The sequence below is a fragment of the Jannaschia faecimaris genome, from assembly GCF_900107415.1.
Lineage (GTDB): Bacteria > Pseudomonadota > Alphaproteobacteria > Rhodobacterales > Rhodobacteraceae > Jannaschia > Jannaschia faecimaris.
Genome location: NZ_FNPX01000006.1, coordinates 55,923 through 110,963 on the forward strand (window position 1 = coordinate 55,923; position 55,041 = coordinate 110,963).

The window sequence follows — 55,041 nt, forward strand, 5'->3', positions numbered from 1 at the left end:
ATATCTCATCCGCGACGCAGTCCCCAAGGGTGTTGGAAAGCCAGGCGTGCGCCTTGTCGTTCATGCCAATGTTCAGCACCGCGCCGGGCCCGCCCCAATCGGGCGTCTGGCTGGACGACCGGACCGACAGGAGCAGGGGCTGACCCTCGAACAGGCCGATCAGGTGGTTGAGGTCGGGCATCTTGCCGCCAGCGATGGCGCGCACCGTGTTGAACGGGATCGCGACGGTCTGCGGGACTGACAAGTCCATGCGAACTAGGCGTTGCAGACATTTCGCACGACTGCCGTGCCGCTCGGCCGAGATGTCGGCCGTCGGGGTGATGGGCGTGAAACCGGGTGTGTCCAGCATGGCTCGACCCTCGTCATTGTGCATATGCAGCATAGCGCATTTTGCGCTGCGGCAAAGGCACATTTACAATGTTGAGACTACGGCATCATTTCTGTCAGGCCAGCCTGTCGGTTAGCGCTAATCCCAAGTTGTTGCAGGTCTGCACGACGTATGCGGAGCGGGTGATACGCGGGTGATCTGCGTCCGACGCGATTTACGAACCGATTCGCCCAAGATCTGCGATCTGTGCGCACAGGCGCACAATTTCGGAAAGCAGGTTGAGGCGGTTGCGGCGGACGATCTCGCTCTCGGCGTTGACCTGCACGGCTTCAAAGAAGGCGTCGATGGGCGCGCGAAGATGGGCCAGCGCGGACATGGCGGCGGGATAATCCTCGGACGCGAGGGCGGCCTCGATGGCGGGCTTGGCGGGGGTCAGGGCGTCGAACAAGGCGCGCTCCTCCTCCGTCTCGGCCAGCTTGGGGTCGCCGCCATAGCTGTACTCGACGCCATCCTTCTCCTCGGCCTGATCGAGGATGTTCTTCGCCCGCTTGTACCCCTGCAACAGGTTCTCCCCGTCCTCGGTGGCAAGGAACGCGTTCAGCGCGCGGGCACGGGCGGTGACATTGGCCAGGTCGTCCGTCCGGTCGCCGGTCAGGCAGGCGTCGATGACGTCGTGGCGGATGCCCTCGGACTTGAGGTGCTGCTTGAGGCGGTCGTGGAAGAAGGCGAGGAGGTCGGTGGAAGCGCTCTCTGCAAGCCCAGCATTGCGCACGCCATCTTTGTATTGCGCGTCTAAAGCTGCATGAGAACTAACCAATGCCGTTACGTTGGCATCGGCAGAATCTATTAAGACCTCTCTTTGAGGATGTGCTGTCGGCAATCTCTCACATAAGCGGAGCTCGGTCTTTGCTTCTTCTATCTTGTTGGCAGATATCAGCAGGCTGAGAGACCTGTCGGTCTGTTGTATCGAGAATATCCAGTCGCGGAGTTTGTTATAGAGCGGAAGCTCCATATCGGCAGACAACACCAAACGAATGACACCCAACGCCGCCCGCCGCAGCGCATAGGGGTCCTTGCTTCCGGTCGGCTTCTCGTCGATGGCCCAGAACCCGGCCAGCGTGTCCAGCTTGTCGGCCAGCGCCACAGCGACCGAAACGGGCGCGGTGGGCACATCATCCGACGGCCCCAGCGGCGAATAATGCTCCTGCGCGGCGAGCGCCACGGCGGGATCTTCGCCGGCGGCTTCGGCGTAGTAGCGGCCCATCAGGCCCTGCAATTCGGGGAATTCGTAGACCATTTCGGACGACAGATCTGCCTTGGCCAGACGGGCGGCGCGTACGGCCAGTTCGGGGTCTGCCCCGACGGCGGGGGCCAATTCGTGGGCGAGGGCCGCGATGCGGTCGATCCGTTCGGATTGCCAGCCCAGTTTGGCATGGAAGGTGACGTTGGAGAGGGCCTCGGTCCATGTCTCCATGCCCGACTTTGCCACGCGCAGGTCGTTTTCCCAGAAGAACTTGGCATCGGCCAGACGGGCGGACAGCACGCGGTTGTTGCCGTCCAGGATGGTCGCGCCGTCGTCCGCCGTCTCGCGGTTGGCGACGGTGACGAAGCGGACGATCTTGCCGGATGTGTCGCGGACGGAGAAGAACTTCTGATGCTCTTTCATCGAGGTCTGAAGCACCTCGGGCGGCAGGTCGAGGAAGGCGTCGCCGATCTTGCCCATCAGCACGACGGGCCATTCGACAAGGCCCGCGACTTCGGCCAAAAGGCCGGCGTCTTCAACGACTTCCAGGCCCGCGGCGAAGGCCTGATTGGTGGCGTCCTGCCAGATGTGATCGGCGCGTTCCTCGGACGACAGCACCACCTTGGCGCGTTTCAGCTTGGCTTCGTAATCGTCGAAGGAGGTGACGGCAAAGCGGCCCGGAGCCATGAAGCGGTGACCCTCGGTCGTGTCGCCCGCGACGATGCCGTCGATGTCGAGCGGCACGACCTCGGCCCCGTCCTCGCGCGTCAGGATGCAGAGGATTGACCGCAACGGGCGCACCCAGCGCAGCGAACCGTTGCCCCAGCGCATGGATTTGGGCCAGGGGAAGTTGCGGATGGCATGTTCCAGCACTTCGGCCACGATGGCGGCGGCGGGGCGGCCCCGATGGGTGATCTTTGCGACGTAGACCTGGCCCTTCTTGTCGTCGGCGACGGTAAGCTGGTCGCGTGTCAGCCCGGTGGAGCGTAGAAAACCCTCCAACGCCTTTTCGGGGGCGTCGACGCGGGGGCCTTTCCGTTCCTCGGTGGTGGTGGGGCTGGCGTCGGTCAGGCCGTGCAGGGCCAGGGTCAAGCGGCGGGGCGTGCAATGGGCGACAGCCCCGGCGTAGGTCAGCCCGGCCTCCACCACGCCGTCGGTGACGAGCTTTTTCAGGTCTTCGGCAGCGCGGCGTTGCATCCGCGCGGGGATCTCTTCCGAAAAGAGTTCAATCAACAGGTCGGGCATCATAGGCTTCCCTCGATCAGAGGTTCAAAATTGGTCCTGTCGGGGCAGGCTTCGCCGACAGCGGTGCCGTCGTAGGCTTTCTTGCCGCAGTCGTTCAACTCGTGCCAGGCGAAGCCCCGGCCATCGTCGGTCAGGGCCACGATGCGATCGACCCCGAAGGCCGCGTTCTTGTAGGCGATGAAGGCGCTGGCGGTGCCGTCGTCGATCAGGTCGCCCACGGTTTCGGCGTCGAAGCAGTCGAACCAGGGGGGCGCAATCGTGGGCGCGGGGGCGATGGCGGGACGCGGGGCGATTTCGTCGGTCAGGGCGGCAAGGTCCAGATCGTGGGCAAAACACGCGCGGAAGCCCAGCGGGGAGGAATTGGAGGCGATGGCCTGCACATCGGTCGCGGGGATGGTCGTCAGGCCGCTGTCGGAGGTCAGCGTCAGGGTCACCGGCCCTTCGATCACGGCATAATAGCCGCGCGTCTGCGCATACCAGAGGCCCGCGCCCATCGCGATGGCGGCACCGAGGATCAGGATGACTGCGAATTTGCTCACGGTGGCCCCGGCTGCGTTAGGTTTCGGGGCGGGTTACACCGCGCCCCGCGCAGGGGCAACCGCGACCGGGGCGCGAGGGACGGGGCAGGGCGAAGGGCCATTGGCCGCCCGAACGGATTACAAACGACGACAGAGGGCGTTGATGGTGATGGCAGCGCGCCCGCGCGTCAGGCGGTCAGGCGGCGTCGCCCGGTGCGTCGGGGGTCCAGCCGCCGGCTTCGGTCTGGATGAAGGCATCGGCGCAGGCCTTGGCGAGTGTGCGCACGCGCCCGATGTAGGCCTGCCGTTCGGTCACCGAGATCACGCCGCGCGCGTCCAGCAGGTTGAAGATATGGCTGGCCTTGATGCACTGGTCATAGGCCGGGTGGGCCATGACGATACGCTTGCCGGTCTTCGGATCCTGCGCGGGGCGCGACAGGATTTCGGCGCAGTGGGCCTCGGCCTCCTCGAAATGGCGCAGCAGGATGGCGGTGTCGGCGGTGTCGAAGTTCCAGCGGGCGTATTCTTCCTCGGTCTGCTTGAAGATGTCGCCATAGCTCAGCGGGATGGGCGAGTTCGGGTCGTTGAACGGCATGTCCATGACGTGATCCGCGCCCAGAACGTACATCGCCAGACGCTCCAACCCGTAGGTCAATTCACCGGATACCGGATGGCAATCGTGGCCGCCGACCTGTTGGAAATAGGTGAACTGCGACACCTCCATGCCGTCGCACCAGACTTCCCAACCCAGTCCCCAAGCCCCCAGCGTCGGGGATTCCCAGTCGTCCTCCACGAAGCGTATGTCGTGCAGTTCGGCGTCGATGCCGATGGCCTGAAGTGAGCCGAGATAAAGCTCCTGAAGGTCGGGCGGACTGGGTTTGATCAGCACTTGGTACTGGTAATAATGCTGGAGCCGGTTCGGGTTCTCGCCGTAGCGGCCGTCGGTCGGTCGGCGCGACGGCTGCACGTAGGCGGCGGACCAGGGTTTTGACCCCAGTGACCGTAAAGTCGTCGCCGGATGGAACGTTCCCGCGCCCACTTCCATGTCGTAGGGTTGCAGGATCGCGCAGCCCTTGGTTGCCCAATAGGTCTGGAGCCTTAGAATGATTTCCTGAAAGCTGCGGGGCGCATCGGGATGGGGCATGGCTAAAACCTCGGGCGTCACATGGGTGTCACGGTCGCAACCGCGTCTATGCGGCAACACTTGGGCCGTCAACGCGCGGAGGCATTCCGCCCCGCCCGGCACCGGCCTTAACTTTTCGCGCCTAATCAGTGAGGAAAAGATCATCAACTTCCCCGAGCCGAGAGAATCGATGCGTATTTTCCTGTTGATCTGCGTATTTTCCATTTTTGCCGGCCTGACGAGCAGACCGGCAGAGGCGCAGGATGTGGCCTATGTCCAGATCGAGGCGCACCCGAATCTGGGCGAGGCGAGGTCGCGGGCGCGGGCCTACGGCTCCATCGTGACGGACATCAATGGCTTTGCCTTGGGTGGGCGGTGGTACGCGATCACGCTGGGACCTTATGATGCCGCGACGGCAACCGAGACATTGCGCCGGCTGCGCGCTGAAGGATTGATCCCGCGCGACAGCTATGTCTCTGACGGCAGCAATTATCGTGACCGGTTCTGGCCCTTGGGTGCGGGCGCGATTGCCGTCCCGGTGGCCCCCACGCCCGACACGGTGCCCGACGCAGCACAGGCCCCGGGCGGGAGTACGTCTGACCAGAGCGCGGAGATCGTTGCGCCGGAACCCGTGGCCGTTCCAGAAGAAACCCGACGGCAGGCCCGGCGATCAGAGCAGTTGCTGAGCCGCGAGGCGCGGATGGAATTGCAGCGCGCGCTGCAATGGTTCGGGTTCTACACCGCAGCCATCGACGGCAGTTACGGGCCGGGTACGCGCAATTCGATGGCCGCTTGGCAGGCGGCGGCGGGCGTGGCGGATGTGACAGGTGTTCTGACCACCCGTCAGCGCGCGCGCCTGTTGGCAGAATATGCCACATCGCAGGCGGAGTTGGGCCTGGAGTCGGTGGACGTCGCCGAGGCGGGCCTATCACTGACCGCGCCGCTGGGCCTGGTCGCGTTTGACCGGATCGAGGCCCCATTCGTGCATTACCAGCCGCAGGATGACAGCGGGGTGCGCCTGTCGCTGATCTCGCAGGGGGGGGATGAGGCGGCGCTGAACGGGCTCTTTGAGATATTGCAGACATTGGAAATCGTGCCGCCCGAGGGCGAGCGCAGCAAAACCCGTGACGCATTCCGCATCATCGGGATCGAACCTGACCGAACCACGCAGGTCTTTGCCAAGCGCGAAGCCGGGCACATCTTCGGGTATATCCTGTCATGGCCCGAAGCGCAGGATGCCCTTGCCGCACGGGCCTTGCCCGAGATGGACCGGACACTGATGTCGTCTGGGCCCCCACTGCCGCCCGATGCGGGGTTCGTGCCGTCGGAACAAAGTTTCGACATGGTGTCGGGGCTTGAGGTGCGGCGTCCGTTGCGCGCGGCCTCGGGGTTTTTCGTTGACACGGAGGGCACGGTGGTGACCGCTGCCGAAACGATTGCCGGGTGCGGCCGCGTGACGCTGAACCGGTTGCACGACGCGGAAGTGGCGTTGACGCAGGATGGTGTTGCCGTGCTGCGCCCGCTGACGGGACTGGCCCCGGTTGAAGTTGCGGCGCTGGCCCCGACGGACGGTCGGCTGCGGTCGCCGGTGTCGGTCGGCGGCTTTCCGTTCGGCGGCGTGCTCGGGGCGGCGACCCTGTCATTCGGGACGCTTGAGGATGTGCGGGACCTGGAGGGTGACACGGGTGTGCTCCGCCTTTCGCTGATGGTGCGGGACGGCGATGTGGGCGGCCCGGTGCTGGACCGGTCGGGTCGGGTGGCGGGGATGCTGCTGCCTGCTTCGGGGAATGCGTCGCGGGCGTTGCCCGCTGACGTGACCTTTGCCGCCAAGGCCCGGACGCTGGGTGAGGTTCTGTCGGCGGCAGGCGTCACCGCGCGGACGTCGGAGGAGACCGTCGCGCTTGCCCCGGAAGACCTGGCGGCGCGGGCCGTTGGCATGACAGTCCTGGTCAGCTGCTGGGACTGACGGGCAGCGGTTGGCAAGTCAGGCCTGCCAGAACCGCCGGGTGAACAGGACGTAGACGACCACCAGCTCCAGCCGCCCGATCAGCATCGCGGCCGACAGGAGCCATTTGGCGGTATCGTTCAGCGACCCGAAGTTGCCCGCCGGGCCTATGGTGTCGCCCAGACCGGGACCGACATTGGCGACGGCGGTTGCGGCCCCGGAAATGCTGGTCACCATGTCGAGCCCGGTCAGCGCCAGCGCCACCGCAAAGACCCCCATCGTGACGATGAACAGCACGAAGAACGCCATCACCGAAGACAGCACGTCATCGGTCACGGTGCGTCCATCATAGCGGGGGCGAAAAATGCCGTGCGGCGAATGGATGCGCTGCAGCTGCGCTTTCACCGCGGCGAACAGAATCTGGTAGCGAAAGATCTTGACCGAGCAGGAGGTCGACCCGGCGCAGCCACCGATAAGGCCGCAGAAAAAGAAGATCGTGATGATGAACCCGCCCCAAGTCATGTAATCGACCGAAGCGTAGCCGGTGCCTGTCATGATGGACGTGATGTTGAAGAGCGCCTCCCGCACAGCTTTCTCCGCCGCGTATCCATCGGCCATGACCAGAAATCCGCCGACCAGGCATACCAGGACAACGACGGTGCCGAAAAAGGCCCGGACCTGGCTGTCGTGGAACAGGGGCCGGCTGCTTCCGTTGAGAAGCTGGACATAGAGTACGAAGGGGAGTGCCGCCGCCAACATGAAGACCGTCGCGATGTATTCGTGGGTGCCCTTGAACGTGCCGAAGCTGGCGTCGTAGTTGGCAAACCCACCCGTCGATACCGTGGTCATCGCGTGGACGATAGCGTCGAAAGTGCTCATCCCGGCGGCGGCGTAGGCCAGCGCACAGGCGACAGTGATGCCGATGTAGATCGTGGAGATCTGGGCCGAAATCTCGGCCGCGCGGGGCAGGACCTTGCCCATGGTATCGAAGGCTTCGGATTTGAAGATCTGCATGCCGCCGACGCGAAGTTCGGGCAGGAAGACCATCGCCATGACGATCACCCCGATGCCGCCGAACCATTGCAGCAGGCCGCGCCACAGCAACAGCCCCGGCGGCAGGTTGTCCAATCCTGAGATCACGGTCGAGCCGGTCGTGGTGAGGCCCGACATCGCCTCGAAAAAGGCATCGGTATAGTTGAGGGATGATGCCCCGATGAACAGCGGCAGGGCGGCAAAGATCGGCAGCGCAACCCACACCCCGGAGGTCATCAGGAAGGTCTGTTGCAGGCTGAGCCGGTCGCGCACCGCGTTCGAACAGGCCAGCGACAGGCACATGCCGACGAGGCCGGTGATCATTCCCGATTCCAGGAAGACGGGCCAGTGCCCGTTGCCCGCGATCAGGTCGGTCAGCATCGGCAGCATCATCGCCCCGCTCAGGGTCATGAGCAGAAGGCCGATCACATATCCGACGGGGCGCACATCCAGCATTGGATCGGTGTCTGTTGCGGCGCGAGCGGTGTCAACCGCCCCGACGTCTGCCGCTTTGCGAGATGGCGAGGCCCAGCGCGATCAGCGCCAGCGCAACGAAGAACCGGGGTGGCAGGACTTCCGACAGGACCAGCGCGCCGAACAGCATCGACCAGACCGGCACCTGGTAGTTCACCAGCGTCATGAACGATGGCCCGGCGCTGCGGATGACCTGCACCCGAAGGAACGCGGCAAAAGCCGTGGGAACCAGTCCCAGGAACAGGATGGCCCCCATCACAACCGGATCGGCGGCCCCTGGCAGCCCCTCGATTACGAGCATCGCGGGCAAAAGGATCACCGAGCCCACAATCAGCGTCAGGGCCGACAGCCACAGGCCGTCGATTGCCGGACAGCGGCGCGTCAGGATCGACCCCGCTGCATAGCAGACCGTCGCGGCAATGCACGCGATGCGGCCTAGGGCGACCAGATCGCCACCGCCCGCCGCAGTAATGCCCGGACCCAGCAAAACCAGCGCGCCGCAAAGGCCCAGGCCGAAGCCGCTGGCCTTGCGGGCCGTCAGCCGGTCGCCGGGAACGAACCAATGGGCCAGCGGCAAGACGAACAGCGGCAGCACTGCCATCGACAGACCCGCAAAAGCCGAAGGCACGTATTGCTGTCCCCACGACAGCAGCATGAACGGCAGCGCACTGGTAAGGATCCCGAGTACGACAACGTAGAACCCCAGAAGTGGTGACCACGCGGGCAGGGGCCGACCCATCGCCACCACCAGTGACAAAAGCGCCAGCGCCCCCAACGTCACCCGTGCGGTCGCGACGGTGACGGGGCCATAGCCCTGCAACGCCACCGCGACCACCATGAACGTGCCGCCCCAGATCAGGCCGAGGCCGATGACCGAGATGTAGTTGCCGAGGGTCGGCTGGGAAACGGGCGTGTCGGTTGTTCTTGCCATGATGCCCGACCTAACGCGGGGCACCGGCGGAGGACAGTCTGCATCGGGGGCCGCGGTGCCGATTTCTGCCCAAAGATCGCCAGCGTGCAAGTCTCATCATTGGATTGATCGGGGGGCGGCCTATCTAGCCTCTGAACGCCGAACGACCGATTATTTTAAGGACTGCCAAATGACCTACGCCGGATGGATTGTCGTCTGCCTTCTGGGTATCTTCCTCGCTTTTGTTGTCGCGGCGCTGCATCGCGCCAACAACAAGGTGAGGCGGATGTATGCGGACAAGGTGATCATGTCGGGCGACTGATCCTCGGACAATCCGTCTTTGTGACAGCCGGTCGCAGGCTCGGAACCGGCGCGTGCGACAGCCAGTTTCTTCCGCAGTGCAGAAGAACGGAAGGAAACCTCATGGGTATCGAAGCCCTCATCGGTGGCCTGTTCATGGTCACATTGCTTGCCGCTATCGGACTCGCCGTCTGGAGCAAGGCGCGCACCGAGAAGATGATGCGCGAAGGCCAGCAGCCGTCGCCGCTCGCCCGAAAGGAGCCGGATCCGCAGTTTGCGCCGGACAAGGATGTGACCGACCCTGAGCGGGTCACGTCGTAAGGGCGGTTGGATAAAAAAGGGCCCGCATCGCGGGCCCTTTTGCAGTCAGACTGATCGACTGGTCAATTCTTGGCCTTGTCAACCATCTTGCCGGCCGAGATCCAGGGCATCATGCCGCGCAGCTTTTCGCCCGTGGCTTCGATCTGGTGCTCGTCGTTGATGCGGCGGGTGGCTTTGAAGTGCGGTTGCCCGACGGCGTTTTCGCCCATGAAGTCACGCACGAACTTGCCGTTCTGGATGTCCGTCAGGACCTCCTTCATGCGCTTCTTGGTCTCGTCGTAGGGCAGGATGCGCGGACCGCTCACATACTCACCATACTCGGCCGTGTTCGAGATCGAGTAGTTCATGTTGGCGATTCCGCCTTCGTAGATCAGGTCAACAATCAGCTTCACTTCGTGCAGACACTCGAAATAGGCCATCTCGGGGGCGTAGCCCGCCTCAACCAGAGTTTCGAAGCCCATGCGGATCAACTCGACCAGGCCACCGCACAGGACGGCCTGCTCGCCGAAGAGGTCTGTCTCGCATTCTTCGCGAAAGTTGGTCTCGATGATGCCCGAGCGACCGCCACCGATGGCAGAGCAGTAGGACAAGCCGATTTCAAGCGCCTTGCCCGATGCGTCCTGATGGACAGCCACGAGGCAGGGTACGCCGCCGCCCTTGGAGTATTCGCCACGCACGGTGTGGCCGGGGCCCTTGGGGGCCATCATCACGACATCGACGCCGGGCTTGGGCTCGATCAGGCCGAAGTGGACGTTCAGGCCGTGGGCGAAGGCGATCGCGGCACCGTCACGGATGTTGTCGTGGACGTACTTCTTGTAGGTCTCGGCCTGCAACTCGTCGGGCATGGTGAACATGATCAGGTCAGCCCAGGCGGCGGCCTCGGCGATACCCATGACCTTCAGGCCTTCGCCTTCGGCCTTGGCCGCGCTGGGCGAGCCTTCGCGCAAGGCGACGACGAGATTCTTGGCACCCGAGTCGCGCAGGTTCAGCGCATGGGCGTGCCCCTGGGAGCCGTAGCCGAGAATGGCGACCTTCATGTCCTTGATCAGGTTCACGTCGCAGTCGCGGTCATAGTATACGCGCATTGGTTTATTCCTCCGGTTGATGTGTTCTGAGCGTAGATTTAGGAGGGATTTCCCGCGAGAGCGAGAAGGGTTGGGGGTAGATTAATCCGTATTTTCAAGATAATCATTCGTCAAATTATCGCTATGCAGATATTTCATGCTCGATGACCTCGACCGGCGCATTCTGCGGCTCTGGCAGACAGAACCGGAGATGACGCCCGCCGATCTGGCCGCGGCACTGGACCTGCCGGCGGCCCGTGTCGCGCGGCGGATCGAACGCCTGCGGGAAACCGGGGTGCTGCGCAGCGTGTCGACCGTGATCGATTGGGCCGCGCTGGGCTATGGCGTGGAGGTCTCCTTGCGCATCCAGCTCGACAAGACCGCACCGGGTGCCTTCGAGGCCTTCATGGCGGCTGCTCGCAAGGTGCCCGAGGTGACGCAGATGCAGACCTTCCTTGGCCGCGTAGACCTGCGCCTGACGGTGATCGCGCGGGACATGACGCATTGGCAGGGGATCTACCGCGACCGCATTCTGGTTCTGCCGCATATCGCGGAGATCGAGGCGCTGATGCATGTCGCCACCGTCAAGACCGACCAGACGTTGCCGATATGAGGGGGGAGGCATGACGGATGCGATCGACGAGACGGACCGCGCGATCCTGCGCGTGATCCAGACGAACGCGACGCTGTCGGCGGGGGCCGTGGGCCGTGCCGTGGGCCTGTCGCAGCCGGCGGCCTGGCGGCGGCTGCGGCGGTTGCGGGACCTGGGCGTCTTGAAGGGGCGAGAGTTGAACCTGGACCTGGAGAAGCTGGGCTTCGGGGTGACGGTATTCCTCGGCATCAAGCTGGCCACCAAGGGGCGTGTCAGTCTTGACGATTTCGAGCGCGCGGTCGCCGCCATCCCCGAAGTGCGGCGGGTTGAGCATGTTCTGGGCCGCTATGACTACCGCCTGCGGATCACCGCGCGCGACTTGCCCGATTTCGAGCGGGTGCTGCGCCGCCGCGTGATGGCCTTGCCCGGCGTGGGGGAGGTGGAGGCCAATGTGCTGTTGTCGGAGGAGCGTCTGCCGGGGCCGCTCTAGCGTGGCAGGTTCCAGAGCAAAGCGTCGTTGGCCAGCGTGGAATAGCGGAATGTTCGAAAGCCCAAGCTGGCGGCGGCGTTCACGTTGTCCGAGGAGTCGTCGATGAACATGACCTCGCCCGCCTCCATCTCCAGCGCGTCGAGGACGGCCTGGAACGCTTGCGCGTCGGGCTTTGCATGGCCGATCCGGGCGGAGGCGAAAACGCGGTCGATGCCGGGAAGCCGCGGCAGAAGCCCCTCGATCCAATCGGCGCGCCGGGCATCGGCATTGGTCAGGATCGCTTGGGTATAGCCTTGGTTTGACATCCGTTCGATGCTTGGCAACAACCGCGCATTCGGGTGGAAGTCGTGATCCAGCCAATGCTGCGCCACGGCCTCGGGCGTCGTATTGGCCCCGGTACCGTCGATCCAGCGGTTGATGCGGTCGAACAGATCCTCTTTGCCGGTCAGCACCGCGCCCAGACTGCCAAAAACCGTGTCGACAAAGCCGTCGAGCGGCTGGCCGAATTGCTCCTCGAACCCATCCGACCACAGGAAGCGCCCGCGCGGGGCGTTGTCGTTCAGGACGCCGTCGAAGTCCCACAGGACGGCACGGAGGGGAACATTTGCCACGATCATTCGCGCAGCCTAGCCCACCCGCGCGCCCTTGGCGAACGAAAGACGCGCATTGGAAACTGCGGGGCCCGTTCTGCCGCTCGGCATGCCGAGATAGACTTTGCGGCGCGGGAAAAGGCGTGAAACACTCCGCGCCAACAGGAGGAGACACCCATGGCACTACTCGATACTGTCGACCCGCAGGGGCTTGAAGAATTTTCGGTGGTTTTCACCGACCGGTCGCTGAATTCGATGTCGTCCAGTTTTCAGAAGGTGATGCGCGACCTGCACGAAGGTCTGTGCGAAGTTTATAACGCCGATCATGTGGCGATCATCCCCGGCGGCGGCACTTATGGGATGGAGGCGGTCGCGCGTCAGTTCGGGCAAGGGGCCCGCGCCCTGGTCGTGCGCAACGGCTGGTTCAGCTATCGCTGGTCGCAGATCATGGAGACCGGCGCGTTCAGCGAGGGTGTGGAGGTCATCAAGGCGCGGCAGTCGGGTAACGACCCCAAGTCGCCCTTCGCTCCGGCCCCAATCGAAGAGGTGGTGGCCCGCATCCGCGAAACGAAACCCGACATCGTCTTTGCCCCGCATGTAGAGACCAGCGCGGGCGTCATCCTGCCTGACGACTACATCACGGCGCTGGCGGCAGCGGCGCATGCCGTGGGCGGGTTGATGGTGCTGGACTGCATCGCGTCGGGTTGCGCCTGGGTCGACATGAAGGCGACCGGCGTGGACGTATTGCTGAGCGCGCCGCAAAAGGGGTGGAGCGCATCGCCCTGCGCGGGTCTGGTGATGATGTCCGAGGCGGCGCACGCCCGCGTCATGGCGACCACGTCCGACAGTTTCAGCATCGACCTGAAGAAATGGACCCAGATCATGGAGGCCTATCTGGGCGGCGGTCACGCATATCACGCGACCATGCCCACGGACGCGCTGCGGGCCTTCCGAGACACGTTGGAGGAGACGCGGGCCTATGGGTTCGAGCGTCTGAAGGCTGCGCAATGGGAGTTGGGCGAGAAGGTTCGGGCGTTGTTCGCCACCAAGGGCGTGCGTTCGGTCGCCGCCGAGGGCTTCGGCGCGCCGGGCGTCGTGGTCTGCTATGCCCCCTCGGATGAGGTGAAGACGGGCAAGGCCTTCATGGCGCATGGCATGCAGATCGCGGCGGGCGTCCCGCTGCAATGCGACGAGCCGACCGATTTCTCGACCTTCCGCATCGGTTTGTTCGGGCTGGACAAGTTGATGGACGTGGACGGTACGGTGAACCGCCTGAAGCGCGTGGTCGATCAGGTCTTCCCAGACTGAAGGCACTGCGTCGAACCTGCCCCCGAATGGACAGGGGGCAGGTTCGATGAAGATTTTTACGATGCTGGCGACGCTCATGCTGACCACACCGGTTGCGGCACAAGAGCTTGTCGGCAGCTATGTCGCCTATATCGGCGAGGACGACCTTTACAATTCCCGCGGGGCCCGCCTGTCGGAGCCTTGGCAGGTGCTTCGCCAAGACCGCGCCAATTTCCATCGTTTCGGTATCTCGCAGCTGGGGGACGAGTGGGATCCGTTCTTCGCAGACGTGGAAAACCGCGCCATCATGGAGCAAATGGTGCAACGCGGAACAATCGACCCTGCCTCGCGGCGTGACCTGCTCAGCGGCGGGGCGACCGTCCTCGTGCGTATCTTCAGTCGCGGCAACCAGGGAGATTACGTTGAGATCGCGGTGGTCCGCTAGGTTGCTCTAGGGGCGGCTTCCGGTCCGGGATATCCCCAGGCCCAGGCGCATGATTGCCCGTCGCATCGGGGCCACGTCATGAAGGACGGCGACGCCCTTGGACCGCAAGGCCTGCACCGGAGCAAGCCCGGTTATCGACGTCCGGTTGAGCAGGTCGATGCCCGTCATGCGGAAGGTCACGTCGCCGCGCCGCGCGCGCGCATAGGCATCAAGCATCGCGTCCGATCCGATATCGCCCTCGTCACAAAGATCGCGCAGCACGGCGATGTCCCTGAGCGAAGTATTCAGGCCCTGCGCCCCGATGGGCGGCATGCCGTGCGCCGCTTCGGCCGCCAGAGCTAGGCGACGGGCGGTGAACCGGTCCGCGAGAGTTGACGTGATTGGCCAAGCGGCGCGTCTGGTCAGCAGGGATAGCTGACCCATCACCCCGGAGGAGCGGTCGTTGGCCTGTTCTGAAAATGCCGCATCGTCGAGGTCCATGCGCCCGGCTTGCGTCGTGGCGTCGTCCATCCAGACGACAGCCGAGCGGTGCTGACCATCACGGTCAGGCAAGGGGACGAGCGTGAAGGGGCCGCCTGCGCGGTGCACTTCGGTTGAAACATTGTCGTGGGGCAGGTCGTGGCCCATGGCGAAGACGATGGCGGTCTGACCGTAGTCGATCCGTTTGACCCCGATCCCCGCCATCTGGCGCAGCGGGCTTTGCCGGCCGTCGCAGGCGATCACGAGTTGGGCGGTCACGCGGCTTCCGTCCGACAGAGTGGCGCGCGCGCCGCTCGTCCGTTGCAACAGGCCGGTGACGGAGACCCCGAAACGCATCTGCACCGTCTCTAGTGCCTGCGCGCAATCGAGAAGGCCCTGCCGCAAAGCCCAATTCGGGAAATTCCAGCCGAATGGCGCGTCGCCGACGTCGCGCGCTTTAAAATCGCGGGTGACGGGCGGCGTCTGCGCGGCATCCACGATCCGCATGGTCCACAGATCGGCACCATGGGGTACCAGCCTCTCCCACGCCCCCGCCCGGTCCAAAAGATCGCGCGCGGGTTGCAAAAGGGCGGTGGTCCGCAGGTCGGCCCCGCGATCACCCTCCCCCGTGACCGGGGCGGAGGGATCGATCAGCGTGACACGGTGCCCTTCCGCGCCAAGGGCGCAGGCGGCGGCCAGTCCGGCGGGACCGGCCCCGGCAATCAGGATGTCGGTGTCATGTTTCATCTGTTTTAGATAGGGCGCGCGGGCCGTCTCATCCAGCGGACAGGATGCCGCGCAGGAACGCGTTGAGGTCGTTCGTGTGATGATGGATGTGCGGCGCGGGGTCCGGAGCAGGAGCCACATGCACGGTTGCAAGCCCCATCCGCGCCGGAACCAGCAGGTTGCGGGCGCTGTCCTCGAACATTGCGCTGCGGGTCGGGTCCAGCCCGTCGCGGGCAAATACACGGGTGAAGGCGGCGGCATCGGGCTTGGGGATATGGTTGGCGTGTTCGACGCCGTGGACTGCGTCCCATATTCCCTCAAGACCCCGCGCCTGCAGCACCCGCTCGGCGTAGGAAGCGGTTCCGTTGGTATAGATCACCTTGCGCCCCGGCAGCGCAACCAAAGCGGCGCGAAGGTCTGCATCTGGCGACAAAACCGTGAAATCAATATCATGCACGTCGATCAGGAACGGATCGGGATCGGCTCCGTGTTCGCGCATCAACCCGGCCAGCGTCGTGCCATGGTCATGCCACCAGCGCGCCCGTAAACGATCCGCCTCGGACCGATCCACGCCTAGAAAGGTGGTGATCCAGTCGACCATCCGCGCTTCGATCTGCGGAAAAAGGGGGACATCGGGTGGGTAAAGTGTCTCGTCGAGATCGAAGACCCACGTCGTGATTCGATCCCAGGCGGGCGGTGTGGAATTGCTCATGCGGGCGGTTTGGCGGTCGGGGTCGCTGTGGTCAAGCGCGCGATGGGCGGTTGTTCCAGCGCAATCACGGGGTTAGCGTCGGCATACTGTTCAGAAGGATCGCAAAAATGGCCCAGATCGCGCAGAAGGACGCACATGCGTTGATTCTGGATGCCATAGACCGGGGGGACTTCCGGCCCGGCGATCGCTTGGTTGAGAGCGAGCTTGCCGACCGGTTCGGCGTCTCTCGGACGCCGGTCCGTGAGGCATTGCAACGTCTGGAGACGCAGTCGGTATTGGTGCGGGACGGGCGCTCTCTGATTGTGGCAACGCTGTCCCATGACCAGATGGCGGAGCTATATGCCGTGCGCACCGAACTTGAGGCGCTGGCCGCGCGCCTTGCCGCGCAGCATGCCGCCCGCGAGGAAATCCGTGTCTTGCACCGCATGGTCGAAGAAGATCGAGCTTTTCTTGGGGATGCGCGGGCCTTGTCGCGGGCCAACCGACGATTCCACGGACAAATTCATCTGGCGTCGCACAACCGTTATCTGGTTCAGCAATTGGGCATGGTGCATCGCTCCATGGCGCTGATGGCGACGACCTCGCTGGCCGCGGAGGGGCGCGGCGAGACGGCGCTGGCGGAGCATCTGGCCATTGTTGAGGCGATCGAGGCGCGGGACGGGGACGCGGCTGCCAACGCCCTGCGTCAGCACCTCAGCGAAGCGTTTGAAACACGCTTGCGGGAAGAGGCACTCAAGATCTGATGCTCAGGTGGCCCGCCGTCGAGGGGGCATTGTCCAACTGGCGCACGGTCTGCTCCAAGGCGGCGACCCCGGTACTCTCCGTTCCGCCAAACGCCCCGTGGTCCGTTTTGTCCCAATGGAAGGGATGGGTGACGATCTCGATCAGGGCCTTGATCGCGGCAATCGTAGCAAGCGGGAAATAAAGCTCCATGGTGGGGATCCAGCGGCGCAGATGACGGTGGTGCCGTGCGCTGCACCCGATCCAGGTGAGCCCCATGGAGAGCAGCGTTCCCCCGATGAGGATCAACCCGAGTGCGGATCTTCCATCCCCCGGCAGCCAGTCCATGATCGGATGATGTACGCCGAAAAACATTACGACCGTCGACCACAAGGCGGGCATGAGCAGCGCGTTTAGGGTCGCGCCCATGAAGAGCAAATTAAACCCGAGCCAGCGGCGCGGCCCGAGATCCCGCCACAGGCTGAGGGGGTGGCGCGCATGGACGGCCCAGGTCAGCATATAGCCTTTCATCCAGCGCGAACGTTGTTTCACCCAGGCGATGGGGTGGGCGTTCGCCTCCTCCAGCGTAGTCGTTTGCAGAATCTCGGTGCGGTATCCCATTCGCGCAAGGCGCACGCCCAGGTCGGCGTCTTCGGTGACATTGTGCGCATCCCAGCCACCGACGGACTTGAGTGCTTCGCGTCGAACAAAAAGCGTCGTCCCGCCCAGCGGAACAGGCAACCCAAGCCGCGCGAGACCCGGCAGCATCAGCCGGAACCAATTGGCATATTCAATGGTGAAACAGCGCGACATCCAATTGCGGTCGGGATTGTAATAATCGAGTCGGCCCTGAAGGCAGACAACATCGGGTGGCGCATCTTTAAAGCGCGCGGCGACTTTGGTCAGTTGATCGGGGGCAGGTGCATCCTCCGCGTCGTAGATGCCGATGATTTCGCCACGAGTGAAATTGAGCGCATAGTTCATCGCGCGCGGTTTCGTGCGGGGATGGCCGTCGGGCACCGTGACAATGCGCATCCAGCCCGGAAGATTTTCTCGCGTTAGCGCGGCCCGTGTCTCGTGGTCGTCTTCCTCCACCACGAGGCAGATATCCAGCAATTCGCGCGGGTAGTCCAATCGCGAAAGACGTTCGGTCAAAGGGGCAGCGATGCCGGGCTCGTGGTCCAGGGGGACGAGGATCGAGATAGACGGAAGCTTGCGGGCCGAACTTTCCGTCGGGGGGACCGAGAAGAAGGCGCTTGGCTTGCGCCGCAAGGCAATCACGGCCGCCAATCTGAGACCGAGATTGGAGCACATGACCAACAGGCCGATGGCCGTCGCAAGGCGCAACGACTCGATTGGCCAGATCGCGGTTGGGACGAGGCAAGCAAGTAAAGCGAGAAGGGCGAAGAACCTGCCGACGACCCCGCCAGCCCATTGCCGACAGCTTAGGGAGCGGGGAAGTTGACACTCGGCGTTTCGCGCCAAGGTCTTGCCGTGGATCTGTTGAAGGCGGGCATCGAGGGCGCTGTCGGTGACGACCGCGAAGAGACAGGGGCCGAGGAGATCGGGCAGCACCTCAGCGAGGTCATCGAGTCCTTCGGGGCGGGCGGTGGCCACGAGCGTCAGACTTCCGACCCGTTTCCAGGGCAGGGCGCGATACCGCAGCGCCGTCTCAAGCGGCATCTTTCGCGCCAGGGCGTCAATTGCGGGCGTCGATTCGGGTGGCGGCCCGGCGCGGCTGATGCCACGTTGCTGCGCCAGCGCATCAGCCAGCACGTCTTCGCTGATCAGTTCGGTGCGCAGGAGAACATCGCCCAATCGCGCCGACATGCGTCGCTGAATCATCAGGGCGTTTGCGAGATCCGACCCGGTGATGACGCCCATGTCCAGGAGGACTTCGCCCAGCTTGGGGCGCGTTGGATGGGCGGAGCGACGGGCGGTCACCGCCAATGGGCCGGGCGTGACCGTAGCCTCGTGCGTCTTGCGTGGTCTGCGGACGGCAATTGGGCCGACGCCGGGCTGTTCGTCCTGCGCGGACGGTGGCAAATGCAGGGTCGTTTGGGAAGATGGAGGCGATGACATCGGCTACTCGGTCAGGAACGTCTCCACCCTGACTGGTAAACCTTAAGCGATGATTAACGTATCGAAAAATCAGGTCTTTGCGGCATCCATCGCGGCAGCGAAGTCATCGAACAGATAGGCGCTGTCATGGGGCCCCGGGCTGGCTTCGGGGTGATACTGTACGGAAAAGACCGGTCTGCCCTTGAGGCGGATACCGCAGTTCGACCCGTCGAAAAGGGAGATATGCGTCTCCTCTACACCGGCGGGCAGGCTTTGCCCGTCGACGGTGAAGCCGTGGTTCATCGAAGTGATCTCCACTTTGCCGTCGATGCGCCGTTGCACCGGGTGGTTCGCCCCGTGGTGGCCGTGGTTCATCTTCACCGTCTTCGCCCCGAGCGCCATGGCAAGCATTTGATGCCCCAGGCAAATCCCGAAGACAGGCAACCCGGTTTCGACCATTTCGCGGATCATCGGAACGGCATAGGCACCGGTTGCAGCCGGATCGCCCGGACCGTTGGACAGGAACACGCCGTCAGGGGACAGCGCCTTGACGTCCGCTGCGGTGGCGGTCGCGGGCAGGACAGTCACGTCACAGCCGACCGAGGCGAGCGAGCGCAGGATATTGCGCTTGGCACCGTAATCGATGGCGACGACTTTGTGGCGCGGTGCGTCCTGCGTCCCGAAGCTGTCGGGCCAGGCCCATTTTGTCTGGTCCCAGCGATAGGACTGGGCGCAGGTGACATTCTTGGCAAGGTCCATACCTTCCAAGCCAGCAAAGCTCCGGGCCTTCTGGACCAGCGCCTCGATATCGAAGTTTCCCTCCGGATCATGGGCCAGTGCCACGTGGGGCGCGCCTTGCTGGCGGATGGCGCGTGTGAGCCGCCGGGTGTCGACGCCGCCGATACCGATGCGCCCACGGCTGGTCAGCCAGGATTCCAGATCCTGCGTCGCGCGCCAGTTGGACGGATCTGTTGGGTCCCACTTGACGACCATGCCGGCCGCGACCGGATCCGCGGTCTCGTCGTCCTCGGGGGTTACGCCGGTGTTGCCGATGTGCGGGAAGGTGAAGGTCACGATCTGACCCGCATAGGACGGGTCGGTCATTATTTCCTGATAGCCGGTCATCGCGGTGTTGAAACACAGTTCCGCCACGGAGACGCCAGTGGCCCCGAACCCTCGGCCCATGAAGATCGTACCGTCGGCAAGAGCGAGGCAGGCGGTCGGTGTCTGGGACATGGGTGACTCCGGGAATATGCTGGCAAACTTGCGGGGTCATACGGAGGGCGCGACGGGCGGTCAACACCGCATGATCCCCTGGCGGCTGGCGTTTCGGCCCGAGGTACAGGTGCCGAGCGGTAAGGGTTTGCCGCAGTGCTGCATTTGGGCTAGGCGTCCCAGCTTATGAAACGGCTTCGGGGAAGACGATGGATTTGCGCGAACGACTGAACGCCCGTCTCAAGGACGCGATGCGCGAAAAGGACACGCGCAGGGTTGGAACCCTGCGCTTGATCAATGCCGCGCTGAAGGATCAGGACATCGCCCTACGCGCCGACGGCCGCACCGTGGGCGATGCGGAAGCGACGGCGACGATGGCCAAGATGGTCAAGCAGCGCCAGGAATCCGCCCGCGCCTACGAGGAAGCCGGGCGACTGGAACTCGCCGAGGCGGAACTGGAGGAAATCGGGATCATTGAGGACTTCCTGCCCAAGCGCCTCTCGGACGAGGAAGTCGCCGCCGCCGTCAATACCGCCATCGCCGAGACCGGGGCCAGTTCCGTCCGCGACATGGGCAAGGTCATGGGCGTGTTGAAGGGCAAGTACACCGGCCAGATCGATTTCGGTGCGGTGGGTCCGATGGTGAAAGACCGTCTGAACCAGGGCTGATCCCGCCCCGGCACCGGGCGCGGGTCAGTCGATTCGCAGTCGGGAGACGGCCAGTACTTCGTATCGCCGCCCTGCGATGACGCTGTCGACGGTGACTTCGATCCAATTGACGCCCTCGAACCCCGCAAGCGTCCACGTCTGCTCGCGCCGGTTGTCGCGCACCACGACCGACCGGGTATGCCCGTTCGATCCGCGCAGCGTCAGCGTCTCCAGTCTTGCGTGCCGTTGGAACGATTTTTCATCACTGTTGTCGCCATTCACCACCGTCAGGCGGCGGGGTGACGTCCGTGTCGTGAAATCGAAGACGAGACGTGTGCCAATGCCGGGACCGGGATCCTGCTCGGTCCAGGCATTGCGGCGGTTGTCGTCGGTAAGCCGGGCAACCTGTTGTGCATCAGATGCCGAGGAGGCGCAGAGCCGGCCGCGCGGACCCCCTTTGGGCAGCGGCGCGCAGATCGCACGGGCCGACAGATCGGGCCGGTCTAGATCGGGCGACCGCGTTTCGGCGGGCACCTCATGAGCGCCTTGAAGATCGCCGACCGGAGCTCCGGGGCGTTGCCTGATCGACGCTGCATCCGCCTGGGGCGCGCCCGTGTCGCCGGGAAGTGCAAGGCCCGCCCGTCCGGCCGACCCGTGCCAGCCCTGTTCGACTGCGGAAAGGCGCAGGGCGCGGGGCGGGTGGGTGTCGGAGCCCTTCCGGCTGAACCCCTGCCAAAGTGCCGTGGCCTGCGCCAGGTCGGCTCCCAAGGCGTGCAGCACGAACCCTGCATAGGTGTCCGCCTCCAGCTCGGTTGCGGGGCGCGATCCGCCGGGGACGACCGTGTGACCCAGCAGGTGATGCCCGATCTCGTGTGCGACCACGGCATACAGTGGCCAGCGTTCGCCGGTGGGCAGATCCTTGAATTGTAGCACCCAGAGCGGGTTGAACCCGATCCAGCGTTCGCCGTCCTGCAAGTAGGCCGCGGCGTTGAAGACATCCATCGTCTCCTCGACCTTGAGCGTGTTGGCGAGGCCCGAGACGGCCAGGATATCGGAGGCCATCAGGAAGACTTCCCGTTCGGTCAGGCGACGCTCGGCCTGCGTGAGCTGCGTGGCGTCGGCAGTCTCCTGGGTGGTGCAGCCTGCCATGCCGCAGGCATCCTGCGCCGATGCCGGGGCGGCCATAGTCGCGAGAAGGGCAGACAGATATCGCAGGCGCACCGGCATCGTTCGGATTGTCGCGGTCAGGCTTAAACCTATGCGGGTCAGGGTCCCGCTGGCAACGCCTTGATTCGCCCCGCGCGCGCGGGCATCTAGAGCGGACCAACATGGGAGAACGGGCATGGCGCTGCCGGTCAAACAACAGATGCTCTATTGGGGCGTGGCGGCGGCGGCGCTTCTGGTGCTCTTGTGGTATCTGGGGCCCGTGCTGTTGCCGTTCGTGGTTGGGGCGGCCATTGCGTATATTCTGGACCCTCTTGCCGATCGGCTGGAGCTTCTCGGCCTGCCGCGGGCGGCGGCGACGACGGTGATCACGCTGGTGGGTGTCCTGATCCTGGTGGTCGCGGTCGCGGTGCTGATCCCCTTGCTGGTGCAGCAGACCAATGCCCTCGTGCGCGCGGCACCGGATTACTTCGCTGCCCTTCGCGGCACACTGACGTCCCGATTTCCCGATCTGGTGTCCGAAGGCGGCCTCGTCCAGACCGCGCTGGCCGATCTGGCCGAGTTGATCCGGGCAAGTGGCGGTGAACTGGCGCAGCAAGTGCTGGGCTATGTGTTTGGCGTGGTAAATGCGGTCGTGTTCATCGTGGTGGTGCCGGTCGTGGCGTTCTACCTGCTGCTGGACTGGGACAATCTGGTCGCCCGCGTTGATGAGATGTTGCCGCGCGACCATGTGGGCCGGATTCGCCGTATTGCCGCCGACATCGATGCGACGTTGGCCAGTTTCGTGCGGGGCCAGCTGACCGTCTGCCTGATCTTGGGGACGTATTACTCGGTCGGGCTGATGCTGGTGGGATTGCAGTTCGGGCTGGTCGTGGGGGCGATCGCGGGGCTGATTACCTTCATTCCCTACGTCGGCGCGCTGGTCGGCGGCGGCTTGGCGATCGGCCTTGCGCTGTTCCAGTTCTGGGGCGACTGGGCGGCCATCGGCCTGGTGGCGGCGATTTTCGTGGCAGGACAATTCCTGGAAGGCAACATTCTGACGCCCAAGCTGGTCGGAGAGAGCGTCGGGCTGCACCCGGTCTGGCTGTTGTTCGCGCTGTCGGCGTTCGGTTCGATCTATGGCTTCGTCGGCATGCTGGTGGCCGTGCCGGTCGCCGCGGCGATGGGCGTGGTCACGCGGCACGCGGTATCTGAATACAAGGACAGCCTTCTCTACCGGGGGCGGGGTACGACAGATTTGCTGCCCGAGGGCACCGGATCGTCGGACGACGCGTGATCCGATGACGCAACTCTCTATTGCCCTGCCACGGCTCAATGCGACGGGCCGTGACGATTTCATGGTCTCGCCCACGAATGACACGGCGCTGGCGCTTGTGGATCAATGGCCGGACTGGCCCGACCGCCGGCTGGCCTTGGTTGGCCCGGAGGGTGCGGGCAAGTCGCATCTTGCCGCCATCTGGGCCGAGGAAAGCGGTGCCCTGCGTCTGCGTGCCCGCGATCTGAAAGCGGTGGATGCACCCGATCTGGCCGACCGCCCGCTGGTCGTCGAGGATGTGGACCGGGGCGTCGATGAGGAGGCGCTTTTTCACCTCTGGAACGCCTGCGCGCAAAAGGGGAATGGGCTGCTGCTGACGGGGCGGGGAATGCCGTCGGACTGGCCGGTGAAACTGGCGGACCTGAAAAGCCGCCTGTCGTCGCTGACGCCGGCGGTCATCAGTGATCCGGATGACATGCTGCTGTCGGTGGTCTTGCTCAAGCTGTTCGCGGATCGTCAGTTGCAGGTGAAGCCGGCGTTGATCGGCTTTCTTTTGCCCCGTATGGAGCGGAGCTTCATAGCCGCCCGCACCATGGTCGAGGCCCTGGACCGGGAATCGCTGGCGCGCGGCGTTCCGGTGAGCCAGTCGCTGGCCCGGACGCTGCTAGAAGGCTGACGGTCGCGCACGCCCCGTTTGGCTGGACAGCGTTCGGCCCGGGACCTAGGCTGTCACTTCCCCGACACGAAAGGTGCCTAGACGCGTCCCATGATGAAAGATCTGACCGCACCCCTTGCCGCCGACTTCCTGAATGCCCCGCTGCCCGACCCGGTCGAGTTGGACGAAGACCGGCGGACCAGCCCCAAGCGGTTCTTCAACCGTGAACGCAGTTGGCTGGCCTTCAATTGGCGTGTTCTGGAGGAAGCGGAGAACCCGCGCGTGCCCCTTTTGGAGCGGCTGCGCTTCCTGTCGATTTCGGCGGCCAATCTGGACGAGTTCTATACCGTTCGCGTGGCTGGCCTGCGGGAATTGGCGCGTGCGGGCAACCGCACGCCAGCCGCCGACGGACGCACGCCCGCCGAACAGTTGGCGATGATCGACGAGGATGCGGTGCGCCTGCTGTCCCATCAACAGGCCGTCTGGAAGGCGCTGCGGCTGGAGATGGAGAAGGAAAAAGTCAGCCTTCTAGCGGCAACTGACCTGACCGACGAGGAAAAGCAGCAGATGCGCACGCTGTTCCTCAATTCGGTGTTTCCCATCGTGTCGCCTTTGGCGATCGACCCGGCGCATCCGTTCCCGTTCATCCCGAACGAGGGGTTCGCGGTTGCCGTGCAGATGGAGCGCCGGTCGGACAGGCGGACGCTGCGTGCGCTGCTGCCGGTACCTGCGCAGATCGACCGCTTCATTCGTCTGACGCCCGAAGACGGCAACGACGTGCCGATCCGATTTCTGCCTTTGGAAGAATTGCTGCTGTTGCAGATCGAGCAGCTCTTTCCCGGCTACGTCCTCAAGGGCCACTGCGCCTTTCGCGTGCTGCGCGACAGTGACCTGGAGGTCGAGGAAGAGGCCGAGGACCTGGTGCGGGAGTTCGAGACCGCGCTCAAGCGCCGTCGGCGTGGCGAGATCATCCGCCTCAAGATGACAGCCCATGCGCCCGAAGGTCTGCGCCGGGAGATCGTGGAGGAGATCGGCGTGGACGAGAGCGAGGTGATCGAGGTCGATGGCCTTATCGGCCTGGCCGCGCTCAAGGAGTTGGTCGTGGGAGACCGCAAGGACATGCTGTGGCCCACGTTCACCCCCCGCGTGCCCGAGCGGGTGCAGGACCATGGTGGCGACATGTTCGCCGCGATCCGTCAGAAGGACATGCTGCTGCACCACCCCTACGAGACATTCGACATGGTCGTGCGCTTCCTGACGCAGGCGGCGAACGACCCGGACGTGGTGGCGATCAAGCAGACCCTGTACCGCACATCGCGCGACAGCCCGATCGTGGCCGCGCTGTGCGAAGCGGCCGAGGCTGGCAAGACCGTCACCGCACTTGTGGAGTTGAAAGCCCGCTTCGATGAGGCCGCGAACATCCGGCAGTCGCGCCGGTTGGAGCGGGCGGGCGCGCATGTGGTTTATGGTTTCACCCATATGAAGACCCACGCCAAGATCTCGACCGTGGTCCGCCGCGAAGGCGACAAGCTGGTCACTTACACGCACTTCGGGACGGGCAATTACCACCCGATGACGGCGCGGATCTATACGGATTTGTCGCTTTTTACCTGCTCTACCACGCTCGGGCGCGACGCGACGAAGGTGTTCAATTTCATCTCGGGCTATGCGCCGCCTGACGGCTTGGAAAACCTGGCCATTTCACCCAGCCAGATGAAGGAGCACCTCTTGGCCTCCATCGCGGCCGAGGCGGAATACGCCAGGGCAGGGAAACCGGCCGCGATATGGGCCAAGATGAACGCCCTGATCGAGCCGGACGTGATCGACGCGCTTTACGCGGCCAGCCAGGCCGGGGTGCGCATCGACCTTGTGATCCGGGGTATCTGCGGATTGCGGCCGGGCGTGAAGGACTTGTCCGAGAATATCCGGGTCAAATCCATCGTGGGCCGGTTTCTGGAGCATTCACGGATCGTGTGTTTCGGAAATGGTCATGGCCTGCCCAGCAAGAAGGCGCGTGTCTACATCAGCTCCGCCGACTGGATGGGGCGCAACCTGAACCGCCGGGTTGAGACGCTGATCGAATGCGTAAACCCCACGGTGAAGGCGCAGATCGTCAGTCAGATCATGGCGGCAAACCTGGCTGACACGGCACAAAGCTGGGTCTTGGGGCCCGAAGGCGACTGGGTTCGGCCCGACCTGACGGGTGTGGACAATCCGTTCAGCTGTCACCGGTTCTTCATGGAGAATCCGTCGCTGTCGGGTCGGGGGTCCGCCGGGGCCAAGGACGTGCCGGAATTGACACATAGCAGCGATTGAGCGCGTTGACCCCGCCGCGCGCAGCGTGGCAGACGTTCCGCATCAAGACGGGAAGGGGCCGGCTGCATGTTGGGTGACGTGATCGACCCGGAGGAATCTGGCCCCTTTGGTGCGCCGCTGTTCGATGGACCCGAGGCGCGGGCGCTGCGCCGGGTAGGCGTCATCGACGTCGGGTCGAACTCCGTCCGGCTTGTGGTTTTTGACGGCGCGGCACGGTCGCCCGCGTATTTCTTCAACGAGAAGATCCTATGCGGCCTTGGGGCCGGCCTGGCCGAGACGGGCACCTTGAACCCTGAGGGCCGTGTACGAGCACTGATGGCGCTCAAGCGGTTTGCCATCCTCGCGCGGGGGATGGAGGTGAACTCCCTGACCGCCGTAGCCACGGCAGCCGTGCGCGAGGCCGAGGACGGACCCGCCTTCGAAGCGGAGGTCCGTGATCAGACCGGCCTGAAGCTCTGGGTGATCGACGGAGCCGAGGAGGCGCGGCTGTCGGGGCAGGGCGTGCTGCTGGGCTGGCCCGAGGCGCAGGGCCTGATGTGCGACATCGGCGGGTCGTCGATGGAGTTGGCGGAGCTGCAGGGCGGCGCGGTGGGGGCCACGGTATCGGGCAAGCTGGGCCCGCTGAAGTTGCAGGCGGTCAAGGGCAAGGGGGCGCGCCGCAAGGAAATCGACTCCGGGATCGAGGAGATGACGCGGGTTCTGGGCCGATCACGCTATGACAAGCTTTACCTGGTGGGCGGCAGCTGGCGCGCGATCGCGCGGGTCGACATGGAGCGGCGGGGCTATCCGCTGCACGTGCTGCATGAATACAAGATGACGCCCAAGGATTTGCGCGCAACGCTGGATTTCATCGCCACGCAGGACATGGCCGACCTTGGCAAGCGGACATCCACCTCGATGGCGCGTATGTCGTTGGTGCCGATCGCCTGCGAGGTCCTGGACCGTGTGGTCAAGACGGTAAAGCCGAAGGAAATAGCCATTTCGAGCTATGGCATCCGGGAAGGCCTCTTGTACGAGCAGATGCCCGACGTGTTGCGCGCACGCGATCCGTTGATCGAAAGTTGCCGCGCGTCAGAAGCGGCTTCGGCCCGCCTGCCGGGGTTCGGGCGCGTCCTGTACCATTTCATCGCGCCGCTGTTCGCGCGCGAACGGGATCGCCGTCGCCGTCTGATCCGTGCCTGTTGCCTTTTGCACGATGTCAGTTGGCGCGCGCATCCCGACTACCGCGCTGAGATATGCTTTGACAACGCGACCCGTGCCAACCTTGGCGGTCTGACCCATTCGGAGCGGGTATACATGGGGCTGGCCCTGTTGCACCGCTACCGAAACAAGCGGGAGGGCACGCCGTTCGAGGCGCTGGCACCGCTTCTGGGCGATGAGGACACGCAGCAGGCGGAAGTCGTGGGCAAGGCGATGCGGTTCGGCGCGATGTTCTCGGCCCAGGATCCATCGCTGATGGGGAAGATGAAGCTTTACCCGAAGAAGGCGCAGTTGGAGCTGTCCCTGCCGAAGGGGGACGGCGAAGCGCTGTTTGGCGAAGTCGCCGAGGCGCGGTTCAAGTCGTTGGCCAATTCGTTGGGCTGCACCCCGAGCGTTCGTGTCGTCAAACGCTGATCCCTCGATTGCGCGGCAACGGCCGGCGCATCTTGCCCCGGACCGGCACGATTGATACCGCAAGCATGACCAATCGAGAGAAAACGCCATGCGCCTGAGCCGCTATTTCCTGCCCGTCCTTAAGGAAACCCCGTCCGAGGCGCAGATCGCCAGCCACCGCCTGATGCTGCGGGCGGGCATGATCAAGCAGTCGTCCGCAGGCATTTATTCCTGGCTTCCGCTGGGCTACCGTGTGCTCAAGCGGATCGAACGGATCGTCCACGAAGAGCAGGAGCGGGCGGGCCATATCCCGATGCTCATGCCGACGTTGCAAGGCGCGGATCTGTGGCGCGAAAGCGGGCGCTACGACGCGTTCGGGCCCGAAATGCTGCGGATCACCGACCGGCAGGATCGGGAGATGCTGTATGGTCCGACGAACGAGGAGATGATCACCGATATCTTCCGCTCGCACGTGTCGTCCTACAAGGACCTGCCGCTGACGCTGTATCATATCCAGTGGAAGTTCCGCGACGAAGTGCGGCCCCGCTTCGGGGTCATGCGCGGGCGCGAGTTCCTAATGAAGGACGGCTATAACTTCGACCTGACCAAGGAAGACGCGCTGCACGCCTATAACCGCCACCTGGTCAGCTATCTGCGCACCTATGAGCGGATGGGCCTGCAGGCGATCCCGATGCGTGCGGATTCAGGGGCCATGGGCGGCGACAACACGCATGAATTCCTGGTATTGGCCGAGACGGGCGAGTCGGAGGTCTTCTATGACGCCAACGTCACGGACATCGTCCTTGGCAAGCGCGACATCGACTATGATGATGTGGAGCAATGCGCGGGCGTGATGGAGGAGTTCACGAGCCTCTACGCCCGCACGGACGAGACCCATGACGAGGCCGTTTTTGAAAAGGTGCCCGAGGAGCGGCGCCGCTCCGCCCGCGGCATCGAGGTGGGACAGATTTTTTACTTCGGAACCAAGTATTCCGACGCCATGAACGCCAAGGTTCAGGGCCCTGATGGCAAGCCGACGGCGGTGCACATGGGGTCGCACGGGATCGGCGTCAGCCGCCTGGTCGGCGCGATCATCGAAGCGAGCCACGACGATAAGGGCATCATCTGGCCCGAGGGGGTGACTCCGTTCCATGTTGGTATCGTGAACCTTAAACAGGGTGACAGCGCAACCGACAGCGCCTGCGACGGCATCTACAAGGCACTGGAGGCAGAGGGCCTTTCGGCGCTTTACGATGACCGCAAGGACCGTGCGGGCGCGAAGTTCGCGACGATGGACCTGATCGGCCTGCCGTGGCGCATCACGGTTGGTCCGCGCGGCTTGGGCAACGGTGTGGTCGAGTTGACGAGCCGTCGCACCGGTGAGAGCGAGGAGATGTCGGCCGAAGCCGCCATTGGACGGGCGAAAGAGATCTACGCCGCCCATATGTGATCCGACGCCCCCTTCCGAAGGAAGCCGCTTTTAATGTTCAAACGCTACGAATGGATGATCGCCTGGCGCTATTTGCGGGCGCGGCGCTCCGAGGGCGGGATCAGCGTCATGACCTGGATCAGCCTGATCGGCATCGCGCTCGCGGTTTTCGCGCTGATCGCGACCTTGGCGGTGCGCGCGGGGTTCCGGTATGAATTCGTCGGCACGATCGTCGGTGCCAACCCGCATGTCAGTGTCTATTCTTACGGCGAGACGCTGCCCGACGGGCGACTGACGCGCACGATTTCCAATTACGACGCGTTGGCCGACGCCCTTGCTCAGGTGCCCGGCGTCACTTCCGCCATGCCGGTGGTCGAGGGGCAGGTAATGGCCACGGCCAACGGGCGCAACGCAGGTGTGCAGGTGATCGGCGTATCGCTGGAGGACCTGCGCCGGGTGGAGTTGGTCGCCAACCCCGAAGAAAGCGCCGGATCTCTGGACGATTTCGAAAGCGGGATTGCTCTCGGGGCCGTTTTGGCGCGCGAATTGGGCGTGACGGCGGGCGACAGGGTGCGCCTGATCTCGCCGGACGGGCAGAAGACCCCTATGGGCACCAGTCCACGCATCAAGGTCTACGACGTGGCGTACGTATTCCGCGTGGGCCGCTATGACATCGACCGGATCCGCGTTTACATGCCGTTCGAGGAGGCGCAGCTTTACTTCAACCGCACCGGCGTTGCCGACCAGGTGCATGTCGTAACGACCGACCCCGAAAGCGTTGACATGTTGGCCCCCGCGATCGCAGCGGCGGCGGGAGTAGGTTCCTACCTGTTCACTTGGAAGGACAACGCGGGTGCCTTCCTGCGTGCGTTGCAGATGGAGGACAACATCATGTTCGTCATCCTATCGATCCTCGTGCTGATCGCGACGCTGAACATCACCAGCGGCCTGGTCATGTTGGTCAAGAACAAGGGGCGCGACATTGGCATCCTTCGCACGATGGGCCTGACGGAAGGGACGGTCTTGCGCGTATTCTTTTTGTGCGGGGCGAGCATCGGGGTCATCGGGACGGCCATCGGCGTGGTGCTGGGGTGTCTCTTTGCGGTCTACATCGATCCGATTTTCAGCTTCGTGAACTGGATGGCGGGCGGCGGCGTCTGGGATCCGTCGGTGCGCTTTATCTCGGCGCTGCCGGCGCGACTGGAGTTGGGCGATGTGCTGTCGGCTGTCGCGCTGTCGTTGACGCTTTCGTTCGTCGTGACGATCTTCCCGGCCCGCCGCGCGGCCCGCATGAACCCGGTGGAGGCCCTGCGCTATGAGTGAGGCGCTGAAGCTGACGGGCATCTTCAAGGGGTACAACCTTGGCCAGCCCAGCGAGATCCGCGTGCTCAATGGTGTGGATCTGACTTTGGAGCCGGGGCATGTGACCGCGTTGGTCGCCCCGTCGGGCGCGGGCAAGTCGACGCTGCTGCATATCGCGGGCCTGCTTGACACGCCTGACAAGGGCACGGTGACGCTGGCGGGCCAAGACCTGACCGGGCAGACGGATCGCGTGCGCACGCGCGCCCGCCGGGAACGGATCGGCTTTGTCTATCAGTTCCATCATCTGCTGCCGGAATTCACGGCGGCAGAGAATATCATTCTGCCGCAATTGGCGAACGGCGTGTCTCAGGCGACGGCGCGGGCCCATGCCGAGGACCTCTTGGGCCGCGTGGGCCTGTCGCACCGGATGGATCACCGCCCCGCCGAGATGTCGGGTGGCGAGCAGCAGCGCACCGCCTTTTGCCGGGCACTGGCCAACGGGCCGAGTCTGCTTCTGGCGGACGAGCCGACGGGCAACCTCGACCCCGGCACGTCGGATACGGTGTTCGACGCCCTTATGACGCTGGTGCGGGAGACAGGGATGTCGGCCTTGATAGCTACGCACAACCTGGCACTGGCGGCGCGGATGGACCGGACGCTGCGGCTAGAGCAGGGGCGGCTGGTCTGATCAGTCGGCCTCGTCGGCGGCGGTGCGCACCGCCTCCGACAGGAACCGCTCAAATGCAAGGGGACGCGTCTCGCCCGGTGGGGCATAGGGGTTCGCAAAGGCCACGATAAAATAGATGATCAGCCCGGTGTAGCCCGCGAAGCCGGACAGAAGGGTCAGGTTGAGCGGCGAAGGCGTCCAGGTGAAATAGGCGGCCGAAATCAGCGCGACGCCCGACAGTGCCGCCATGAGGAACAGCCACGGCGGACCGCTGAGCACCGCGTTTTCCCGTGCTTCGCGCAATTCGGACAGTTGGCGTATGTCGTCGATCATGATGCTTAGAAGCCGCTCCTGCCGAAGGGTCCGTGGCTCAAGATCGAGGATCGCTCCGTATGCGGCTTCCCATTCCGCCCATGCCGACGCGGTCAATCTGCCGGTGCTGCTCAGGGCGGCCCACTCTTCCTCTGCGACGATTGTGGCATAGCGGGCAAGGTGGTGACGGACCGGCTGCGTCTCCTCCTCCGCCTCGTAGCGGATGGAATCGTAGTAGACGTCGCCCAGCATGGCCGCTTCGCGAGCGGCGGCGACCTTCACATCCCGGATTGATCCCAGTTCCTGAGCAAACACCAGCGCCAGAACCAGCCCGTGAAGCGCTGCTATGCGGAACAGGACGGACCCGGCCAGTTCCCGCGTTTCCGCCACGGCCAATGGCCCGAGAACCCGCCGCGCCAGCCAGTAAGAGCCAAGTGCCAGTAATACGATGAATACCACGGACACGGCGGCAGTCAGGGCCACGGGCAGCCCGAGCAGCGCGCTCATGCGGGTGTGCCGAAGCTGTCGTGCGAAATCAGGCTTATCACCGATTATCCGTGGCCAGTTGTTCGTTGCACCAACCTAGACCGGGAACCGGCTCAGCGTCTACGGCGCGGGCGTCGGAAACCGCCCGTCGAAATGCGCGGCGATGCTATCGTAGATCTGCCCGCGCAGCTCTGCGTTTTCCATCAGAACCTCGTGCCGGGCACCTTCGACCATCTGTAGCTCACCATTCGGCCATGACGCCATGCGAACGTGAATGGAATCGGCGGAAACGATATCTTCGTCTGTGCCGAGAAATGTTAGAGCGGGCACGCCGGGCGCGGCCAACCGGGCACATGCGTGCATTTCACGCAACGCCGCCCAGACCCAGCCCAACGATGGCCCACCGAGTGCCAGGTCGGGATAAGTCGTGATCTGTCGTTTCATCCAGGCGAACATCCTGGCATCGCGGGTCAGCAGGTTGTCTTCGAACGGGGCCGCCGCCGGATCGGCCGCGTTGCCGGACTGACGGGCGGAGCGTTCACCAAGTCCGATTGCCGCAGCAGCCGAGGAGATGGTCCAGCCCATGAACCGACGGTGCGGAGGCAGGGGGAGGCCCCACATCGGGGCCGAGAATGCGGCTCGCCGGAACGCGGTTGGGCAACGCACAAGCGTGCGCAGCGCGATCAACCCGCCCATTGAATGCCCCAGAATATACCAGGGGCGAGGCAGGTCCATGTCGGTGCACATCGCCAGAGCGGCATCAACGTCGATCTGGAAATCCTTGAAATCATTTACATGGCCGACCAGGCGATCATGCGCAGGGCGTGGCGACAGTCCTTGGCCGCGGACATCGATTGCTACGCTGGCAAATCCGCGGGCGTGCAATTGGGCGGCGGCGTCGGAGTATTTCTCGGTATATTCCGTCCGACCCGGAACGATCATCACGGTGCCGCGTGTCCCTTCGGGCCAGACCGCAACCCGGACACGGACCCCATCCGCTGCCGTCACCCAATGGGCGCGGCCCTGAGGTGGTCCGCTGGCGACGTCGGCATGGTACGGCGCGTCCGGGTAGGTCATGTTTCGGTCATCAGGACAGTTCAGCGCCCAGCTTCATCGCCTGGCTCATGTCGCCGTCGACCGAAAGCTTGCCCGTCATGAAGGCGGATGTCGGGTTCACGTCGCCGTCGAGGATGCCCTTGAAAGTCTCGGCGTCGGCGGTCATCGTGCAATCGGCATCGTCGTCTCCGGCGCGCACGCCGTCGGAATCGACCATGATTGCGCCTTCGTCTTCGATCACGAACTTGACGCTGCCGTCGAAGGTGCCAATCTTTGCAGAAAGCTGTGTGACGGCCTCGTTGATAATGTCGCTCATATCAGTTCCTTTGAATTCTGATCGCCGAAACGGCGGATGGGGTCCGACACAGGATGATTGACCTGCGCGTCACTCTCAAGGCCCTCACGCTTGCTGTCGCGTGTTGTTACGCCACGTATTCACTTGCGCAGGACGCGCCGGAGGTGCTGTCGGAAGATGCCCAGGTGCTTTTGAACCGGTTGGGCACGCTGACGGCGGAGGAAGATGCGGGCGAAGCCACGCGCCTTGCGGCTGAAATCCTTGAACGTTGGACCCATTCAGGCAGTGCTGCGCTGGACCTGCTTTTGCGGCGGGGCACCGACGCGATGGAGGCGGGCGACTACAAACGGGCGATCTCGCATCTGACCGCGCTGACCGATCATGCGCCGGATTTCGCCGAAGGGTGGAACGAGCGGGCGACCGCATTCTTCCTGATGGAAGAATACGGGGCGGCGATCGCTGATATCGAACAGGTCCTGATTCTGGAGCCGCGACATTTCGGCGCGCTGGCCGGACTGGGCATCATTCTTCAGCAATTGGGCGACGATGCCGGTGCCCTCAGGGCTTTGAAGGCGGCCGCGCAGGTCTATCCGGCGGAAGAAAACGTAAACCAGGCCATCGAGCGGTTGGAACAGCAGACCGGCGAACGGACCCTCTGAATGGATACCAATCTTGGCCGGGTGACGGCGGTCCTCGGGCCGACGAACACGGGAAAAACGCATTACGCGATCGAACGTATGTTGTCGCACCGCAACGGTGTGATCGGCCTGCCGCTGCGGCTGCTGGCGCGAGAGGTTTATGACCGGATCGTCGCGATCCGGGGACCCTCGGTCGTGGCACTTGTTACCGGAGAGGAGCGTATCGTCCCGGCACGTGCGGCCTACTGGGTCTGTACGGTTGAAGCGATGCCGCAAGGCATGGGCAGCGATTTCGTTGCCGTGGATGAAGTGCAACTCTGCGCCGACCCGGACCGGGGGCATGTCTTTACGGACAGACTGCTCAACATGCGGGGTCTGCACGAAACGCTGTTCATGGGGTCCGACACGATGCGGCCCACGATTGCGGCGCTGGTTCCCAAGGTGCAATTCACGCGCCGGGAGCGTTTTAGCGAGTTAACCTATACAGGCCCGAAAAAGATAAGTCGTATGCCCGGAAGGACGGCAATTGTCGGGTTTTCGGTCGAGAATGTGTATGCGATTGCGGAGCTGCTACGCCGGCAGAAGGGCGGGGCGGCGGTCGTAATGGGGGCGCTTTCGCCACGAACGCGCAACGCTCAGGTCGAAATGTACCAGAACGGCGACGTGGATTACCTGGTGGCGACGGACGCCATCGGCATGGGACTGAACCTTGATATCAAACACGTCGCATTCTCGGCCACCTCCAAGTTCGACGGGCAGCGAATCCGCCCCCTTATGCCGCACGAGTTGGCGCAGATCGCGGGACGGGCCGGCCGCTACATGCAGCCGGGGTCGTTCGGTGTCACCGGAGAGGCGGGACCGCTGGAAGAGTTCCAGATCGAGGCTATCCAGACCCACAGCTTCAAACCCATCGACCGGCTTATGTGGCGCAACGAGCGTCTGGACTTCGGCTCACCCGAGGCTTTGATCGCGTCGTTGGAAGCCCCCAGCACGGACATGATGCTGGTCAAGGGGCGGGAGGCTGACGATCTGTCGTCGCTCAAAACCCTTAACGAGTTGGAAGGTGTGGCCAGCCGCATCCGCGATGCCCGCGACGTGCGCCTGCTCTGGGATGTTTGCCGAATTCCCGACTTCCAGGGCATCAGCCACGGCGAGCACACTACGATGCTGGCCCGCATCTTCGGCTTCCTGCACGAACGGGGACGCGTCGACGGCGATTGGTTCGCCCGGCAGATCAAACGCATCGACAAGACCGCGGGCGATATCGACATGCTGTCCAAACGATTGGCATATATCCGCACATGGACCTATGTTGCTCAGCGAAAAGACTGGGTGGACAATGAATCGCATTGGCGAGACGCCACGCGGGCGGTAGAGGACCGCCTGTCAGATGCGCTCCACCAGGCACTGACAAATCGGTTTGTCGACCGGCGAACCAGCGTGCTGCTCCGGCGGCTCAAGATGAAGGAGGGCCTTTTGGCCGACATCAACGATAAGGGCGAAGTGACCGTCGAAGGCGAGACGCTGGGGCGTCTCGAAGGGTTCCGCTTCCACCAGACGGGAACGACTTCGCCGGATGAGGCGAAGACCGTACGGCAGGCCGCGACGCAGGCCCTGCGCCCCGAGTTCCATTTGCGCGCCGACAGGTTTTACAATGCGCCTGACACCGAGATGGACTTCACCGAACAAGGCGGCCTGATGTGGGGCGACCGGGCTGTCGGCAAGCTGGTGAAGGGGGGCGAAGCCCTCAAGCCCGCGGTCGAGGCCTTCGTCGACGAAGAGGCCGGACCCGAAGTCATGCAGAAGGTCACGCGCCGTCTCCAGCATTTCATCGACCGCAAGGTTGCCGCCGCGATGGAGCCGCTCATCGAAATGTCGCGCGACGAGACGGTTACGGGGCTGGCCCGCGGTTTCGCGTTCCGGATGCTTGAATCCTTCGGCATCCTGCCGCGTCACGAGGTCGCGCAGGACGTGAAGGAATTGGATCAGGATGCGCGCGGACAGCTTCGCAAGCATGGCGTGCGTTTTGGTCAATTCACCATTTTTCAACAACTGCTGCTGAAGCCCGCCCCGACGCGCCTTCGCCTGGTGCTCTGGTCGCTCTGGAACGACCTTCAGGAGTTTCCCGAATCCCCGCCGCCCGGCCTGGTGACCGTTCCAAATGTCGAGGGCATGCCCAAAGGCTATTACACGATGGCGGGCTACCGGCTTGCCGGCGCGCGCGCGATCCGTATCGACATGCTTGAGCGTCTGGCAGATCTGCTACGCCCTGCCGATTCGCGTGGGGGTTTTGAGGCGACGGCGGACATGCTGTCGATTACCGGCATGACGCTGGAGCAGTTCGCCGACCTCATGGGCGGTCTGGGATACAATGCCGAGAAAGGTGAACGGGCCAAGGTAAAGGCGACCGCGCCCGATACACCCGCCAAACCAGATACGCCGGACGCCCCTGAACCCGATACGCCGCCGTCACCAGATACGCCCGACTCGCCCGTCATCCCGGAAGGACCTGACGAGACGCCGCCGACGCCTCCCGCCGAGACGCCGGTCGAGGACCCGCAGGAAGTTCCCGGAGTGCCGCCTGTTGAAGTGCCCGGCGAGCAGCCGCTGGAAACACCGATCGAGATGTCTGCCCACGTCGCGGCAGAGGACGCGCCCGAGATGGAGGTGTTTTACACCTTCACATGGGCCCCGCGCCGTCAGCCGAACCGTGGTCCCCGCCGTGGAGGCAACCGCGAGGGGCAGGGCGATCGGCCGCAGCGCAAGGGTGGCAAGCCACAGGGCAAAGGCGGTCCGCGCCGGGACAAGGCCGGTGGGAAGGGGGGCGATCGTGGGCCGAAAACCTACGAAGCCAAGCCGAAGCGCGACAAGCCTATCGATCCGGATAACCCCTTTGCCGCGCTGGCCGCGCTTAAGGACAAGTGAACGACGCACCGCAAAAACAGCGAATTGACAAGTGGCTGTGGCAGGCGCGTTTCTTTAAGACGCGCACGCTTGCCGCGCGGATGGTTAACGGTGTCGGCGTCCGGTTGAACGGTGAAAAGGTCAGCAAGTCCAGCACGATGGTGTCGGTCGGCGATATGGTGACCTTTCCGCAGGCCGACCGCATCCGTGTTGTCGCGATCACCGGCCTTCCGACGCGGCGCGGTCCTGCGGCGGAAGCGCAGGGTATGTACGACGATCAATCGCCCGCACCCGTGCCCCGTGTCGGACCGCGCCCAACCGGGCGTGATCGCCGCCGGATGCAGCAGGATCTCACGGAATTGCGAGGCTGGGCGGGTTCTGACCCAGCCTCGCTTGAATGACCGGCACGTCGGGGCTAGACCGCCTGCGACGCAGACCAAGGACCCTTACAAATGACCTATATTGTTAACGACGCTTGCATCGCATGCAAATATACCGACTGCGTCGAAGTCTGCCCCGTGGATTGCTTTTACGAGGGCGAGAACATGTTGGTCATTCATCCCGACGAATGCATCGACTGTGGTGTCTGCGAACCGGAATGCCCTGCCGACGCAATCCGTCCTGACACCGAGCCGGACATGGAGAAGTGGGTTGAGTTCAATCGAAAGTATTCGGAACTTTGGCCGGTGATCATCTCCAAGAAGGATCCGCTTCCGAACGCCGAGGAAATGGATGGGAAAGAGGGCAAGATGGACCTGTTTTCCGAAGCCCCGGGCGAGGGCGGCTGACGCAGGCCTGGACGACGTGACAGATGGGTCAGTCTCCATGTCTCTTTCAGGGGGGCCGTTTTTGTGGTATGGTGTCTGTATTGCGGGAACTTATATCCCCGTTCACTGCCACACGACGGCCATACGGACGGTACTTCTGCTGCCCCGACCGGTCCTGAATAGAAGCGCGTGAAAACAGGCGACGGGAAAATCCCGTGGTCTTTGTTTGGTGCGGCCCGACCGGCCGACGCGCACCCGAGACATCGAAAGGATGCCCATGTCCAAGAAGCCCGAATTCCGCCCCAACGATTTCGTCGTCTATCCTGCCCACGGTGTGGGACAGATCGTCAACATCGAAAAGCAGGAGGTTGCGGGTCTTGAGCTGGAGCTGTTCGTCATCAACTTCGTTAAGGACAAGATGACCCTGCGTGTTCCGACTAACAAGGCCACCGACGTTGGCATGCGCTCGCTGTCGTCGCCCGACGTTGTCGAGAAGGCGATGACGACCCTGAAAGGAAAAGCGCGCGTGAAGCGTGCGATGTGGTCCCGCCGTGCGCAGGAGTACGAAGCCAAGATCAACTCCGGCGACCTGATCGCCATCGCCGAAGTGGTGCGCGACCTGCACCGCAACGACGAACAGCGTGAGCAATCCTACTCCGAGCGTCAGCTTTACGAAGCGGCCCTGGATCGACTGACCCGTGAATTGGCCGCAGTAAACAAGGACTTGGACGAAGATGGCGCGCTGAAGGCCGTCGATGAAGTCCTCTCGGCCCGGCCCTCGGCCGCAGCCTGATCACCAGCGACTGATGAGTTCGAAACGGGGTTCCTTGCGGGGCCCCGTTTTTCTTTGGCTCAGGTCCACCATTCGTCGATGCGGGCGATGTCGTCGTCCGACCAGCCGAAGTGGTGCGCAAATTCGTGCACCGTGACATGTGCGATGAGTGCGGCGATGGAAATATCGCCCCGGTCGGCCCATTCGTCCAGAATCGGGCGGCGGAACAGGTAGACCGTAGATGGCGGCTCCGGTTGGGAGGGATCTCGCTCGGTCAGGGCGATCCCATCGTAAAGACCCGTCAGATCATAGGCCGATTCGATCTGCATTTCAGCCAGCAGGGCGTCGTCGGGCCAGTCATCCACGACGATCCGCACCTCGGCGGCCAAACCGGCGAACGGGGCAGGAAAAGCCGCACGCGCGTCTTTGGCAATCCGTTCAAACGCGGTCAGGTCTGGGGCGATCATGGGATCTCGCGTGGGCCGTAGGGTGTGTCGATCCGGGCGGTGATCCGCTGCGGCCCGGTGCCCACGGCGATGCGCGAATCGTCGATCAGCTCGGCGATTACGTTGGCCAGGTCCGCAGCGTCCGGATGCGTCAATGTCAGCTCTGCAAGGCGCAACCCGCTGTCCGGGAAGGTCGGCGCGGGGGTGTCCCATTGCAGCAGTGCAGGAAAGCACCCGTCGAAGGGCAGGATGCCGTCATCCGGCACGGCCATTCGCCAGCGGAATTCCCCTCGCTCGAACTGCAAGGGGCGTCCGGCCCCCGGGAAACGCGCGATCAGCGCGTCCAGATCGTCGCAGCGTGCAATCCAATTGCCTATACGCGGCGGTCCGGCGCGCCGATCCAGGTTGAACCAACGCGGGCGGTCGGGGCCGGGGGCGGCCGGGTCGACGGCGATCACCTCGAAATATTCGCCAGCAGCCAGGCCCGACAGACGGTTGTGCGTCGACATCAGCGCATGTTTGCCGCCGGGGCCCATTTCGTGACCCAAATGGCCGGAGACATGGGCGCAGCCCTCTTCCAGCGTTGCGGCGGCGATGGCGAAGTGGTCAAAGGTTGTCATGGGAGATGACGCTAATCTCACGGCGCTCAAGGCGCAATTGCGCAAGCGCTGCATTGCGTTTCGCGACGATGTCCCGGCCGAGCGTCGGGCCATGGCTGCGACGCGGCTTTATGCACGGCTGATGGGTTTGCGCGGGCGGACGATCGCGGGCTTCCTGCCGATCGGATCCGAGGTCGACCCCAGGGGCGCGATGCGATCCTTGGCGAAAGACAACCGAGTTTGTGTTCCGGTGGTCACCGCACGCGGCGCACCGCTTCGGTTCCGCGAATGGTGGCCCGGATGCCCTTTGGAAACGGGTGATTTCGGTGTCTCCGTCCCGACGGAAGGGGGCTGGCGGGTGCCGGATGTCGTAATCGTCCCGCTGCTCGGGTTCGATCCGCAGGGGGGGCGGCTGGGCTATGGTGGCGGCTTTTATGACCGGACCTTGGCAGGCTTGCGCGAAGCACTTGTCGTCGGTTTCGCCCTGGAGGCGCAACGCATCGACTCCATCCCGCAAGAGCCGACCGACTTCCAATTGCCTTACGTGATCACCGATGTAGGGGTTCACGCGCCCGGCGGCGCGGTGTAACGCCGATCGCAATCGACCGGGGAGAATTCGATGTCCGATACTTTCGACCGTTCCATCAAGATCGCGCCTTCAATCTTGGCCGCGGATTTCGCCAACTTCGGCGCGGAATGCGCAGCGGTGGAGGCACAGGGTGCCGATTGGATCCACGTAGACGTGATGGACGGCCATTTCGTGCCGAACATCACCTTCGGGCCGTCGACCTGCGCCGCAATCCGGCCCCATATCAAGGGGGTGATGGACGTGCACCTGATGATCGCGCCCGTCGACCAGTATATCGACGGCTTCGCTCAGGCCGGTGCTGACATCATCACCGCGCATGTCGAGGCCGGGCCGCATATTCACCGGACACTTCAGGCCATCCGGGGCGCGGGGGCCAAAGCTGGTTTGGCTCTGAATCCCGGCACACCGGTCGAGGCGGCTTTGCCGCTGCTGGATGACGTGGACCTGGTCCTCGTGATGTGCGTGAACCCCGGTTTCGGCGGTCAGAAGTTCATCCACACCCAACTGGACAAGATCCGTGCAGTGCGCGCGGCCATCGGCGACCGTCCGGTGCATATCGAGATCGACGGCGGCTGCGACCCCGTGACAGCCCCGCTGGTTGCCGCGGCAGGCGCGGATGCTCTTGTTGCGGGATCGGCCGTCTTCAAGGGCGGATCGGTGTCGAATCCGACCCCCTACGGTGTGAACATCGCCGCGATCAGGAATGCGGCAGAGGGTGCGTCAGCCTGAACGTTCTTCAAACAGGCTACATGCCCGGGCTGCGGTGGCCCCATCGCACAAGAAGGGCTTTCGTCGACACTCTTGTACGCCAGTTTCGTAAGGGTGTCGTCCGCGTCCACCGGGGCCAGTCCGACAACTGCGGATAAAACCAGCACCATGAACGCGACATGCGTCCGCCTGTGAGGCCAGGAGACGATAGACTTCATATTCCGCCCTTTCAGAGCTTCGCGGTCCGGCATACGGGCCACATTTGAACCGGAGCTTTTTACCCCAATATAGCGGTTGTACGCGCCGGTCCTGAAGATCGCGTAAATGCTGCGATCACTGCCCTTTTTTCCAAAGGCTCAGCCGAAGTCGACCGGCAAGCGGGCCTTGGCGGCGTCGCTGGCATAGGCCAATTCGGTCAGGCGCATCACGGTCAGGTAGTCACGCGCCTCGTTTTCGAAACGGCGTTTGCCGGCCACTGCCTCGACCACATGTGATTGCAGCGCATGCACACAGTCCCCGGCGAAATCGGGCCAGTCCCGCGGGGCCAGCAGCTTCTCGACTGCGCGCGACCCGGAGGGGCGCAGCGTAACAGATCCGTCGCCGATCAGCGTGATCGTGCCGGTCTCGCCCTCAAGCAGCGCTTCGCCGAAGGTACGACGGGTGTCGTCGGTGTCGAAATCCAGCAGGCGGTTGCCGTCATATACGGCGCGGGTACCACCGCCGTAGTCGAAGATCAGGTGGCCCGCGTCTTCCCCGCGTATAACGGGGTTCAGGCGGCGCAGGTCGGCGTAGACGCCGTCGGGAACGCCCAGCAGAAAGCGGAACGTGTCAATGTAGTGCACGCCCGTCTCGTGGATTAGGAGGCGAGGCATCGTCTGGAAATACGGTTGCCGTGCGAGATATGCGTCCGGTCCCTGTCCGTCGCCTGTACGCATGCGAAATGTCAGGTTGTACGGCGTGCCGATCCGCCCGGCGTCCAGTGCCGCCTTCATGGCGCGGAACCAGGGCTGGAAACGGAAGTTTTCATGGATGATGAGGGTGACGCCAGCGGCTTCGGCGTCGGCTGTGACGGCCTCCGCTTCTTCTAGGGACGTGCAGAACGGCTTTTGGCAGATGATCACACGCGGGGAGTGGGGCAGGGCGGCGCGGATGGTTCCGGCGTGCATCGGCGGTGGGCCCGCGATGTCCAGGATGTCAAACGGGCCCGTGGCCAGCAGGTCGATGACCGTCAGATGGTCCGCGTCCTTGCTCGGGTCCGCATCGCAGGTCGCGGCAAGGGTCGCGCCGTCGATCCGTTCCCACGCGCGGCGGTGGAACTGGGCGAAGTATCCCAGCCCGAGCAGGCCAACTCGAAGGGTCATAGGCGCGCCATCACGGCGGCCCCGGCACCCCTGCAATCCAGCGACCCGCCCAGGTCGCCCGTAACTTCGCCTGCGGCAAGACAGGCGTCAACGGCGGCTTGGATACGCATCGCGTCCGCGATCATCGCGGGCACTCCGTGGCGGCGGCCTAGCCAATCCAGCATCATACCCGCCGACAGGATCATAGCAAAAGGGTTGGCGACGCCCTTGCCGGCAATGTCCGGCGCGGACCCATGGCAGGGCTGGAACACAGCGTGGTCGTCACCGATATCGGCAGACGGTGCCATGCCCAGCCCCCCCATCAGGCCCGCGCCCAGGTCCGATAGGATGTCGCCAAACATGTTCTCGGTCACCATCACGTCCCAGTCCCAGGGTTTCAGCACGAACCACAGTGCCATCGCGTCGACATATGCGTGATCTGCGGTCAGGTCCGGGTAGTCCCGCGCTACGTCGTCAAAGATCTCGCGCCAGAAGGCGAAGGCACGAAAGACGTTGGCCTTGTCCACGGAGGTCACGCGTCCCCTGTGGCCCTGCGCCTTGCGGTCTTGTGCCAGGCGGAAGGTGAAATCGCAGACCTTGGTCGTGGTTCGCCGCGTCAGACGCAGGGTTTCCTCGGCCATGTCGGCCTCGACGTGGCCCTTGCCTTGGGTGTGGAACAGTCCCTCCGTCGACTCCCGTATCAGAACGAAATCGACGGTCTTACCCTCGGGAAGATTCAGGGGTGTTTTCATGCCCGGTACGATACGGACGGGCCGGACGCCGGCGTAAAGGTCCAGCGCGATGCGGATATCGATCTGCGGCGTCATTTCGGTGCCATCTGGGTAGCGCACGGCGGGGTCACCCAGGGCGCTGAGAAGGATGGCGTCGGCCTTGCGAGCCGCGGCAAGCGAGGTTTCGGGCAGGTCGGAACCCACGTCGAGGTAGCTGGCCGCGCCCGCCGGGCAGTCGACAAAGTTAAAATCGTAGTCCGGGGAAATGCCGCGCAGAATGTCCAGGGTCGGGGCCATGATCTCGGGTCCGATGCCGTCTCCGTGGAATACGGCAATTTCGAAAGTCTTGGACATTTTGATATTCTCCGCGTTTGTTGACAGTAGCAATAAGAAGCAATCCTTGGGAGGGGAAGCATGTTCGCCGTCGTCGTCACCATCCAGGTCGCGCCGGAGCGCATGGCCGAATTCAAGCCCGCGATGATGGACAACGCGCGCGCGTCGCTGGGAGAGCCGGCATGCAACCGGTTCGACGTGGCCACTGATCCTGCCCGACCGGACGAAGTGTTTCTCTATGAGCTTTACGACGACGAGGCCGGCTTTGCCGCGCACAGGGAAACCCCCCACTACAAGGCGTTCGATGCGCTGACCGCCCCGATGATCGCGGACAAGGCCGTGAAGACCTACGCCGTTGTCGAGGGCTGACGTGTCAGAATGGGAGGTCATCGCGATCCGCTACGCCGACCGCAATGCGCGGGTTCGGGGTGACAGCTTCATCTTCGACGACGACCACAATGCGCCGCATCCGATGGACTATTTCATGTGGCTGCTGCGCCGGGGCGGGGAGGTCATTCTTGTCGACACCGGATATGACAGCGAGGAGGGAGATCGTCGCGATCGCCCCATCCTTCTGGACCCGCGAGAGGCGCTTAAACCCTATGGTCTAAGCGCCGAGGACATCAGCATCGTGATCGTCACGCACCTGCACTACGATCATGCGGGCGGGCTGCATCTGTTCCCCAACGCAACACTGCACATGCAGAGCCGGGAGATGGCCTATGCCACCGGACCATGCATGTGCCATCCAACGCTGCGGATGCCGTTCACGGGCGAGCATATCTGCGAGGCGGTCAAGCGGCTTTACTCCGGGCGGGTCACCTTCGCCGACGGCGATGCGGAAGTGGCCGAGGGCGTCACCGTCCACCGTATCGGCGGCCATTCCAAGGGATTGCAGGCCGTCCGGGTCCGTACGCAGGCGGGATGGCTTTGTCTGGCGTCCGACGCCACGCATTTCTACGAAAACGTCCTGGCCGAGAAGCCTTTTCCCATTGTTGCCGACGTGGGCGAAATGCTGGACGGATTCGCGACCTTGCGGCGTCTGGCCTCCCGAACCGAATTGATTATCCCGGGGCATGATCCGCTTGTCCGTGAGCTATTCGCGTCGAATACAACTGGGGGTTGTGTTTTGTCGGCGGGGCCGGTGAAGTCACTACCCACTTATGGGTAGCTCTCGGGGGGCGGGAGAGAAAATTGCGCCGCCTCGCTTGAAAGTTGCCAATTATGTCTGGTCTTAAACTGGTCGGATCGGTAAGAAATTATGACCAGACGACCCGGGAGGGGTCGTCGAACAGGCGCAACGTCGTCTGCCGTATCTGGTCCAAAGGGAGAATAACCAAATGAAACTCAAAGCTATCGCACTCGCGACTACCGCGGCTATCGCCACCAGTGGTGCGGCCAACGCTCAGGAAGTGCTGGAGATGACCTCCGCCTTCGGTAAGAACCTGCCGATTCTCGGTACCGCAGGCGTCGATTTCGTAGAGAAGATCAACAGCATTTCCGAAGGCGTCGAGTTCGAACATTTCGATCCCGGTGAGTTGGTCCCGACTCTGGAAGCCCTCGACGCTGTGTCGAATGGCTCGGTCGACGCCGCCTACACCACCGCCGGATACTGGCAGGGTAAGATCACGGCCGCATCACTGTTTGCCGCCGTTCCGTTCGGCCCCGAAGCCGGTGAATTTCTAGCCTGGATGCTGTATGACGACGGCGCGGAAATGTTCCAGCGCATGTATGATGAGAACGGCTACAACGTGCACGTTCAGCCCTGCGGCATCATCGCCCCCGAGACTTCGGGCTGGTTCAAGAACGAGATCAACTCCATGGCCGACCTTGAGGGTCTGAACATGCGCTTCTTCGGTCTGGGTGCCGAAGTGATGCAGCGTCTGGGCGTCTCGACCTCCCTGCTGGCCGGCGGTGACATCTTCCCCGCACTGGAGCGCGGTGCCATCGACGCGACCGAGTTCTCGATGCCCCGCATCGACGCGCGTCTTGGCTTCTACAACATTGCGAAGTTCAACTACTTCCCCGGTTGGCACCAGCCCGCCACGATGTTCGAGTTGCTGGTCAACAAGGACGTCTGGGAGGGCCTGGACGAGCGTAGCCAGAATCAGATCGAAGTCGCCTGCCTCGCCAACATCACGACCAACTATGCTGAAGGTGAAGCGACTAACTTCGCCGCCATGCAGAGCAACGTCGATGAGAACGGCGTGACCAACATGGTCTGGCCTGATGAGATGCTCGCCACTTTCGAGTCGACCTGGAACGAGGTTGCCGCCGAGCTGGCCGCCGAGGACCCGTATTTCGCGGAAGTCTGGGCCGACCTGCAGGAGTTCCGTGAAGGCTACAAGACCTGGGGCGACACGATCTACCTGCCGCGTCCGCGCAACTGATCTGATGTCTGACTGACGACGAACCGGGCGGCTGCAATTGCCGCCCGGTCTCACGACACGACCGGGGCGGATCGGAGATAAGGGAGCATCCATGTCACATGAGCTGGACGAAAAGGTCGTCGCTGTCCCAGGCAGCGAACCGATTGTGGCCATTTCCGATCCCGGAGAGGTCGATCGCGCGGAACACAACGGCGGTGACCGGGCGGTTGTGCATGTCGCCAATGTCTTCTCCTGGATCTACCCGATCCTGATGGTCGCCATCTGCAGCCAGGTTGTCCTGCGCGGGATGGGCAACAATCAGGCATGGCTCGACGATGCGCAATGGTGGCTCTATGGGGCTGCCGTCCTGATCGGCATCGGCTACGCGGTGACAACCAATTCCCACGTTCGCGTGGACATCTTCTATGACGGCTATGCGCCGGCCAAGCAGCGCAAGATCGATATCTTCGCACTGTCCTGGCTGTTCTTGCCCTTCATCATTCTGTGCTGGGATGTGACGCTGGATTATGCCATCAGCTCGGTGAAGGCCGGTGAGGGATCCGACAGTCCGAATGGCCTGCATGGCCTGTACCTACTCAAGGTCTTCATGAACGTCAGCTTCCTATTCATTGCCTTCGCGATCTGGTCCGCCTACGTGCGATATCTGGCAATGATCACGACGCCACTGTGGTGGCGCAAACTGCTCTACGCTTTTCCGGCAGTCGCCTTTGTCGTGAACCTCGCGATCTATTATGCCGCCCTCGGGCTCGTGCTGGCCACTTCCGAGCCTGGCACGACCGCCCGGCAGGCCTCCCGCCACTGGTTCTTCGACACTCTGGTGATCGGCCCTGAAGAGATGAAGTACACCATCGCTTCGGCCCTTGTCGTCACGATCATTATTATCGCCGCGGCCTACGTGCTGCGCGACAAGTCCGAGGACGCCGCCTGATGTTCATTCTGGAATTCATTGGCCGTCTCATGACGCTGAACGAACTTGCCGTGCTCGGGATGTTCCTGGCTTTCATCTGGATGCTTTTCCGCGGTATCCCGGTTGCGATGGCGCTGGTCGGCGTCTCGTTGATCTTTGCGCTCTTTGCTGAGATCTTCCTGGATCCGTTCCGCAGCAACTTCCGCGACATCATCGATTTCGACCGCACGGGGATCGACTACCAGAAGTTGTCGGTCCTGTCGGGCCGCCTGTTCGGTAACATCGTGAAGAACCCGGTCCTCGTCGCGCTGCCGATGTTTATCTACATGGGCTTGATGTTGGATCAATCCGGCGTTGCGCAGCGAATGATGCATGCCATGCAGAAGCTGTTCGGCGGCCTGCGCGGGGGGCTGTCGCTTACGGTGCTGCTGATCGGGATCATCCTGGCCGCCTCCACAGGGGTTATCGGGGCAAGTGTGACACTGCTGGGCGTCATGGCGCTTCCGGCGATGATGAACCAAAATTACTCCAAAACCATCGCGACGGGCACGATCGCATCAGCGGGGACGCTTGGCATCCTGATCCCGCCGTCGATCATGCTGGTGATCATGTCCGACCAGTTGGCGATCAGCCTGGGTGACCTGTTCATGGGGGCCTTGTTCCCCGGCCTGATCCTGGGCGGGCTCTATATCACGTTCATCGTGATCTACGGCTTCGTCAAACCCGACGCGATGCCGGCCCCCGAGAAGACTGACGAGGTGGGTTGGCCTGTCATCAAGGAAGTCCTGTTGGCCGTGGTGCCGCCAATGTTCCTGATCCTTCTTGTGCTGGGTTCGATTTTCGCCGGCGTTGCGACGCCGACCGAAGCGTCTGGTCTGGGTGCCTTCGGGGCGACTCTTCTTGCGCTGATGAACGGCAAGCTCAGCCTGAAGGTCTTCAAGGAGGTCGGTCGCTCGACGATGAACACGGCCGGATACATCGTTGGTATCTTCCTTGCGGCGAATTTCTTTGCGCTGGTCCTGCGTCGTTACGGTGGCGACGAGATCGTGCAGGATCATGTTTTGGGGGCATTTCAGAACCCCTACTTCATCGTGCTCTTCATCCTGTTTATCGTGTTCCTGTTGGGCTTCCTGCTTGACTGGATCGAGATCACGATCATCATCATGCCGCTGATGCTGCCGATCATTCAGGGGCTGGAACTGGCCGTGCCGGGCTTCAACCAGGTACAGGATCCGGCGGTGGTGTGGTTCGCGATCCTTGTGGCGGTGACACTACAGACCAGTTTCCTGACGCCACCGGTGGGCTTTGCGCTCTTCTACCTCAAGGGCGTCTGCCCGCCGGGTGTGACGTTGGCCCACATCTACCGCGGAATCATTCCTTTCGTGATCTTGCAACTCCTGGGTCTGGCCATCGTTTTCCTGTTTCCCGCGTTGACGACGTGGTTGCCTTCGGTCGCCTACGGAAGCTGACGCACCGCGATCTCGCGTCGGGAAGGAAGGGGCGGCCTTTGGGAGGAAGGCGGCCCCTTCATCTATTCGCGCACCCGTCATCACGTCTGCGAAAACGGTGCGATGCGGGTCTTCAAACTGGGTCTTCGGAATGCCATGTGCTCGTTTAGTATTTTGACCGGAGCCAATTCCTTGCGCCTTTTCCACGCCTGCCTCGCCGCCTTCCTGATGAACGTCAGCCCCGCTTTCGCTGATCCGGTTATGCATGGGGATCTGCACATCGAAGCCCCCATGCTGCGGGCGACACCACCCAATGCACCCGTCGGGGGGGGCTATCTGACAATTGTGAACGTCGGCGACGCGGACGACCGATTGGTCGGTGCCGCTATCGCTGACGGTGTCGCGCAGGAAGTTCAGTTGCACGATATGACGATGACCGACGGCGTCATGACCATGGCAGAGGTCGACGGCGGCATCGAAATCCCGGCGGGGCAGGTCGTGCAACTGGCTCCGGGTGGCCTGCACCTGATGTTCATGGGCCTGAGCCGACCTTTGACGGCAGGCGAGACGCATGAGATCACACTGACATTCGAGACGGCTGGCCAAGTCACCCTGACGGCCCCTGTCCTGACGTTGGGTGAGTTGCGTTCCGCAGTCGAGGCCCAAGATGCGATCATGCACACCGACCACGACGGCGCGCATGATGCCATGCATGACCAGCATCACAGGAATTGAACATGAACCGAACGAAGACGATTCTCTTGGGCCTTGGGGTTGCGGTTCTGGCACTGGGCGGCGGCATCGCGCTGCGCCAGGCACTGGACGCCCGCAGTCCCGGCTCGGTCGTCGCGACCGAATTGGGACAGCCCTTTAGCTTGGTCGACCACACGGGCGCGCAAATTACCGAGGCCGCCTTTTCGGGCCGTCCAAGCCTGCTTTTCTTCGGGTTCACGCACTGCCCTGATGTCTGCCCGACAACGATATACGACATGGAAACCTGGCTGACCGATCTGAACGTCGGCGAGGGTGAGATCGGTGCGTATTTCGTCACTGTCGACCCAGAGCGCGATACCCCCGAGTTTTTGCGCGACTACCTCGAGCCGCAGTCAGATCGCATCGTCGGGATCACCGGCGACCCGGAGGACGTTTGGGAAATGGCCAAGTCGTGGCGCGTCTATTTCCAGAAGCGGCCTTTGGGCGAAGGGGATTACACGATGGACCACTACGCCTCGACCTTCGTATTGAACGCCGATGGGGCGGTGGTTGACCTGATCACCTACGGGGAAGACGCAGAGAGCGCGAAAGCCAAGATCGCGGCCGTTCTGGGCTGACCGCACGCAGTATGATAGGCTTAACGCCCAAGGGAGAGCCGTCATGCAGAGGGTTGAAGGTCTAGGCGGAGTCTTCTTCCGCGCTCGGAATTCGGACGCGTTGGCGGAGTGATATGAGACCCATCTGGGCATTTCGGCGCACCATGGCGGTTGGGCCCAGTCCGGCGGGACCACGATCTCTACACCGTTTGCCGAGAACACCGATTACTTCCCGGACGCGAACAGATGGATGATCAACTTCCGCGTCGCCGACCTGGACGCCATGACGGCACAGCTGGAGGCGGCTGGGATCGTCGTTCAGACGAACGCCGACTGGAATTCCGATGTGGGCCGTTTTGCGCGGATATACGATCCGGAGGGCACTCCGATAGAACTCTGGGAGCCTTCCAAATTGGTCCGTGATCACGAAGCATCCGCCTAGGCTCAGGTCGCCTGGCTAATGGATGACGGTTTCGGCGAGGAGGGCCCATGAAAGAGTCCTCAGGACAGTGCTCGTGGCGAGTTGCGACACGTCGCCAGGTCTTGAGCCTGCTGCACATTATTTCGATACGGTTGCGGCGATCGTAGCCAAGCTTGTCGTATTTCACGGTGCACGTGCGCCGATAGCGTCGCTGACCTGACCGGCAGCCGCGAACAGGTTGATCGGCCGTTCGTGGCTATCGCAGATTGCATGCAGCTTGGTGTTCATACCGCCTTCGGTTCGCCCCATCAGGCGGCCAGGTGCCCCTCTTTGACGCCCGTGCTGGTCGCTGCTCGGTGGGCTATCAGGTCGATCGCGTCGATCATCACAGCCTTGTCTTGGCAGTGTTCGGCAGCCAGCCCGGCCATCATGTGGTCAAAGGCACCCTCATTACACCCGTGGTTAGGTTGATTGTGGAGCGTCTTGTGAGGGCCGCATTCCTGGGAGCATCTTGCCGGCGTAACCCATGGCGGTTGAGGAAAAATAGTTCCGTTCAGAACACGCCGTTTTTCCTCTCAGCCTTCCCTGGTTCTCGGCAAAGAAGGGGCGAATCCGCGCCACTTGATCGCCCTTCAGTCAGAAGAGATCACGCAAGACGCGCCTGTCGTCTTGGAGGGCATGGAGTACCCGACCGCGCCAAACGCGAGCAAATCAACGGGTCTTGGCCCTAGGCACTGGCGCGATTCGAATCACTGCGCTACACTCTGCGCATCAGACCCGGAAAACCGGGCGGGCAGTAAACAGATACAGGCGGTCCCATGACTGAAATCGCGCATGGCGCGGTCGTCGTCCTTCCGGGCGAGGCCATCGTTTCCCGTTGGTGGCGAACGATCGACAAGGGCGTGCTGGGTGCGCTGGTCCTTCTGTTCGCAGTTGGTCTTCTGCTCGGCTTTGCCGCGTCGGTCCCGTTGGCCGAGCGTAATGGATTGCCGCCTTTCCACTATGTCTACCGTCAGGCGATCTTCGGCAGCATGGCCTTTGCGGTGATGTTGGGCATCTCGATGATGTCGCCGCAAATGGTGCGCCGCCTCGGAGTGATCGGCTTCTTCTTCGCCGCAGCCGCCGTGATGCTGCTGCCGGTTCTGGGCACCGATTTCGGCAAAGGCGCGGTGCGTTGGTATTCGCTCGGCTTCGCCAGCGTTCAGCCGTCGGAGTTTCTGAAACCGGTCTTCATCATCATGACCGCTTGGCTCATGGCCTCCGCGAACGAACCAGGCGGCCCGCCGGGCAAGACCATCAGCTTTGCCGTGCTGATCCTCATCGTCGCGTTCCTGGCCCTGCAGCCCGATTTCGGGCAGGCCATGCTGACAATCGTGGCTTGGTCCGCCGTGTACTTCGTCGCCGGTGCGCCCATCTTTATCCTGACGGGCGTCGTCGCCTGCGTGGGATTGGTTGGCGTCCTAGCCTACAACAATTCCGAACATTTCGCCCGTCGGATCGACGGCTTCCTGAGCCCGGACGTCGATCCGCGCACGCAGATGGGCTATGCTATCGACGCGATCCGCGAAGGCGGCTTTTTCGGCACCGGCGTGAACGAGGGGCGGGTTAAATGGATTCTGCCAGACGCGCACACCGACTTCATCATCGCGGTCGCGGCTGAAGAGTACGGACTGGTGATGGTTGTTTTCATCGTGGCCCTGTTCGGGTTCATCGCCGCCCGCTGCCTGTTCCGGCTGTGCAGCGAGCGGGATACATTCATTCGTTTGGCAGGCACTGGCCTGACCGTGCTCTTGGCCAGTCAGGCATTCATCAACCTTGGCGTTGCGGTCCGCCTTTTGCCGGCCAAGGGGATGACCTTGCCCTTCGTCAGCTACGGCGGGTCTTCGCTTATCGCGATGGGAGCCTTGACCGGCATGCTCCTGTGCTTCACCCGGACCCGACCGCAGGCCGAGATCGGAGATCACCTGCTGTCGAACGGATACCGCTGAGGAGCTGCAAATGGCCGCGCCGCTGATCGTCATCGCCGCAGGGGGCACCGGGGGCCACATGTTCCCCGCGCAGGCCCTGGCCGAGGAAATGCTGGCACGCGGTTGGCGCGTAAAGCTGTCCACCGACGAACGCGGCGCGCGCTACGCGGATGGATTTCCGGACGATGTGACGATTGATATCGTTCCTGCCGCAACCTTCGCACGGGGCGGGCTTGGCGCGAAAATCGCCGTGCTGCCGAAGTTGGTGGGCGGGGTGTTTCGCGCCATGTCGGGTTTCCGCAAGGACCGGCCGCAGATCGTGGCCGGATTTGGCGGCTATCCGGCCATTCCGGCCATGGCGGCGGCCGTTTTGATGAAGCTGCCACGCATTATCCACGAACAGAACGGTGTTTTGGGGCGGGTGAACCAGATCTTCGCGACGCGCGTCGACGCCTTTGCCTGCGGGACTTGGCCAACCAAGCTTCCCGAAGGTGTCGAGGGGCAGCACACAGGCAACCCGGTGCGCGCGTCGATCCTGGCGCGGGCTGGGGCGGGGTACATCCCGCCCGGAGACTACCCGATGACCGTGCTGGTAATTGGCGGCAGCCAAGGCGCGCGCATTCTGTCGGACGAGGTGCCCGCCGCGCTTTCCGCACTGCCCGACGATCTGCGTCGGCACCTGCGGGTCGCCCAACAGGCCCGCCCCGAGGATATCGAGCGGGTTACCGAATTCTATGAACAAGCCGGCATCAGCGCAGAAATCAGGCCGTTTTTCGATGACGTCCCAAATCGCATGGCGGATGCACAATTGGTGATCTGTCGGGCGGGTGCCTCAACAGTGGCGGACCTGTCGGTCATCGGACGCCCTTCAATCCTTATCCCATATGCCGTGGCGGCGGGCGACCATCAGACCGCAAACGCCCGCGGTCTGTCGGATGCGGGTGCGGCGATCCTGCTGCCGGAGCGCAAGCTGACGCAGGCCACCCTGACCGAACAGGTCGAACTGATCCTCACCAACCCGGATGGTGCATTGCAGATGCACCGCGCGGCCATGTCCGTGGCCGTGCCCGATGCCGCGCAGCGCCTGGCGGACCTGGCTGAATATATTGCGAGCAAAGACATATGAACGCGACCAAACTTCCCCAGGCCATGGGGCCGATCCACTTTGTCGGTATCGGGGGCATCGGCATGTCCGGCATTGCCGAGGTACTCTTGTCCAATGGATTGACGGTGCAAGGGTCCGATCTGAAGGCCACGCCCATCACCGATCGCCTGGCCGACAAGGGCGCGACGATCTTCGTGGGCCAGAAGGCCGGGAACCTGGATGCGGCCGAGGTCGTCGTCATCTCCTCCGCGATCAAGCCGGGCAACCCGGAGCTGGATGCAGCGCGGGCGCGCGGCTTGCCCGTGGTACGCCGGGCCGAGATGTTGGCCGAACTGATGCGCCTGAAGTCCAACGTCGCCGTGGCGGGCACGCATGGAAAGACGACGACCACGACGATGGTCGCCGCTCTTCTGGACGCGGGGGAGTTGGACCCAACTGTCATCAACGGCGGCATCATCCACGCCTATGGCTCCAACGCGCGGCAGGGACAGGGAGAGTGGATGGTGGTCGAGGCCGACGAGAGCGACGGCACCTTCAACCGCCTGCCGGCGACGATCGCGATCGTCACCAACATAGACCCCGAGCATATGGAACACTGGGGCACGATCGAGAACCTGCGTCAGGGCTTTACCGATTTCGTTTCGGGAATCCCGTTCTACGGACTGGCTGTCTGCTGCACCGACCATGCGGAGGTGCGCGCACTTGTGGGCCGCATCACCGATCGCCGTGTGGTGACCTTTGGTTTCAACGCGCAGGCGGACGTGCGTGCCGTGAACTTGACCTACGAAGGCGGCGTGGCTCATTTCGACATTCAGCTTCAGGCCGAGGATGCCGTTATCGAAGGCTGTCGCTTGCCCATGCCCGGCGATCACAACGTGTCCAACGCCCTGTCGGCGGTGGCCGTCGCACGCGAGCTGGGCGTGCCGAGGGACGTGATCCGCGAAGGGCTGGCCAGCTTTGGCGGCGTCAATCGTCGCTTTACTCGCGTGGGCGAATGGAATGGTGTGCCGATCATCGACGACTACGGCCACCATCCGGTTGAAATCGCTGCGGTCCTGCGGGCGGCGCGGCAATCCATCGGCGATACAGGCCGCGTCATCGCGATCCACCAGCCGCATCGCTATTCGCGACTGCACTCGCTTTTCGACGACTTCTGCGGCTGTTTCAACGATGCGGACGTTGTCGGCATCGCGGATATCTATGCCGCCGGCGAGGACCCGATCGAGGGCGCGAGCCGCGACGATCTGGTGGCGGGATTGATCCGAACCGGCCATCGCCATGCCCGCGCCGTGACCAGCGAGGATGACCTGGAGCGTCTGGTGCGCGAACAGGCGCGCGATGGCGATATTATCGTATGTCTGGGGGCGGGTACGATCTCGGCCTGGGCCAATGCACTGCCCGGACGTTTGAATGGCTGAAATGGGCGAGGGGCCAGCCCCTCTCGCTCCCCGGAATATTTATGGAAAGGGGAAGCCATGGCCCTGATCGCGATTTGCCTTTGGGTCGTGTCGGCCTGGTTGCTGATGGTCTCGTTGACGGCGAAGCAGAGCTGGCCCGCGGCCTATGGGTTGATAGCAGTCGGTGTCCCCATCGTGATCTGGCTGGGTTGGTCAATGGGCTGGCTGTGGGCCGCGGGCGGGGTGGCGGTGATGATGCTGGTCCTGCGTTGGCCGCTTATCTATTCGGTCCGGTGGCTAAAGGAGAAACTGTGATGACACTGCCGGACGTGCGTGGAACGCTCACCGAGAACCGCTCGCTTGCCGATCTTACGTGGCTGCGCGTCGGGGGGGCAGCGGATGCGTTGTTCCAGCCCGCCGATATCGATGATCTCTGTACCTTTCTCAAGGCGCTCCCCGCGGATGTGGACGTTTTCCCGATGGGTGTCGGCTCCAACCTTATCGTGCGTGACGGGGGGCTGCGCGCCGTCGTTGTGCGATTGGGGCGCGGGTTCAATCCGGTCGAGGTCGACGGGGCGCAGGTGTACGCCGGGGCCGCCGCGTTGGATGCTCACGTGGCGCGTAAGGCCGCACAGGCGGGGCGAGACCTTACCTTTCTGCGGACCATCCCCGGCTCTATCGGTGGTGCGGTCAAGATGAACGCGGGCTGCTATGGCAGCTATGTCGCCGACTACCTTGTCGAAGTTCAGGCGGTGGCAAGAACCGGTGAGGTCATAACGATCCCGGCCGCCGACCTGCATTTTGCCTACCGTTCGAGCCGGGTGCCTGAGGGCGCGATTGTGACGCGCGCCACCTTCCGCGCCGAGGCGGGCGAGCCAGCCGCGCTGGAGGAGCGGATGAAGGATCAGCTTGCCAAGCGCGACGCGACCCAACCCACGCGTGATCGCAGTGCCGGTTCGACGTTTCGCAACCCCGCCGGCTTTAGCTCCACCGGGCGCGTGGATGACACGCACGACCTGAAGGCCTGGAAGCTGATTGATGACGCGGGGCTTCGCGGGGCGACGCGGGGCGGGGCGATCATGTCGCCCAAACACTCGAACTTCCTTGTCAATGCCGGAGGTGCCACCGCTGCCGATTTGGAGGGCCTGGGAGAAGAGGTGCGGAAAAAGGTTTTCGAGAACAGCGGATTCACGCTAGAATGGGAAATCATGAGGGTGGGCGAACCACTCTGAGAGCGGGCCGGAGAGCCCACAGTCCCGAACGGCCCGTCAGAGGCTGGGACATTAAGAAGG

56 protein-coding genes and 1 pseudogene (1 of these 57 cut by a window edge) are annotated in these 55,041 nt (G+C 63.4%); 36 read left to right on the plus strand and 21 right to left on the minus strand.

What is annotated here, in order from left to right; translation table 11 throughout:
- From BLV27_RS08750 to BLV27_RS08765, 4 genes are all read right to left on the minus strand, one after another.
- On the minus strand, window positions 1-349 hold the beginning of the coding sequence (locus tag BLV27_RS08750) for a putative PEP-binding protein (RefSeq protein WP_092645008.1). Its footprint begins 2,183 nt before the window's first position; 349 of the gene's 2,532 nt are visible here — the first part of the coding sequence; the start codon lies at window positions 347-349; its stop codon lies off the left edge, out of view.
- A gap of 193 nt (window positions 350-542) precedes the next feature.
- Window positions 543-2,816, minus strand: a complete 2,274-nt coding sequence (glyS, locus tag BLV27_RS08755) for a glycine--tRNA ligase subunit beta (RefSeq protein ID WP_092645267.1) — start codon at window positions 2,814-2,816, stop codon at window positions 543-545.
- Window positions 2,816-3,355 (minus strand): DUF6446 family protein, encoded by a 540-nt coding sequence (locus BLV27_RS08760; protein ID WP_244504597.1) that lies wholly within the window; start codon window positions 3,353-3,355, stop codon window positions 2,816-2,818. Before BLV27_RS08760 ends, glyS begins: the two co-directional genes overlap by 1 nt.
- 175 nt (window positions 3,356-3,530) lie before the next feature.
- On the minus strand, window positions 3,531-4,478 hold the full coding sequence (locus tag BLV27_RS08765) for a glycine--tRNA ligase subunit alpha (RefSeq protein ID WP_092645010.1): 948 nt from the start codon (window positions 4,476-4,478) through the stop codon (window positions 3,531-3,533).
- Between the two features lie 169 nt (window positions 4,479-4,647).
- Here BLV27_RS08765 and BLV27_RS08770 point away from each other — a divergent pair, with 169 nt between their 5' ends.
- Window positions 4,648-6,423, plus strand: a complete 1,776-nt coding sequence (locus BLV27_RS08770) for a serine protease (protein ID WP_211605498.1) — start codon at window positions 4,648-4,650, stop codon at window positions 6,421-6,423.
- A gap of 18 nt (window positions 6,424-6,441) precedes the next feature.
- Here BLV27_RS08770 and BLV27_RS08775 read toward each other — a convergent pair whose 3' ends face one another.
- Both BLV27_RS08775 and BLV27_RS08780 read right to left on the minus strand, forming a co-directional pair.
- The gene (locus BLV27_RS08775) at window positions 6,442-7,890 is read right to left on the minus strand and encodes a TrkH family potassium uptake protein (protein WP_092645014.1); all 1,449 of its coding nucleotides are present in this window, start codon (window positions 7,888-7,890) and stop codon (window positions 6,442-6,444) included.
- Window positions 7,891-7,921: 31 nt separating this feature from the next.
- Window positions 7,922-8,839 (minus strand): DMT family transporter, encoded by a 918-nt coding sequence (locus BLV27_RS08780; RefSeq protein WP_092645273.1) that lies wholly within the window; start codon window positions 8,837-8,839, stop codon window positions 7,922-7,924.
- Window positions 8,840-9,008: 169 nt separating this feature from the next.
- Here BLV27_RS08780 and BLV27_RS20025 point away from each other — a divergent pair, with 169 nt between their 5' ends.
- Both BLV27_RS20025 and BLV27_RS08785 read left to right on the plus strand, forming a co-directional pair.
- Window positions 9,009-9,140 (plus strand): hypothetical protein, encoded by a 132-nt coding sequence (locus BLV27_RS20025; protein WP_280140300.1) that lies wholly within the window; start codon window positions 9,009-9,011, stop codon window positions 9,138-9,140.
- 101 nt (window positions 9,141-9,241) lie between these two features.
- Entirely contained in the window at window positions 9,242-9,439 is a 198-nt protein-coding gene (locus BLV27_RS08785) for a hypothetical protein (RefSeq protein WP_092645016.1), read from the plus strand.
- Window positions 9,440-9,501: 62 nt separating this feature from the next.
- On the opposite strand, the gene ilvC is transcribed toward BLV27_RS08785, so the two are convergent.
- On the minus strand, window positions 9,502-10,524 hold the full coding sequence (gene ilvC, locus BLV27_RS08790) for a ketol-acid reductoisomerase (RefSeq protein ID WP_092645018.1): 1,023 nt from the start codon (window positions 10,522-10,524) through the stop codon (window positions 9,502-9,504).
- 136 nt (window positions 10,525-10,660) lie between these two features.
- On the opposite strand from ilvC, the gene BLV27_RS08795 reads away from it, so the two are divergent.
- On the plus strand, window positions 10,661-11,116 hold the full coding sequence (locus BLV27_RS08795) for an Lrp/AsnC family transcriptional regulator (RefSeq protein ID WP_092645020.1): 456 nt from the start codon (window positions 10,661-10,663) through the stop codon (window positions 11,114-11,116).
- Window positions 11,117-11,126: 10 nt separating this feature from the next.
- Complete coding sequence (locus BLV27_RS08800) at window positions 11,127-11,585, plus strand: Lrp/AsnC family transcriptional regulator (protein WP_092645022.1); 459 nt, start codon at window positions 11,127-11,129, stop codon at window positions 11,583-11,585.
- On the opposite strand, the gene BLV27_RS08805 is transcribed toward BLV27_RS08800, so the two are convergent.
- On the minus strand, window positions 11,582-12,202 hold the full coding sequence (locus tag BLV27_RS08805; RefSeq protein ID WP_092645024.1) for an HAD-IA family hydrolase: 621 nt from the start codon (window positions 12,200-12,202) through the stop codon (window positions 11,582-11,584). The two genes, BLV27_RS08800 and BLV27_RS08805, sit on opposite strands and share 4 nt — an antisense overlap.
- A gap of 150 nt (window positions 12,203-12,352) precedes the next feature.
- On the opposite strand from BLV27_RS08805, the gene BLV27_RS08810 reads away from it, so the two are divergent.
- Window positions 12,353-13,483, plus strand: coding sequence for an aminotransferase class V-fold PLP-dependent enzyme (locus BLV27_RS08810; protein WP_092645026.1), 1,131 nt, complete (start codon window positions 12,353-12,355; stop codon window positions 13,481-13,483).
- A gap of 46 nt (window positions 13,484-13,529) precedes the next feature.
- A complete protein-coding gene (locus BLV27_RS08815; RefSeq protein ID WP_092645028.1) occupies window positions 13,530-13,907 on the plus strand; it encodes a hypothetical protein in 378 nt (125 codons plus the stop codon).
- Between the two features lie 6 nt (window positions 13,908-13,913).
- Here the strand turns inward: BLV27_RS08815 and BLV27_RS08820 are convergent, their stop codons facing one another.
- Window positions 13,914-15,113 (minus strand): FAD-dependent monooxygenase, encoded by a 1,200-nt coding sequence (locus tag BLV27_RS08820; protein WP_092645031.1) that lies wholly within the window; start codon window positions 15,111-15,113, stop codon window positions 13,914-13,916.
- Window positions 15,114-15,141: 28 nt separating this feature from the next.
- Window positions 15,142-15,804 (minus strand): pyrimidine 5'-nucleotidase, encoded by a 663-nt coding sequence (locus BLV27_RS08825; protein ID WP_092645033.1) that lies wholly within the window; start codon window positions 15,802-15,804, stop codon window positions 15,142-15,144.
- A gap of 107 nt (window positions 15,805-15,911) precedes the next feature.
- On the opposite strand from BLV27_RS08825, the gene BLV27_RS08830 reads away from it, so the two are divergent.
- Window positions 15,912-16,547 (plus strand): GntR family transcriptional regulator, encoded by a 636-nt coding sequence (locus BLV27_RS08830; RefSeq protein WP_092645035.1) that lies wholly within the window; start codon window positions 15,912-15,914, stop codon window positions 16,545-16,547.
- Here the strand turns inward: BLV27_RS08830 and BLV27_RS08835 are convergent.
- Together BLV27_RS08835 and carA are read right to left on the minus strand one after the other, a co-directional pair.
- Window positions 16,537-18,606 (minus strand): glycosyltransferase family 2 protein, encoded by a 2,070-nt coding sequence (locus BLV27_RS08835; protein ID WP_092645037.1) that lies wholly within the window; start codon window positions 18,604-18,606, stop codon window positions 16,537-16,539. The genes BLV27_RS08830 and BLV27_RS08835 overlap by 11 nt on opposite strands.
- Before the next feature lie 69 nt (window positions 18,607-18,675).
- Window positions 18,676-19,821 (minus strand): glutamine-hydrolyzing carbamoyl-phosphate synthase small subunit, encoded by a 1,146-nt coding sequence (gene carA / locus BLV27_RS08840; RefSeq protein ID WP_092645039.1) that lies wholly within the window; start codon window positions 19,819-19,821, stop codon window positions 18,676-18,678.
- A 188-nt stretch (window positions 19,822-20,009) separates the two neighbouring features.
- On the opposite strand from carA, the gene BLV27_RS08845 reads away from it, so the two are divergent.
- A complete protein-coding gene (locus BLV27_RS08845) occupies window positions 20,010-20,468 on the plus strand; it encodes a GatB/YqeY domain-containing protein (protein ID WP_092645041.1) in 459 nt (152 codons plus the stop codon).
- 24 nt (window positions 20,469-20,492) lie between these two features.
- Here BLV27_RS08845 and BLV27_RS08850 read toward each other — a convergent pair whose 3' ends face one another.
- On the minus strand, window positions 20,493-21,632 hold the full coding sequence (locus tag BLV27_RS08850; RefSeq protein ID WP_170831395.1) for an NADase-type glycan-binding domain-containing protein: 1,140 nt from the start codon (window positions 21,630-21,632) through the stop codon (window positions 20,493-20,495).
- A 157-nt stretch (window positions 21,633-21,789) separates the two neighbouring features.
- On the opposite strand from BLV27_RS08850, the gene BLV27_RS08855 reads away from it, so the two are divergent.
- The 7 genes from BLV27_RS08855 to BLV27_RS08885 all read left to right on the plus strand — a co-directional run bounded on the left by BLV27_RS08855 (window position 21,790) and on the right by BLV27_RS08885 (window position 30,849).
- Window positions 21,790-22,887: an AI-2E family transporter gene (locus BLV27_RS08855; RefSeq protein ID WP_092645045.1), complete on the plus strand. Its 1,098-nt coding sequence runs from the start codon at window positions 21,790-21,792 to the stop codon at window positions 22,885-22,887.
- 4 nt (window positions 22,888-22,891) lie between these two features.
- Window positions 22,892-23,542 carry a P-loop NTPase family protein gene (locus tag BLV27_RS08860; protein WP_092645047.1) on the plus strand — a complete coding sequence of 217 codons (651 nt, stop codon included), beginning with the start codon at window positions 22,892-22,894 and terminating at the stop codon, window positions 23,540-23,542.
- A 93-nt stretch (window positions 23,543-23,635) separates the two neighbouring features.
- Window positions 23,636-25,837 carry an RNA degradosome polyphosphate kinase gene (locus BLV27_RS08865; protein WP_092645275.1) on the plus strand — a complete coding sequence of 734 codons (2,202 nt, stop codon included), beginning with the start codon at window positions 23,636-23,638 and terminating at the stop codon, window positions 25,835-25,837.
- 66 nt (window positions 25,838-25,903) lie between these two features.
- The gene (locus BLV27_RS08870) at window positions 25,904-27,451 is read left to right on the plus strand and encodes a Ppx/GppA family phosphatase (RefSeq protein ID WP_092645049.1); all 1,548 of its coding nucleotides are present in this window, start codon (window positions 25,904-25,906) and stop codon (window positions 27,449-27,451) included.
- Window positions 27,452-27,539: 88 nt separating this feature from the next.
- Window positions 27,540-28,880: a proline--tRNA ligase gene (gene proS / locus BLV27_RS08875; RefSeq protein ID WP_092645051.1), complete on the plus strand. Its 1,341-nt coding sequence runs from the start codon at window positions 27,540-27,542 to the stop codon at window positions 28,878-28,880.
- Between the two features lie 33 nt (window positions 28,881-28,913).
- Entirely contained in the window at window positions 28,914-30,182 is a 1,269-nt protein-coding gene (locus BLV27_RS08880) for a lipoprotein-releasing ABC transporter permease subunit (protein ID WP_092645053.1), read from the plus strand.
- Window positions 30,175-30,849, plus strand: coding sequence for an ABC transporter ATP-binding protein (locus tag BLV27_RS08885; RefSeq protein WP_092645055.1), 675 nt, complete (start codon window positions 30,175-30,177; stop codon window positions 30,847-30,849). The genes BLV27_RS08880 and BLV27_RS08885 overlap by 8 nt, the downstream gene beginning before the upstream one ends.
- Here BLV27_RS08885 and BLV27_RS08890 read toward each other — a convergent pair whose 3' ends face one another.
- The 3 genes from BLV27_RS08890 to BLV27_RS08900 form a co-directional block, all read right to left on the minus strand.
- Entirely contained in the window at window positions 30,850-31,647 is a 798-nt protein-coding gene (locus BLV27_RS08890; protein WP_092645057.1) for a bestrophin-like domain, read from the minus strand.
- A gap of 99 nt (window positions 31,648-31,746) precedes the next feature.
- Window positions 31,747-32,703 (minus strand): alpha/beta fold hydrolase, encoded by a 957-nt coding sequence (locus BLV27_RS08895; RefSeq protein ID WP_092645059.1) that lies wholly within the window; start codon window positions 32,701-32,703, stop codon window positions 31,747-31,749.
- A 10-nt stretch (window positions 32,704-32,713) separates the two neighbouring features.
- Complete coding sequence (locus BLV27_RS08900) at window positions 32,714-32,998, minus strand: SCP2 sterol-binding domain-containing protein (RefSeq protein WP_092645061.1); 285 nt, start codon at window positions 32,996-32,998, stop codon at window positions 32,714-32,716.
- 53 nt (window positions 32,999-33,051) lie between these two features.
- Between BLV27_RS08900 and BLV27_RS08905 the strand changes: the two genes are divergently transcribed.
- The 5 genes from BLV27_RS08905 to BLV27_RS08925 all read left to right on the plus strand — a co-directional run bounded on the left by BLV27_RS08905 (window position 33,052) and on the right by BLV27_RS08925 (window position 38,079).
- Window positions 33,052-33,636 (plus strand): tetratricopeptide repeat protein, encoded by a 585-nt coding sequence (locus BLV27_RS08905; protein WP_139176579.1) that lies wholly within the window; start codon window positions 33,052-33,054, stop codon window positions 33,634-33,636.
- Window positions 33,637-36,540 (plus strand): helicase-related protein, encoded by a 2,904-nt coding sequence (locus tag BLV27_RS08910; protein ID WP_092645064.1) that lies wholly within the window; start codon window positions 33,637-33,639, stop codon window positions 36,538-36,540. It begins immediately after the preceding gene.
- Entirely contained in the window at window positions 36,537-36,920 is a 384-nt protein-coding gene (locus BLV27_RS08915; protein ID WP_092645066.1) for an RNA-binding S4 domain-containing protein, read from the plus strand. Before BLV27_RS08910 ends, BLV27_RS08915 begins: the two co-directional genes overlap by 4 nt.
- A gap of 51 nt (window positions 36,921-36,971) precedes the next feature.
- On the plus strand, window positions 36,972-37,307 hold the full coding sequence (gene fdxA, locus BLV27_RS08920; protein ID WP_092645068.1) for a ferredoxin FdxA: 336 nt from the start codon (window positions 36,972-36,974) through the stop codon (window positions 37,305-37,307).
- 250 nt (window positions 37,308-37,557) lie between these two features.
- Window positions 37,558-38,079, plus strand: a complete 522-nt coding sequence (locus BLV27_RS08925) for a CarD family transcriptional regulator (protein WP_092645281.1) — start codon at window positions 37,558-37,560, stop codon at window positions 38,077-38,079.
- Window positions 38,080-38,138: 59 nt separating this feature from the next.
- Here the strand turns inward: BLV27_RS08925 and BLV27_RS08930 are convergent, their stop codons facing one another.
- Together BLV27_RS08930 and BLV27_RS08935 are read right to left on the minus strand one after the other, a co-directional pair.
- Window positions 38,139-38,525, minus strand: coding sequence for a metallopeptidase family protein (locus tag BLV27_RS08930; RefSeq protein ID WP_092645070.1), 387 nt, complete (start codon window positions 38,523-38,525; stop codon window positions 38,139-38,141).
- Window positions 38,522-39,124: a VOC family protein gene (locus BLV27_RS08935; RefSeq protein ID WP_092645072.1), complete on the minus strand. Its 603-nt coding sequence runs from the start codon at window positions 39,122-39,124 to the stop codon at window positions 38,522-38,524. Before BLV27_RS08935 ends, BLV27_RS08930 begins: the two co-directional genes overlap by 4 nt.
- Between BLV27_RS08935 and BLV27_RS08940 the strand changes: the two genes are divergently transcribed.
- Together BLV27_RS08940 and rpe are read left to right on the plus strand one after the other, a co-directional pair.
- Window positions 39,123-39,692 (plus strand): 5-formyltetrahydrofolate cyclo-ligase, encoded by a 570-nt coding sequence (locus BLV27_RS08940; RefSeq protein ID WP_092645074.1) that lies wholly within the window; start codon window positions 39,123-39,125, stop codon window positions 39,690-39,692. The genes BLV27_RS08935 and BLV27_RS08940 overlap by 2 nt on opposite strands.
- Window positions 39,693-39,722: 30 nt before the next feature.
- The gene (gene rpe / locus BLV27_RS08945) at window positions 39,723-40,421 is read left to right on the plus strand and encodes a ribulose-phosphate 3-epimerase (RefSeq protein ID WP_092645076.1); all 699 of its coding nucleotides are present in this window, start codon (window positions 39,723-39,725) and stop codon (window positions 40,419-40,421) included.
- A 335-nt stretch (window positions 40,422-40,756) separates the two neighbouring features.
- Here rpe and BLV27_RS08950 read toward each other — a convergent pair whose 3' ends face one another.
- Together BLV27_RS08950 and BLV27_RS08955 are read right to left on the minus strand one after the other, a co-directional pair.
- Window positions 40,757-41,761 (minus strand): Gfo/Idh/MocA family protein, encoded by a 1,005-nt coding sequence (locus BLV27_RS08950; protein ID WP_092645078.1) that lies wholly within the window; start codon window positions 41,759-41,761, stop codon window positions 40,757-40,759.
- On the minus strand, window positions 41,758-42,825 hold the full coding sequence (locus BLV27_RS08955; protein WP_092645080.1) for an isocitrate/isopropylmalate dehydrogenase family protein: 1,068 nt from the start codon (window positions 42,823-42,825) through the stop codon (window positions 41,758-41,760). Before BLV27_RS08955 ends, BLV27_RS08950 begins: the two co-directional genes overlap by 4 nt.
- Before the next feature lie 60 nt (window positions 42,826-42,885).
- Here BLV27_RS08955 and BLV27_RS08960 point away from each other — a divergent pair, with 60 nt between their 5' ends.
- The 8 genes from BLV27_RS08960 (at window position 42,886) to BLV27_RS20100 (ending at window position 49,301) form a co-directional block, all read left to right on the plus strand.
- A complete protein-coding gene (locus BLV27_RS08960) occupies window positions 42,886-43,173 on the plus strand; it encodes a putative quinol monooxygenase (RefSeq protein WP_092645082.1) in 288 nt (95 codons plus the stop codon).
- Between the two features lies 1 nt (window position 43,174).
- The gene (locus tag BLV27_RS08965; RefSeq protein ID WP_092645084.1) at window positions 43,175-43,975 is read left to right on the plus strand and encodes an N-acyl homoserine lactonase family protein; all 801 of its coding nucleotides are present in this window, start codon (window positions 43,175-43,177) and stop codon (window positions 43,973-43,975) included.
- A 169-nt stretch (window positions 43,976-44,144) separates the two neighbouring features.
- Entirely contained in the window at window positions 44,145-45,194 is a 1,050-nt protein-coding gene (locus BLV27_RS08970; protein WP_092645086.1) for a TRAP transporter substrate-binding protein, read from the plus strand.
- A gap of 91 nt (window positions 45,195-45,285) precedes the next feature.
- Window positions 45,286-46,122, plus strand: a complete 837-nt coding sequence (locus BLV27_RS08975) for a TRAP transporter small permease subunit (protein ID WP_092645088.1) — start codon at window positions 45,286-45,288, stop codon at window positions 46,120-46,122.
- Window positions 46,122-47,570, plus strand: coding sequence for a TRAP transporter large permease (locus BLV27_RS08980; protein ID WP_092645090.1), 1,449 nt, complete (start codon window positions 46,122-46,124; stop codon window positions 47,568-47,570). The genes BLV27_RS08975 and BLV27_RS08980 overlap by 1 nt, the downstream gene beginning before the upstream one ends.
- Window positions 47,571-47,741: 171 nt before the next feature.
- A complete protein-coding gene (locus tag BLV27_RS08985; RefSeq protein WP_170831396.1) occupies window positions 47,742-48,284 on the plus strand; it encodes a copper chaperone PCu(A)C in 543 nt (180 codons plus the stop codon).
- Window positions 48,285-48,286: 2 nt separating this feature from the next.
- Window positions 48,287-48,880, plus strand: a complete 594-nt coding sequence (locus BLV27_RS08990) for an SCO family protein (RefSeq protein WP_092645094.1) — start codon at window positions 48,287-48,289, stop codon at window positions 48,878-48,880.
- Window positions 48,881-49,109: 229 nt separating this feature from the next.
- Window positions 49,110-49,301 carry a VOC family protein gene (locus BLV27_RS20100; RefSeq protein WP_342024373.1) on the plus strand — a complete coding sequence of 64 codons (192 nt, stop codon included), beginning with the start codon at window positions 49,110-49,112 and terminating at the stop codon, window positions 49,299-49,301.
- 58 nt (window positions 49,302-49,359) lie between these two features.
- Here BLV27_RS20100 and BLV27_RS09000 read toward each other — a convergent pair.
- Window positions 49,360-49,916 (minus strand): annotated as a pseudogene (locus BLV27_RS09000) (transposase family protein); the annotation flags it as partial.
- A gap of 182 nt (window positions 49,917-50,098) precedes the next feature.
- Here BLV27_RS09000 and BLV27_RS09005 point away from each other — a divergent pair.
- The 5 genes from BLV27_RS09005 to murB are packed head-to-tail and all read left to right on the plus strand — an operon-like array spanning window position 50,099 to window position 54,981.
- Window positions 50,099-51,268, plus strand: a complete 1,170-nt coding sequence (locus tag BLV27_RS09005) for an FtsW/RodA/SpoVE family cell cycle protein (protein ID WP_092645096.1) — start codon at window positions 50,099-50,101, stop codon at window positions 51,266-51,268.
- 10 nt (window positions 51,269-51,278) lie between these two features.
- On the plus strand, window positions 51,279-52,373 hold the full coding sequence (murG, locus tag BLV27_RS09010) for an undecaprenyldiphospho-muramoylpentapeptide beta-N-acetylglucosaminyltransferase (protein WP_092645098.1): 1,095 nt from the start codon (window positions 51,279-51,281) through the stop codon (window positions 52,371-52,373).
- The gene (gene murC, locus BLV27_RS09015; RefSeq protein ID WP_092645100.1) at window positions 52,370-53,770 is read left to right on the plus strand and encodes a UDP-N-acetylmuramate--L-alanine ligase; all 1,401 of its coding nucleotides are present in this window, start codon (window positions 52,370-52,372) and stop codon (window positions 53,768-53,770) included. Before murG ends, murC begins: the two co-directional genes overlap by 4 nt.
- 57 nt (window positions 53,771-53,827) lie before the next feature.
- A complete protein-coding gene (locus BLV27_RS09020; RefSeq protein ID WP_092645102.1) occupies window positions 53,828-54,064 on the plus strand; it encodes a DUF2484 family protein in 237 nt (78 codons plus the stop codon).
- On the plus strand, window positions 54,064-54,981 hold the full coding sequence (murB, locus tag BLV27_RS09025; RefSeq protein WP_092645104.1) for a UDP-N-acetylmuramate dehydrogenase: 918 nt from the start codon (window positions 54,064-54,066) through the stop codon (window positions 54,979-54,981). The genes BLV27_RS09020 and murB overlap by 1 nt, the downstream gene beginning before the upstream one ends.
- Window positions 54,982-55,041: the final 60 nt, after the last annotated feature.

Excerpts from the sequence above, each read along its gene's own strand:
- glyS (WP_092645267.1), bottom strand. The coding sequence starts at position 2,816 with ATGCCCGACCTGTTGATTGAACTCTTTTCGGAAGAGATCCCCGCGCGG.
- BLV27_RS08765 (WP_092645010.1), bottom strand. The coding sequence starts at position 4,478 with ATGCCCCATCCCGATGCGCCCCGCAGCTTTCAGGAAATCATTCTAAGG.
- BLV27_RS08770 (WP_211605498.1), top strand. The coding sequence starts at position 4,648 with ATGCGTATTTTCCTGTTGATCTGCGTATTTTCCATTTTTGCCGGCCTG.
- BLV27_RS08775 (WP_092645014.1), bottom strand. The coding sequence starts at position 7,890 with ATGCTGGATGTGCGCCCCGTCGGATATGTGATCGGCCTTCTGCTCATG.
- BLV27_RS08780 (WP_092645273.1), bottom strand. The coding sequence starts at position 8,839 with ATGGCAAGAACAACCGACACGCCCGTTTCCCAGCCGACCCTCGGCAAC.
- BLV27_RS20025 (WP_280140300.1), top strand. The coding sequence starts at position 9,009 with ATGACCTACGCCGGATGGATTGTCGTCTGCCTTCTGGGTATCTTCCTC.
- BLV27_RS08785 (WP_092645016.1), top strand. The coding sequence starts at position 9,242 with ATGGGTATCGAAGCCCTCATCGGTGGCCTGTTCATGGTCACATTGCTT.
- ilvC (WP_092645018.1), bottom strand. The coding sequence starts at position 10,524 with ATGCGCGTATACTATGACCGCGACTGCGACGTGAACCTGATCAAGGAC.
- BLV27_RS08795 (WP_092645020.1), top strand. The coding sequence starts at position 10,661 with ATGCTCGATGACCTCGACCGGCGCATTCTGCGGCTCTGGCAGACAGAA.
- BLV27_RS08800 (WP_092645022.1), top strand. The coding sequence starts at position 11,127 with ATGACGGATGCGATCGACGAGACGGACCGCGCGATCCTGCGCGTGATC.
- BLV27_RS08805 (WP_092645024.1), bottom strand. The coding sequence starts at position 12,202 with ATGATCGTGGCAAATGTTCCCCTCCGTGCCGTCCTGTGGGACTTCGAC.
- BLV27_RS08810 (WP_092645026.1), top strand. The coding sequence starts at position 12,353 with ATGGCACTACTCGATACTGTCGACCCGCAGGGGCTTGAAGAATTTTCG.
- BLV27_RS08815 (WP_092645028.1), top strand. The coding sequence starts at position 13,530 with ATGAAGATTTTTACGATGCTGGCGACGCTCATGCTGACCACACCGGTT.
- BLV27_RS08820 (WP_092645031.1), bottom strand. The coding sequence starts at position 15,113 with ATGAAACATGACACCGACATCCTGATTGCCGGGGCCGGTCCCGCCGGA.
- BLV27_RS08825 (WP_092645033.1), bottom strand. The coding sequence starts at position 15,804 with ATGAGCAATTCCACACCGCCCGCCTGGGATCGAATCACGACGTGGGTC.
- BLV27_RS08830 (WP_092645035.1), top strand. The coding sequence starts at position 15,912 with ATGGCCCAGATCGCGCAGAAGGACGCACATGCGTTGATTCTGGATGCC.
- BLV27_RS08835 (WP_092645037.1), bottom strand. The coding sequence starts at position 18,606 with ATGTCATCGCCTCCATCTTCCCAAACGACCCTGCATTTGCCACCGTCC.
- carA (WP_092645039.1), bottom strand. The coding sequence starts at position 19,821 with ATGTCCCAGACACCGACCGCCTGCCTCGCTCTTGCCGACGGTACGATC.
- BLV27_RS08845 (WP_092645041.1), top strand. The coding sequence starts at position 20,010 with ATGGATTTGCGCGAACGACTGAACGCCCGTCTCAAGGACGCGATGCGC.
- BLV27_RS08850 (WP_170831395.1), bottom strand. The coding sequence starts at position 21,632 with ATGGCCGCCCCGGCATCGGCGCAGGATGCCTGCGGCATGGCAGGCTGC.
- BLV27_RS08855 (WP_092645045.1), top strand. The coding sequence starts at position 21,790 with ATGGCGCTGCCGGTCAAACAACAGATGCTCTATTGGGGCGTGGCGGCG.
- BLV27_RS08860 (WP_092645047.1), top strand. The coding sequence starts at position 22,892 with ATGACGCAACTCTCTATTGCCCTGCCACGGCTCAATGCGACGGGCCGT.
- BLV27_RS08865 (WP_092645275.1), top strand. The coding sequence starts at position 23,636 with ATGAAAGATCTGACCGCACCCCTTGCCGCCGACTTCCTGAATGCCCCG.
- BLV27_RS08870 (WP_092645049.1), top strand. The coding sequence starts at position 25,904 with ATGTTGGGTGACGTGATCGACCCGGAGGAATCTGGCCCCTTTGGTGCG.
- proS (WP_092645051.1), top strand. The coding sequence starts at position 27,540 with ATGCGCCTGAGCCGCTATTTCCTGCCCGTCCTTAAGGAAACCCCGTCC.
- BLV27_RS08880 (WP_092645053.1), top strand. The coding sequence starts at position 28,914 with ATGTTCAAACGCTACGAATGGATGATCGCCTGGCGCTATTTGCGGGCG.
- BLV27_RS08885 (WP_092645055.1), top strand. The coding sequence starts at position 30,175 with ATGAGTGAGGCGCTGAAGCTGACGGGCATCTTCAAGGGGTACAACCTT.
- BLV27_RS08890 (WP_092645057.1), bottom strand. The coding sequence starts at position 31,647 with ATGAGCGCGCTGCTCGGGCTGCCCGTGGCCCTGACTGCCGCCGTGTCC.
- BLV27_RS08895 (WP_092645059.1), bottom strand. The coding sequence starts at position 32,703 with ATGACCTACCCGGACGCGCCGTACCATGCCGACGTCGCCAGCGGACCA.
- BLV27_RS08900 (WP_092645061.1), bottom strand. The coding sequence starts at position 32,998 with ATGAGCGACATTATCAACGAGGCCGTCACACAGCTTTCTGCAAAGATT.
- BLV27_RS08905 (WP_139176579.1), top strand. The coding sequence starts at position 33,052 with ATGATTGACCTGCGCGTCACTCTCAAGGCCCTCACGCTTGCTGTCGCG.
- BLV27_RS08910 (WP_092645064.1), top strand. The coding sequence starts at position 33,637 with ATGGATACCAATCTTGGCCGGGTGACGGCGGTCCTCGGGCCGACGAAC.
- fdxA (WP_092645068.1), top strand. The coding sequence starts at position 36,972 with ATGACCTATATTGTTAACGACGCTTGCATCGCATGCAAATATACCGAC.
- BLV27_RS08925 (WP_092645281.1), top strand. The coding sequence starts at position 37,558 with ATGCCCATGTCCAAGAAGCCCGAATTCCGCCCCAACGATTTCGTCGTC.
- BLV27_RS08930 (WP_092645070.1), bottom strand. The coding sequence starts at position 38,525 with ATGATCGCCCCAGACCTGACCGCGTTTGAACGGATTGCCAAAGACGCG.
- BLV27_RS08940 (WP_092645074.1), top strand. The coding sequence starts at position 39,123 with ATGGGAGATGACGCTAATCTCACGGCGCTCAAGGCGCAATTGCGCAAG.
- BLV27_RS08935 (WP_092645072.1), bottom strand. The coding sequence starts at position 39,124 with ATGACAACCTTTGACCACTTCGCCATCGCCGCCGCAACGCTGGAAGAG.
- rpe (WP_092645076.1), top strand. The coding sequence starts at position 39,723 with ATGTCCGATACTTTCGACCGTTCCATCAAGATCGCGCCTTCAATCTTG.
- BLV27_RS08950 (WP_092645078.1), bottom strand. The coding sequence starts at position 41,761 with ATGACCCTTCGAGTTGGCCTGCTCGGGCTGGGATACTTCGCCCAGTTC.
- BLV27_RS08955 (WP_092645080.1), bottom strand. The coding sequence starts at position 42,825 with ATGTCCAAGACTTTCGAAATTGCCGTATTCCACGGAGACGGCATCGGA.
- BLV27_RS08960 (WP_092645082.1), top strand. The coding sequence starts at position 42,886 with ATGTTCGCCGTCGTCGTCACCATCCAGGTCGCGCCGGAGCGCATGGCC.
- BLV27_RS08970 (WP_092645086.1), top strand. The coding sequence starts at position 44,145 with ATGAAACTCAAAGCTATCGCACTCGCGACTACCGCGGCTATCGCCACC.
- BLV27_RS08975 (WP_092645088.1), top strand. The coding sequence starts at position 45,286 with ATGTCACATGAGCTGGACGAAAAGGTCGTCGCTGTCCCAGGCAGCGAA.
- BLV27_RS08980 (WP_092645090.1), top strand. The coding sequence starts at position 46,122 with ATGTTCATTCTGGAATTCATTGGCCGTCTCATGACGCTGAACGAACTT.
- BLV27_RS08990 (WP_092645094.1), top strand. The coding sequence starts at position 48,287 with ATGAACCGAACGAAGACGATTCTCTTGGGCCTTGGGGTTGCGGTTCTG.
- BLV27_RS20100 (WP_342024373.1), top strand. The coding sequence starts at position 49,110 with ATGATCAACTTCCGCGTCGCCGACCTGGACGCCATGACGGCACAGCTG.
- BLV27_RS09005 (WP_092645096.1), top strand. The coding sequence starts at position 50,099 with ATGACTGAAATCGCGCATGGCGCGGTCGTCGTCCTTCCGGGCGAGGCC.
- murG (WP_092645098.1), top strand. The coding sequence starts at position 51,279 with ATGGCCGCGCCGCTGATCGTCATCGCCGCAGGGGGCACCGGGGGCCAC.
- murC (WP_092645100.1), top strand. The coding sequence starts at position 52,370 with ATGAACGCGACCAAACTTCCCCAGGCCATGGGGCCGATCCACTTTGTC.
- BLV27_RS09020 (WP_092645102.1), top strand. The coding sequence starts at position 53,828 with ATGGCCCTGATCGCGATTTGCCTTTGGGTCGTGTCGGCCTGGTTGCTG.
- murB (WP_092645104.1), top strand. The coding sequence starts at position 54,064 with ATGACACTGCCGGACGTGCGTGGAACGCTCACCGAGAACCGCTCGCTT.